Genomic DNA, 57,671 nt, shown 5'->3' with positions numbered 1-57,671 from the left:
GCACTTGCCACAGCCGCAGAACTTACACCATTAAACTCGGCTGCTAAAGCGGCTTCCAACTCGGCTTCTCTCTTCGCAATTTCGGCTGCAGTCAATGCTTCCGGCTCTGCATCATTAGCCTTAGTGGTATCGTTTACTGGTGAACTTGGCGCTTCAACAATGACTATTTTCTTGTCGCTATTACTAGTAGAGCTTTTCTCTTCAGTAACAGCTTTATCTGACTCGCTTGCGGCAGGTTTAGTTTCATCTGAATTAGCAGTTTCTGATTTAACTAATTCCGTATCATCCGTTGCTTTAGGCTCACTCGGCTCTGGCATCAGTATTTTCGTTTTCTTACTCACTTTTACCATTGCTGGCGTTGCGGCAGAGTCGCTCTCACTCTCACTGGCATTGTTGTCGGTAGTCTCTAAATTTTCATTTGTGACTGGAGCGACCACTCTGCGTTTGTTTGTTACTGTTGCGACAGGCTGAAATTTACCCATTTGTTTTTTGAATAAAGCCGTGTTTGGATGCTCAGGGAACATGCTCTTCATTAATTCCCCGTAACCCAAAGCCGCTTTAGTGTCACCTAAGCCACGTGCAATTTCATACGACAACCAAAGTGATTCTGGTGAAACGCGAGAAACACGATCGTATTTCCACAAGGTTTTCTTTGCTTCACCATAATTGCCTTCTTGCTTTTGCAACTGGGCTAATAAAAACAGACTCTTACCACGAGTTGGTTGGTGATTTAAGGCTGACTCGAAGAAACTGATGGCTTCATCAGTCTTGCCCTGATCAACGGCGCAAATCGCTAAATTCTCGTAAGTTTCAGCAGTTGAGACATAACTTTTGCTACTCACGGCCTTAAGGAAATAAGACTTCGCTTTTTCATAACGGCCCTGCTCACATAAGAAAGCGCCGTAGCTGTTGATGATATTTGGGTTCTCTGGTGCGAGTTTGAGTGCTTTTTGATAGTAGTCTTCGGCAAGCCCTAGCTCATCAACTTGCTGATAATAATAAGCCATTGCAAAATGCGCATCTGCCGACTTCGGCGCGAAGTTTAAAGCCTTGTCTAAGTTTGCTTTTGCCTGAGAAAAGTTACCATTACTTAAATAAGTGAGTCCTAAACTCACTCTGTTTTTCGCGGCAGCGTCTTTGTTGATAGCTTCAGCACCAGCAAAGTCTGGATCTCTTGGTTCTGTTACACAAGCACCTAAGAGTGTGCACAGAACAACAATAGCTAAGGATTTCTTCAACATGGCATTTCTCTTATATTTATTATTGTGTCATTTTTACCGAAATTGGTAAGCCATTCACCTGTTTTTTTAATAATCTTTTTGTTCTATCGACAACATCACCCACTAATTGACCGCAAGCCGCATCAATGTCTTCGCCACGGGTTTTCCTTATCACAACAGTATAATCATATTCCATGAGTACTTTTGCAAACCTATCCATTCTTGAATTGCTTGAACAAGTATAGGGTGAACCGGGATAAGGGTTAAATGGGATCAAATTGATCTTACATGGCGTATCTTTGAGCACCTTCGCTAATTCGTGTGCTTGGTCTGTGCTGTCGTTTATGTGATTCAACATAACATACTCAACCGTAACTTTGCCTTGATTCGCTTTAGATTTTGCTAAATAACGTCTTACACCAGCTAAAAAGACCTCAATTGGGTATTTTTTGTTTACCGGTACTATCTCATCGCGCAATTTATCATCAGGAGCATGCAGTGAAATTGCTAAAGCAACGTCAATTTGGTCGCCTAACATATCTAATGCTGGTACAACGCCTGAAGTACTCAAAGTCACTCGACGTTTAGATAAACCAAAACCAAAGTCATCCAGCATAATGCGCATTGCAGGCACTACGTTTTTTAGATTAAGTAATGGCTCGCCCATACCCATCATGACAACATTAGTAATAGGTCGTTGAGAAGTATCTTTTGATAGACCGATGAAGGTGGCAACTCGCCAAACTTGGCCAATAATCTCAGCGACCGATAGATTGCGATTGAAGCCTTGTTGAGCCGTTGAACAGAAGGTGCATTCCAAAGCACAACCGACTTGTGAAGAAACACAAAGTGTGGCGCGATCCGTTTCAGGGATCCAAACAGATTCAACTTCTTGACCGCCTTCTAGCAGTAACGCAAATTTGATTGTGCCATCGGATGCTTGCTGATGCTCTGAAATAACGGGAGCTTTGATTTCGCAGTTTTTCTTGAGTTTGGCGCGCAGATCTTTGTTCATGTTTGTCATTGCGTCAAAATCAGATTCACCCGCTTGGTAAATCCACTTCATCAACTGATCAGCTCGAAAGGGTTTCTCATTAATAGAGGCAAAATAATCACGCAAACCTTGGCGATCAAAATTCAATAAATTGACTTTTTTCACCTCTTTTGGAGCGACTGTGTTTACTTGGTTTACTGACATGTTTTTACCTTTATTACAAAAATTCTGAAGCGAGCTTAAGCTACCGCTTTTTTTACCTCACTAAGTATACGCAATTTTGCGTTAATCAGTGTGTTTAATATAACTAAAAAAGGGAGCCGAAGCTCCCTTAGTATAACACTTCGTTTGCTTAGCGTGTGCGTGGGCAAATTTCTTCGTCAGAGAAGAAGTACGCGATTTCGCGTGCAGCTGACTCTGGTGCATCTGAACCGTGACAAGCATTTTCGTCAATTGACTCAGCGTAATCAGCACGTAAAGTGCCTGCAGCCGCTTCAGCAGGGTTAGTAGCGCCCATGATTTCTCTGTTTTTAACTACAGCGTTATCGCCTTCAAGTACCTGGACCATTACTGGGCCAGATGTCATGAAGCTAACAAGAGCGCCAAAGAAAGGACGTTCGCTATGCTCAGCATAGAAACCTTCCGCTTGCTCTTTGCTCATGTGTACCATTTTTGAAGCAACGATGCGTAAGCCCGCGCTTTCAAAACGGTTGTAAATTGCGCCAATAACGTTTTTAGCTACTGCGTCAGGTTTGATAATCGAAAAAGTGCGTTCTAAAGCCATGGTTAATTCTTCCAGTTTACTGATTTTTTAAAATTCGCGCGATTATAAAGAAGATAAGCCCGAATGAATAGTCCTTATCAAAAATAGATACGGGTCTTGTCCTCCCAAGCGCTTTTGATTATCCAGTTTTTATTCAATTATCTAACAAATGAAAATAGTATATCCAGCTGAAAAATAACAAAATGGAGCAAATAGATACTTCAAAATAAAATAAACACCCCACTTAATCGCATAAAAATTCAATTCAAAAAACTATTCATTAATTATTTATTTAGTTGCGATAACGACGCACTTACTTTTGGCACTAATTTAATTGGGATTTGTAAATTATCTCTCGCCATATCTGTGATAGGCAGCTCGAAGTACTGATCTTTCAATGCCCACTTTGCATATTTTGCGTTTAATTTTCGGTACTTCAAGGTTGCTGTAATCGTCATTGGAGACTCAGCCCAAGCTGGTACCTCAAATGTATAATTGACAATATCTGACTCACCGGGCTCTATTACACGTTTAAATGAGCGCCCCACCATATTGAATAAATCGTGCTTCCATACATGCTCACCGAAACGATCTACAGGCTTCGAGCCATAAAAATAAGCATTTGCGTCTACTTCGTCATTTTCAAGGACATCGCCATTTTGATAAATGGATTTACCACTGGCATCGACCACAGAAAACGCCATCCAGACTTCATTAATATCAATCGTTCCTCCAGGAAAATTATGTCCAACGCCCACGTTACTCACAACAACATTAATGCTGGCTGTTTCCCCAAGGTAATAAAATGCTGGCGCTTCAGAACTATCTCTTAAAGATTCATCAATATGAAACTGAGAGTGAAACACATCAGTTCGTTTAGGAGGATCAATAGCAAGCCTGACTTTATTTGTTTTTAAGAATTGCTGAGTTTGTGAAAGTTGTTCGATGTCGCCTCGCATTGCAGGAATAAATGTATTAGCGCCAATAGACCTATGATTGCGGATCTGGCCTTTATTATTTGCCGATGGGTCACTCGCTGACACAAGTGGCATGTGGCAATCTTGGCAACGTGTATAGTCTTTTGTTGTGAATTCTGTTTCTTGTTGATGGGCGTATTGACTATTAGCCCATGCAGAATAGTCATCTTGCATTTTCACCCAGCCCCAATCATTCATATCTTCATCCATAAATTGGACGTGACAAGCAGCACACATTTTCGGCTCTTGCATTAACGGCTTAGCCATATCAGCAGCATGTTGAGAGGGGTCTATTTTTATTAGTCGTTCGTTTATCCATTGCAAAAATGGCGAATCACTTTCTGCAAAAAGGTAATCTGTAGCAGGTTCAAATGTAAAGCTCGCAACGCCCTTCTCGTGCACCAAAGAACTGATACCATGGCAACTCATGCAAGAAATTCCCTCCGCATGCGCCATCGTATTTGGAGTACCGCCATGCAAGCCCCCAGGCGTCAATTGTCCAGTGAGAAGCGCAATAGGGGCATGACAGCCCTCACAGTATCGTGTTGCCTCAATACCTTTATTATTGCTAAGTAAGTCAACGTTGGTTACATAACTTGGGTCCGCTGCTGCAAGTCGATGAATTGAAGATAACCACTGTTCGCCAATGTCTTGGTGACAAGAAATACACTTTGCTGAGTTGCCTATATCCTCAGCTCGCGCAAACTTACCATCAAATGTTTCGGTCTGGCTAGGTCTAAATGGGTGCTCACCATACGAGTAAGAATAAGGCGTGATTGCCGCTTGAGACTCTGCATTTTTTGGAGACTCAACAAAGGGTAGCACTAATGCAATAAGCACAATCAATAGCTGAAATGAGACATTTACCTTCACTAAAAATGGATTGTGTTGCTGAGTATGACTTGGAAATTTTCCCGCGTCGCTTTTTAACCTATTTTTAGGGAATGTCAGCAAATGCATAATGATATGTAAGACTAAAATCATTACGAATGAAAAAGAGGAATATAGGTGTAATTGACGGATCCATTTATTCGATTCCGTTTCGCCATTAACAGTGAGCCAATATGCGCTTGAAAAAATAGCGATACACATCAACAGTAATAATATTCCACTAAATATTATACTCGCGCGTCGAAAAGCGAGAGTGCGTTTGAAGTGAATATAAAAATAAGGAACACTGACGCAGGCAAAAATAAAACCTATAAGCACATGAGCTAGGGAGTTTATCTGAGTCCAAACAGAGTGCGAATCGACTAAAAATATGAGTAAACCGCTAATACACGCAGCAAGTAGAGTAGCATTCAGCCACTTTGCAATAACTTGTTCAGTACTTAGAAGATCATTGGAGATCATACTTTACCGTCCTATTTCTGCTACTAACCGTACGCAAACTTATTCCCTGAGACAAGGCTATAAGTTGTTCTAGCATTTCCGTTTTCTGAGCATTGAATGCTCTCTCAATTAAATTGGCTAATAGATTACGGAGCTTGTCATTAGATGCAAGGAATTCACTTGGAAAATGTCCTGCTACAAGCGTAATCTCTTCAATACTAAGTTTCTTTTGGAGCTCGAGTAAGCTTCCGAGCACAATCTCAGGTTCATGGTAAGCCGCTAACATCATCAACGTAAGTGCTTTTGATTTATTATTAACTAACTGAGGGCTTGTTAGGGTTTTATTTAAGAATAATTGGATTTCCGCCAAAACACTTTGTGAAAGCCCGTTTGTAAAAGAGTTTTTGCCTCGCTGAACTTCCCCCTTGAGCGACTCTTGCGAATTCAACGCAGAGTACCAGAGAGATAACAAAGCAATCTCTTGCTCTGTTTCTATATCTATTGCCAATATGTCAGGCCAGTTAAAATCAATCACATAAAGCCCATCGAAAAAGTAAGTTAAAGGGCTTTCAAAGCTTGTAGTCGTATGATCATAGCGTCCAAGCATTTTGACCATCAGCAAGGATTTATCTGACACCGAAAAACGTTTTAAAAATCGCTCAAAACTTGCTTTATGTAATAACAATGATAAATCGAAACTTGGATGAGTAAGGATACGTTCTAATATGTTCCGAGCCGATGGGGATGTTACGAAGGGTCGCATAGAAAGGAGCTCATTTGCCAACTCCACAACGGTTTCTATCGACTCACTTATCTCGCGTTCTGTATTTTGAATCAAGTTAATTTGCTCGCTCGAGGACAAGCCGATACTTGAACCGTCATATTGCATGGCAAACAACATAAAGGCCAACTGCACTTTACTTGATGAATGATTGGCATAGGCTTTTAGATGTTTTGCATGAATTCCGCGGTGCGATGCCAAACCAATTTGTGCTATCGCCACATCTTCATCTATTTCATGTAAGCTCTTTGAAGTATAAGCAGCATGAAAGGTAATTAACTGATTATCGATTTCATTTACAACATCAGCAGAGAAGGTCACAACATCAGCACTTTTCGCAATATAAGCTAAAGATTGCCAGTAGTTTGTTAAGCTAAGTCGATTGCGCAGCTCGTTTAGGCGCTCTTGGCTATTGCTATCAGTTAAACGCTCCATTGCCACCAGCGCTTTAGCGAGCATATTGGGCTCATTCTCTTCGCTTAAAGCTCTTTGAATTAATGGTATGGCACGAGCATCTTTTAGTTGTCCGAGCGTTTGTATAACGGCAGCGTTTAGCTTAGATCCACCGGATAACATTGATAGCAATAAGGGACTTGCTCTCTGATTTTCGGACTCCCCCATTGCAGCAAGAATACATTCTTTTGCCTTGAGGCTGGTGTCGTGCTTTTCTAGTGCTTGAATTAAAATGGGCAAAGCAGTTTGCTTTCTCACCAACACTGCCTCTTCTTCTAAGTAATAGTGCTCAAACACGCTCGCAATTTTACACATCAGCTCATGGTTTGAGTTTCTAAGTAAGGGTAGCATCCAATCTAAGCCTTGCTCATTTTCAGATAAATATTGATGGTAAATTATCTCGTCAATCATTTCCGTTTGTTCATGCCGGATAGCATTGAGCGCCATTAACTCGATAAGCTGATGCGTTCCGTTAGGCTTTATATTTGGCTCACTCATTACACTCGTAAATTTATTTTCTTCAGGACTAATTAACAGCATATGCCAAAGCCACAATTGTGTTTGTGGATGAAGCTCATTCCAAGATTGCTGAAGAAGTAACTTCAATGTTTGAAAATCTATTGCTAGCCTTGTAATGCGAGCTTTTTGTGTCGATGAATCAGAGTCTTTTGAAATTACTTTGGGCAGGTTTTCTTCGTACTTGTTGCGACTCAAGTCTGGCTTGTTGCTATTTCTTGCAAGCTTACTATCATTAATTTTAGGTAGTTCATTTATTGGATGAAAATCACCGGTATCTGCTAATGCAAAGTATAAATTTTTGTGTTTAACAGTATACTGGAAATATGAACCATCTCGTTTGATGACCTTCATTTGGTATGGCGGTTCTGCTGAAGTGGTTAGTACAACACGGTGATCGTGCTGAGAAAATGTAGACTGAGGATGTAGTTGTTGATAAACGCTGGTTTTACCGTCATTACTTTCTAGTGTGATTTTAGCATGCAACCAACTTGCTTGTTGTGGAAGCGAAATACCAACCCAGTTTAGATTAGGCTGAGTATTGAGCTTTAATAATCGAACACTGCCATTATTATTTGCGATGACGACTTCACTAACACCATCGTTGTCGATATCAATAGCAGCAACACCGCGACTAGATTGGCTTTGTAAATTAAGATCTTCACCAAGCCCTGAACTGGGTAGTCCCTTCGGTTTACCCCGCCAAAATATATGATTGTTTTGGCCCAAAATCACTTTTTTTGAATCCAAACTTGTTTTGTTCAATCCTGAAGCGACATAAATATCTGGATAACCATCCAAATTAAAATCACGTATTAACGGCGACCAATCGCTTCTATAAAGCGCTGTGGATTTGTCGATGTCGCTCGTTGCAGTATCATGCCAAATTTTAGTCTCATCATTCGTTCTAATCTTTAACAAATTCTTTGTACCTGCTGCTCTTGTAATATATACAAACTCTTCATTACTTCCTGAAAGAGAGGTGTCAGATACTAGTAATTCAGATTGAGCGAAACCCTGCATATTATCGATAGAAAACTGCATCAAATCACCGCTAGCTTCTTGAAACCCTTTTTTGGTTCCAATAAACAAGCGACTGCGTGAGTCGAAGGTATTCAAGACCAATAAATCTGGAAATTCATCATGATTTAAATTTACGCTGTTCGCTGCAATGGTGCGGCCTATGCCCGAATTTAGTACTTGATAATTATCACTCACTGAAAACTTAAGGGAGCCCTCGTTAAGTAACACTTTATTAGCGACTGAATCATATAATTCAGCACGAAACTCGGTGGTCGTTAAAGTATCAAATCCTTGAGTGGTTTGGACTGTCCTGCTACCTCTTTGATATTTAATAAAATGGCTCGAGTAAATGTCAATCTGACCGTCACCATCGATGTCGGTTAATAGTGCGTGCATGGGATAATCACTCGCATCAACTCCGAGTATTTTGACTGGTGGCGCAAATAAATCAGTGCTAGCAGAATTCACACTGGCATTGCTATAAAGGGTGTTTTCAAAAAGAAAATGACCTTCTGTGGTTGTTACGACAATATCGATATCAAGGTCATTGTCTAAATCGGCAGCAGCGCAATTTAGACTCTTGCCAGCCAAGGAAGAAAAGTGAGACGAGTCTGAGGCAACAAAACCCTTCCCCGATGCATTCAAGTACAGTTTGTTTTGCGCATTCACACTCCACCACGCACTTCTACCAAACTCCCTTTGTGAGCCTCCACCACCTATAGTAAAAATATCTTGAAATTGATCATTGTTTGCGTCGAGGATGCATACTGCGGCAGAAATACTTTCCTGGATACTTGAGATATTTTTAGAACGATAAAAGTGAAGAGAGGATATTCCGTACAATGCAGTAACATCTGTGAATGTTGGCACCTCACGGTCTTCAAGTGTCTCTGTAGTTATTCTTTGTTGTTTATCAAACGTAGGCACACCAATTAAGGAGTTTGGTGTAACGCCAATATTTTCCTTAACCGAAGCCTCAGAATGAAGGGTAATAAGACTCGACAATAACGTTATCGCCATAATAAGCCTACGAAGAATAAACTTCGTTCGCTGATTAATAATTAATTTAGTACTTACGAACAAAACCTCTGTACAAAATGATTCAAAAGCTTTCCGCAAGTTGCCAAACATTGACTTCCATTTCATCAGATTTAGTAAATAGACCGTCTAAATTAACAAGAGATAAGCATGACAAAAATCGGCTTTACACACAACTGTTTGTTATTTATACACCTAAGGGAAACTCCTTAATCTCACACAAACCTAATAAATTCAATCACTTACCAATATAAATGGAGCTTAATTGCAATTTAAGCTCTGTAAAAGTGTCAGTTTTTTTTACACTTTTTTAACATTTATATCCTAGAAACTCTTTTGTGCTTGAATTTATTGGCTAAATTTTTTTTGGCACAAATTTTGTACTGCTTTTTTGAATTGCAAAGAGAATTAATGCGAATGAAAAGGAAAACATCGATGCTAAATACCTTCAAAAGCGTGCAAAAATTTGCTGTAGCCCTGAGTTTAAGCTTAGGTTTGCTAATGTCATCATTCGCCAGCCAGGCAATCATTCTAGAATACGATTACGAAACCGTAGACGCATCGAATAATGTGTATTTGTTCAATTTCGATATTAGCGATTTGTCGAGTTTTTCAGAAAGTTACTTCGAATTTAGTATTTGGTTCGATAATGCAAGTGGTGACCTTGGCTTAGAAGATGTGGATATATTCGATTATGGTCCCAGCGTTGCTATTAACACCTCTCTGTTTAGCGGATTTCCTATTGGAGAGACAACCATTACAGATATGTATTTTGAGTATTTCCCCCACGATATTTCTATACCAGAATCTACAATCGTAAGTATCTTTACCGACGGAGTAGTTGATTTCAGTGCACTGGCTACTGATGCTATTGGCGGGATTTCAGTACTCCTTGAAACCACTGGAATATTACCGGGTGATTTAGTCGTTCAAATGGCTGGATTCGCAGAAGATGCTAACTTTGATATAACCGATATTGGGCCGGTAACCGGCACTAACAACACCGTGATTGCACCACCGCCCCAACTCTCATCACCTTCAACTGCTTTTCTGTTTTTAGCTAGCATGGTGATGTTGGGCTTGCGACGAACCTTAAAGTAAATAACTAATTATCATACGCAGATAAATGCCGCTAAGGCTATGAAGTTGTAGTACTGCCAATGTAATGTCAATGGATTTGAATTACTGCTATAACTTGTGATTACACCATTGACACAAACGTGCCTAGCTTAGGATAGTGAAATGCGTAAATTTAACTGTGTCATGGCAATACTTCTATTGCCTTTGCTTTCGATTTTTTCAACAGATTCATTTGCTGAAATTCAATTAGAAGAACTTAAACAGATTAGCTCAACTCGAATAAGTCGAACGGAATTTAGACTTGTTTATGACGTTGTCGTTGTTAACGACGAAACAGGTCGTGAGAATGTTTCGGTATCTATCAGTCACCCCGATCGATTCACCACTGTAGAACAAGGCTCAATTAGCTTCAAAAATTTAGAGGCTGGGGAGTCGGCGACGGGGAATGAGCAACTTGTATTCATCCAAAACCGCCGGGGACGTTTAAACTTAAATAATTTTGTTTTTGCGTTTTCTTCAGATGAAGTTGACGTGCCATCAGGCACTGACAATGATGGCGATGGAGTCACCATTGAGTTAGGTGATTGTGACGATAGCGATGCCACTATCTATCCAGGCGCAGATGAAATACCAAACAATGGTATTGATGAAAACTGTGACGGTGATGACCTTATCATTCTTCCTGAATTTACCGTTAAAATTACAGATCCTCTTTCACTTACCACCTTAGGTGTCTCACCAGCTCAAATTCGTGGAACAATTGAAAACACAGACCAATCAGAAACTGATCCAAACATTATATTCACCCTTAATGGCGTCGAAGTTGATGTTATTAACGGTCTGTTTTCAGCTAATGTCGCATTAGTAGAAGGCCACAACACGATAGTTGCTAGAGCTGTTTTAGGCGATACGCAAGTCACAGACAGCATTTCACTGACGCTAGATTTAACACCACCTACTATCACTGTTGATAGCCATGTAAACCAGCAAATCGTCAATTCAGAAAAAGTTAGAATTACTGGTTTAGTCAACGATACAGTGCGCGGTACCGTTGAGGCATCACAATCAACCGTCACCGTAAACGATGTAGTGGCTTCCGTCGATAATCGTTCATATGCAGCAGAAATCTCATTAGAAGCTGGATTGAATAATATAAGAATAATAGCCTCTGACCAAGTCGGAAACGTGAGCGAAACTCAGTTCACACTAGTTTATCAAATTCCAAATCGCAACAATATTGTATTGGTAGATGGTGATGCTCAAACTGCAGAAATTAGCAGTTTACTTGAAGATCCAATTATCGTTAAGGTGGTCGATAAGGACGGCAATCCAATCTCTGAAAAGCCGGTGATATTTAGAGTTTCTCAAGGCTCAGGTAAAGTTGGTATTAATACTGAATTTGAAGGCCGCGCTGTTGTAGTAATGACAGATTCTGAAGGCCAAGCCCAGACTCGGTTTTCGGTGGGAGAGCGAGTTGGACTTCATAATCACAAAGTCAAAGCGACGGTTGTAGGCATTCCTAATAATGTTGTATTTACAGCATCTGCATCAGGCAAATTGGCTGATAAGTTAAGTGTTAATTCTGGTAACGGCCAACGAGGTGGTTCAGGTCAACCCCTTGCCCAACCATTAGTTGTAGTTGCTAATGATGATGGCGCGAACGTCGTTCCGGGCGCGCAAGTTGAATTTAAAGTCACCGCTGGTGGTGGTAAGTTCTCAAACGGTGAGAAAACGATTATCGTTACAACAGACAGTGACGGTCGCGCTAGTGCTGAGTTGACCCTAGGGTACTTAGCAGGTTTGGATAAACAAAGAGTTAATGCCCGTTTAATTAGCAGCGCATCGGATAATGTTCTTACAGCCGGTTTTACTGCGACTGCATTCCAACCTAAAGAAGCAGCATTAACACGTATCAGCGGTATCGTTCTCGATAATCAAGATAAACCTCTAGTGAACGCTACAGTCAGTGTTGACGGTACAAACCGTCAGACCGTCACTGATCAAGAGGGCAAGTTCTTGATCCAACAATCCCCAGTAGGACCTGTCCATTTATTGGTAGATGGTTCGACTGTTCTAGGTGATGCTGAATTCCCTACTCTTTCATTCAATTTGGTTACCGTGGCCGGTGTTGAAAACCCGATGAATGGTCCGATATATATGGTGCAACTTAACACTGCAGATGCAGTTTATGCTGGTCCAGAAGATGTCGTGCTTACGCTAGATAACTACCCAGGTTTCGCGTTAGAAATTGCGAAGGATTCAGTCACATTCCCTGATGGTTCAAGAGAAGGTTATATTTCAGCGACACCCGTTAATGCATCTAAAGTCCCTATGCCACCGCCGAATGGTATGCAGCCACAATTCATTGTCACTATTCAGCCAACAGGCACTAAATTTGATGCCCCAGCAAGGCTGACCTTACCAAACGTTGATGCTCATAAGCCCGGTGCTCAGGTCGAAATGTACTCTTATGACCATGATCTGGAGGAGTTTGTCGCAATTGGTCTTGGTACAGTATCTGAAGATGGTTCCATAGTTCGCTCTAATCCTGGAGTGGGTGTTGTTAAAGCAGGTTGGCATTGCGGTAGTCAGCCAGGAGGTTCAGGCTGTTGTGAAGGTGGTAATGATTGCGGTTACTGTTACACCAAGACAGGTGACTGCCCAGGTGGTTGTGAATTAGTTCCTGATCGCCCTGCGCAAACACAAACGCCGGGCAACTGCCAAACCGAGCTATGCAGTGGTAGTGAGAAAAATGATGGCGATGCGCCACCAGATGAATGTGGCACGTGTGAAGACGGTGTTGCCGTTATTGACGAAGATGCTGCTCTAGATGCAGATAAACAAAAGCCTGATGACTGTAAAGAGCTTCTATGTGGTGGCGGTTTTAATCCTGCTGACGAAACAGCAGCACTGAAAGCAGCCAAAGAAACAGAGTGTAAATTCTGCTCAGAAGGTGAACCGACTAATGACGAAGATGGCATAACCTGCGGAGATGGTTCGCCAAAAGAGGCATGCTTCACCTGTAAAGATGGTGCTTGTGGCAATCATTGTGAGGCTAGCTCAGAAAAGATCACCTATGAAAATACAGCGCCTGGTTTCGTTGCAAATCTACTCAGCAACGTCAAAGGTAAATTCAATATTCCACCATGGTTAAGCGCAAGTTTAAGCACAACTATTGGAATGAGCTTGGAAACTGGTGAGCAATGCTGCAAAGAATGCGATACACCTGGGCCCAAACCCTATCAGAAATTCTCTGGAAGCGCAGGTATTCAAGGTAACGTAAAAGTATCGATACCAGGTGCTGGTGGAACATTTGAGTTGCCGCAAAAAACCATTCTAGGGTTTACCTTAAAAGCTGAAATATTTGCAACGCTTGCAGGTGCCAACATTACAGCAAATGCGCAAGGCTCAGTGAGTTATACCGTAATTGATTGTAATGAAGACAACTGCGGTGAGTTTAGCTTAGGTCTCGATATCGCAGGTACTTTCGGTCCTCAAATTGATGGCACTGTTGGTTTGTTCAGCTGTGACAATCCTGATTGCCCAGAGGGTGATACCGCAGTACCGATAATTGTTGTTTCTTTGAAAGGTGGAGCAACCTTAAATGTTAAAGGCTTTGTTGGTGGTAAAGCCGTGAGCTCTATTGAATGTGGCACAGATTGTCTAGGTGGAAAACTAGATCCAATCACAATCACAGCAAATGTCACTGCAAGCCTAGAAATATTGTTTAAGAAAATTTCTTACTCAGCAAGTACGCCGGCAATAACACTTTATGCAGGCACTAGTTTCGGACCAGGGTGTTAAGGGAATTAACAATGAAGTATCAAAAAGAAGTCACATTAGTAAGCATTTTATTAGGGTTACTTGGTTCGACAAGTGCCCTAGCCGAAAGTAAGTTGTGTATACCTTATTTGGAAGATAAACAAATGGTTGCAGCGCTTGATATTGCTGACCGTGAAATAAGTCAAAAAGCTAAGCTTGCATTAGATACATATTTAAATGCAGCTAAAATGCCTGTTGCCAACGTGCTTTCAACCTTAACCAAGTTGGATAATAGTCAGTCGTTTGCAACTGGGCAACTGAAGCAGATCCCCGACCTATATTCTTCATATTCAGGTATTAAGGGTTACGAAATGCAACAAGCTTATCATTGGGGTAACTACGTCATGTTTTATACCCAATATAAGCATACCAACGGTGCAGCACAACTTTTAGATTCGGCCCTTTGCACTAATTTATGTCAAATGAGCAACGCTATGGAAAGGCCGAATGAAGTGGAAGATCTCGCCAGTCGCTATTTTCAATATGTAAGGCTCTCTAAAGACAAAGCATATAAATGCGATTCGCCGGGTCAACAAATAGTCAGTATTAATCCAACAGTTCAATTAAACAAATCGCATCCATTGGAAGTGGCTTTGAATGTCACTTTTACCCGTATTCCGTTAAGTAACCCTTTTCAAATCGGCTGGGGGCAAAAAGCCCCAACTGTGAAAGGAAAGGAAGAGAATGTGAGCAAATGCGAGCTTGTTTCCAAAACGCTGTTTAAAGACTTAATAAATGCTGATAAAGCGAGGGATATTCTTCCCGAGGAACAAGCTCAATTTCTGTCAGCGTGCACAGTGAATATGAAAACACAAAGCGTTGTTCCTATGATTAATTTAAGTAGTCGAACAAGAGAATTAGTTGCACTTGTCCCATTTGGTCAAATGCTAGCGGATGCAACGAGTACCGACTTAGTGGCTAAGTTTGAAGGTAAAACTCACGACATTTTTGTACTTGAACTTAGCAACCTTGGAACTCACTTAGTGACGCTTCCAATGTTGAAAACGAATCAGGGATATTTGCTCGATTGGCAGCAGTATGGGACGGCCTCAGGAGAAATCCTAACAACGGCCCCCTTTGCCAAAGCTTACACATCATTAAAGAAAAAATAGAAATGAAATTGTCTATAAGAGACAGATAAAAATTAAAGTAACCCACAGATCCAACGAGTTAGATTTTAAGACTACTAGGCTGTAGCCGTGGGCGATAAATCACAAAGGTAAGACATCATGAAAAATTGTCTGGTAAAACTGTTAGCGCTCAGCCTAATTACTTCTTCGTTCACTTCATTTTCTCAAGAAGTTCTCGAATTAAACGGTACGTGTGTCATTAACGTACTTAACCGAACGGTCTATGCTCAAGAAGATGGGACGTTTGCATTACCTAACGTCCCTTCAAACATGGGGGCGATTCGAGCACGAGCGACATGTAATACCGACGACGGGGTTGTGTCTGGTCAAACCGACTACTTTACGGTTCGTCAGAACCAAACAACTGATGTAGGTGACTTTTTCCTAGATGTAGTACCGCCCACACCTGTGTCTTTGCGCTTAAACGGTGTTGCGATACCTTTAAATCTGTTTGCTATTGGTGACACGCGGCAGTTAAATGTTGAAGCAGAATATAATGATGGTTCATTTAAAGATGTCACTGCTGCATCTAATGGCATCAACTATACCTCATCAAATGGCGCGATTGTTAGCGTAAGCGCTAATGGCTTAATTACAGCTAATAGACTTGGATTTGCGTTGATAACAGTGCGCAAAGACGGCGTTTCAAAAGTACTACCCGTCAATATTTTCAGTGTTGGTGATGCCGATAATGATGGCTTACCTGACGATATAGAAATTGCACTGGGTTTGGATCCAAATGATCCCGTAGATGCTTATGAAGATGTTGATAACGATGGTCTTTCTGCCAAAGAAGAATTTGATTTAGGAACAGATATCTTTATCGCTGATACTGATAATGATGGTATTCCTGATGGTGAAGAAGTTATTTTAGGGGAAGATGGTTTTATAACAAATCCATTAGCCACTGATAGTGACAACGATGGTTTGAATGATGGTATAGAGATTATTGTTGGTTCAGACCCAACAGATGCTAATGACACAAATTTTGAACTAGCGCTTGTGGGATTGGTTTCCACTCCAGAAAACATCGTCCTTACTTTTAACGGGATCGATACTGAAGTGAGTGCGCAATTAACTATTTCTGGTCTCCTAATTGATGGCTCAATCATTGATTTAACCACAAATCCCAATACGACCTTTGAATCAAACGATCTTACAATAGCCAGTTTCGGCTCTAATCGTGGTGAGATTTTTGGTGGTAGTGCTGGTAATGCGGTAATTACAGTAAAAAATGCAAGCAAAACAGTGACGATCAATGTCACCGTTCGCCAATTTGAAGCGAGTGCTCAATCAGCAATTGCTATTCCAGGTTATGCCAACAATGTGGACATAAGCGGTGACTTTGCATTTGTTGCCTCTGGCTCCGAGGGCTTGACCGTTGTCGATGTTTCAGACCGCACATCACCTTCGATTGCGAGTCGTTTAGATACTGACGGCGTAGCGATAGACATTAAAGTAATTGGCAACACTGCATATATTGCAGATGGCGAAAATGGTGTGGTTGTTATGGATGTCAGCGACCCTGAAGCGCCTACTTTATTGAGCGTTGCTGATACTGCTGGGGTTGCGCAAGATTTAGCAATCCAATTAGATAGATTGTATGTAGCAACTGGGAATGCAGGTATAGAAATATTCGATATATCTACGCCGACAAACCTAGTTTCAAAATCAATTTTAAAACTATCTGGTGAAGTGAAAGGCATTGATGTTGAACAAGACACCTTAGTCGCCGCAACTGGCTCAGCAATAGTGAGTGTTGACGTCTCCGATTCAAATAGTCCAATGCAACTCAACAGCATAAATATCGGGACTGTCAAAGATGTAGTTATCTCGAATGGTTTTGCACATGTTGCAGCCTACTCTCAGGGCTATCGTGTGGTTGATGTTCGCGATCCAATGAACATGAGTATTGTTGGCGGTGATCGCTCTATTGCCCCGCGTGATGTTGCGTTAACTAGAAACTTTGCGTTCTATGCGGAGCAACTTTTCCCGAACGTAGTGGCCTTCGTTAATATTTTTGATCCGCAAGATCCAGTATTCCAAGGCACTATTGATCTTTCAAGGTTTGGTGACTACGCAGGCACTGGTATTGCGCTTGATGCAAGCTATGCATACATAACAGAAGAGAGTTATGTTGTCAGTAGAGATTATGGTACTTCCGGAAATACTAAACTTTTCATCGCACAATATAGAGACGTGAATGATAACAATGGTGTTCCTCCAACAATATCAATTACTAATCCGTTAAACGGAGATGTGGTAGTTGAAGGTGAACGCCTCACCATTACAGTAGATGCTCAAGATGACATTGCGGTCAATAATGTACAATTTAGAATAGATGGTGCCGTTGTGTTTGTAGACACCTCTGAGCCGTTTAGCATGGTAACAACCATTCCGTTTACTGGCAGTAATTTGAGCATAGATGCAATTGCCGTTGACTTAGGTGCTAATACAACAACAAGCGATGCAGTATCAGTAGAAGTGCAGCCAGATACTGATGGCGATGGTTTGGGCGATACTGAGGAAGCAGATATTACCTTAACAGATCCAAATGACGCAGATACTGATGATGATAGATTATCAGATGGCTTTGAAGTACAAATTGGATCTAACCCATTGGTGGTGGATACTGATGGAGATGGTTACAACGATGGTGATGAGGTTGATGCGGGCACAGACCCTACAAACCCTGATGTTACCAAGCCTCTGCTGGTCAGTTCCTCTCCTGCGGTTGACGAAACAGATGTACCAGAAACATCTATCATTACCTTGAACTTTGATGAACCTTTGTCACCAAAATCAATTGTAAGCTCTGCTATAAGGCTTGAATCACTTGACGATGGGACTATTATCACCGGAAGTGTCACGGCATCCGGTAGTAATGCTTCGGTTACTTTCACGCCAAGTGGTATTTTAGAAGATTTCACAACTTATGTGGTGTCAATTGAAGGTCTCAGAGATATCGCTGGTAATCAAATAGTTTCTACCACATTTGGTTTTGTTACCGGTAACTTCGTTGATACTTTGGCACCATCGGTTTCTTATTCAAACCCAGTAGCTAACGCAACAGGCGTACCCGTTAATACAGTGCTAACTTTAGGCCTTTCAGAACCTATTCAAGCTGATACGGTTACAGCTACCAATTTCTATCTATATGACACCGTTACATTCACTACAGTTGAGGGCACAATAGCGCTTAATGAAAACAATGATGCGATTACATTCGTGCCAAACGCACCTCTTAAGGTAGGGCAAGCATATGATTTATATGCGATAAATGGAGAGATAAAAGACTTTTTCGATAATCCATTACCATACACTCGTATTCGTTTTACCACCGGCTTTGATGATGATGTCGTTGGCCCTGTAGTTGTCAGTACTTCAGTGGATATTACTAATTTTGCTATTCCTAAAAATAGTCGATTAAGCGTTAGGTTTAATGAGCCAATTAATCCTTTAACGAGTACAGGCATTAAAATCGTAGATAGTGACTTTAATCTTGTAAAAGTTGGCAGAACCTTAAGTGCCGATAGAACACTAGTTACTTTAACACCAGATTTAGAATTTAACGATAATACTGATTATCAACTAGTTATTAACGACGTCCAGGATTTAGGAGGTAATTTAATACCTGCGGAAATAACAAAATCATTTTCTAGCGGTGATGCCGGTGATTCGGTAAGAGGAAATCTTATTTCTGAGAGTATTCCATCGGGCTACACCAATCTGCCACTCAATCCACTGTTGTCATTTACTTTTGACAAGGAAGTAGACCCTACGTCTTTAAATACGGACACACTTTATTTAAGAGATTCAGTTACTAACTTATCGGTTCCATCTACATTAACTCTCTCAAATAATGGTTATACTGTTACATTGACTCCTGACAGCGACTTAATACCAGCGCGTGAATATTACATATACTTAAGTTACAACACCCGCTTACTAGACATTGCTGGGAATTTTATTGCACAGTTTACTTTTAGACGTTATACGACGAGTGATAGCAGTGATATAGACGCTGTTAGTCCTGAAATTACTATTACAAACATTGGTAATGGAAGTGTCGATATTCCGGTTAATGCGCGCTTAAGAGTATTTTTCAATGAACCTATTAGCCGCAGTTGTCCTATCACCGCTACATTAAGTGATGGAAACAATACGATTGAGGTGAATATTGATATTGCTGGTGATAATCTGAGTGTCAGTTTCACAACTGACGTTGACCTTGATAACAATACAAACTACACATTCACACTATCTGGTGTTTGTGATTATGCAGGTAACGCGCTTAGTACCAACTCAATTAGTTTTACAACTGGCTCTGACGTCGCTGATAATGTTGCGCCGCTTTTAACATCGTATACTCCCGCAAGTAATGCAACAGATGTATCTGTCAATGACCCAATCGTACTTGAGTTTGACGAACCTATTGCGGCTGATAGTACTATGCAGTTATATTTGCGCCCATCAAACTTGCTAGTACCTGGTAATATTAGTATTTCAGGTTCAACTCTAACTTTCACTCCTGATAGTCCGTTGAATGGTAATACACAATATCGTGTCTACATCTATTCTCAAATATTCGATTTTGCCGGCAACACACGAAGTAATGGCAACTTCTATTTTAGTACTGAGGCCATTGCTGATGGCATTGCCCCACAGGTGGTGGCAATTTCGCCAAGTACAGACTCCATAGATGTTAATCCAAATGCCAGTATTGTATTGACGTTCAGTGAGCCAATGGATAGCGCCACAATAAACAATAACAACATCGCATTATTCATAGATGGCAACATTGTGCGTCCGAGCGTTTATCGCTCAGCTACTGGCCAAGAAGTGACACTTACAGCTAACAAGCCAGCAGCTAGCATGATCAGTGTAGTTATGACAGATGATGTAGCAGACCTTGCTGGTAATAAGCTATCTCCTTACATCAGCAGTTTCACAACTGGTGTTGTAAATCAAGATGGATCACGCCCAAGTGTTAGTAGACAACTGCCCAGTAATGGTTCATCACAATGGCGCGACTTAAATGAAGTAATCCTGTACTTAAGTGAATCTATGGATCCATCGTCAATAGAAGGCGCTTTGAGAGTTGCTGAGGACGGAGTATTAATAGATGATCTAGGTAGCGTTGAAGTCCTCGCAGACAATCGCACCATTAAATTTACGAAAGATACACCATTTACCGCGAATACTCGTGTGAGTGTTTTCCTTGAAAGTGATGCCACAGATCTAGCGGGCAACCCCGTTACGTACTACAGCGGATACTTTAGCACTGCTCCTGATGAAAGTGACCTAGTTGGCACTCGTCCTTATGTCACTACTTACTTCCCAACGAGCAACTCAGTCCAGCCCGTAAATGCTCAAATGATTTTACAATTTAATGAAGAGATGGATGCGTCTACGTTTACAACTGATAATGTTGAAGTCCTCTTTTACGGAACAGATTCTAGTGGTGGTGGCGGTGGTGGTGATGATGACATTGATGGTGGTGATGATAATGTTGCATTAGCAGCCAGTGTTGACCTCTATGAACCTATTAATATTAGCTTTGAATATAATGAACAAACACGCCAGTTACTGATCACTGCAGTTGATAATATGGATAGTTCCTCTACCTACTATGTTCGAGTTACAGGCGCTAGCATAAATGATACTGATGGTGATTCACTGCAATATACTTTTGCTTATACCTTCAGAACGGATAGCACTGAGCAAGCCGACGACAGAAGCCCTAGCGTCTTGTTGTTTAGTCCTCAAGATGGTCAAACCGAAGTTGGTGTTAACGCCCGTTATGCGCTTAGAACTGATGAACCTATTAACCCGCTTACATTTGAAGTTGACTCAGGCTCTAATCGTCGAATCAACCCGCAATTCAGCGAAAATAATAGTGTAATTAGATATGAACGTTTAGGAATTTTACCGGCGCAATCGTTGGTGACTGAGTTGGTTCCAGAGGTCACTGATAGTGCTGGTAATCTCATTAATAACATAAGCGTGAATTTTACTACTAGCGATGGACCTGATGTTGAACGTCCTGAAATAGACAGTACGAATATAGAAAATAACGCTACCGGTGTGCCAATTAATTCGATTATGGTTACTAAGTTTACTGAAGCAATTGACCCTGTAAGTGTGTCAGATTCAGTGGTTCTTCTTTATGACACTGTTACATATAATACTGTGCCTACCACTTTCTCACTAAGCAATGATAGTAGAACGATAACTATTGTTCCAGACTCGAACCTGGCAGTTGGTACTCGGTATTATTACTACTTCAATGGACCGACTGATTATAGTGGTAACTCTCTTTATTCAAATACAACTTACTTTACAACCAGCTTTGCTGAAGATCACGAAGCACCGCTGCTAGTTTCTAGCTCAGTTGAAGATGGTCAAGTAGGAGTGCCGATTAATGCTCGGTTGAAATTTAAATTTTCAGAATCGTTAAACCCACAAACAGTTGAAAATATCAGCTTGCAAACCACCTCGGGTGTTATTATTCCAACGAGAATATCCTTTGAGGACGGAAATCAAACCTTGGTGGTGACACCTACTGTGCTATTACCGGTAAATAGTACTTTAGATATTAGCTTGTATGATCTAGAGGATCGAAGTCAAAATGCTCTCGAAAGTGGGCTAGATTTCTCGTTTTCAACATCAAATCAAACGCAGTTGACGACTGGTAGCATAGTTACAGAAAGTATTCCGTCAAATTATACCGAAATGCCGCTAAACCCACTGTTATCTTTCACGTTTGATAAAGCTGTTGATCCGACATCTTTGAATACTGACACGCTTTACTTAAGAGACTCAGTCACGAACTTAACGGTTCCAGCTACATTGACACTTTCGGATGAAGGTTTTACGGTTACCTTGCGTCCTGATAGCAAACTCCACCCCTTACGTGAATATTATATTTACATGAGTTACAGCTCACGACTGCAAGACATCGCTGGCAACTATATTGCTTCATATACCTTTAGACGCTACACAACAAGCGGTGATAATGATATTGATGTCACGGAGCCCGAGATTGTCATTACGAATTTTGCTGAAGGCAGTGTGAACATACCAGTTAACGCAAGAGTGAGATTGTTGTTCAATGAACCTATCAGCCGCAGTTGCCCTATGACAGCGACATTGAGCGATGGTGTTGACACTATTGAAGTAAACATAGACATTGCCAGTGATAACCTCAGTGTAAGTATCACAACTGATGTTGATCTTGATAACAATACTAATTATACCTTTACCCTGTCGGGCGCATGCGATTACGCAGGAAACTCCTTAAGCACTAGTTCGATTAACTTCACTACGGGCGCTGATGCAGCGGATAATGCCGCACCTAGTTTGATATCTTATACTCCGGCCAGTAATGCAACTGATGTATCGGTTAATCAACCTATCATATTAGAGTTTGACGAGCCTATAGCTACAGACAGCACAATGCAGCTCTATTTACGCCCATCAAATTTACTAGTCCCTGGCAACATCACTATTTCTGGTTCGACACTAACGTTTACGCCTGAGAACCCTCTAAATGGTGATACCCAATATAGAGTGTACATCTATTCACAGATATTCGATTTCGCAGGTAATACAAGAAGTAATGGAAACTTCTACTTTACGACGGAAGCGCTTGCCGATGGCATAGCGCCGCAAGTAATTGCAATTTCGCCAAGCACTGACTCAGTAGATGTTTATCCAAATGCCAGTATTGTGCTTACTTTCAGTGAACCGATGGATGCTGGCACTATCAACAACAGTAATATTGCATTGTTCATTGATGGTAATGTCGTTCGTCCAAACGTATCTCGCTCTGTTACGGGGCAAGAGGTGACATTGACTGCCAACAAACCAGCTGCCAGTCTAATTAGCGTTGTCATCACCGACGACGTTGCAGACTTAGCAGGAAATCGCATTGCACCCTACATTAGCTCCTATACTACTGGCATCATAAGTCAAGATGGAACACGTCCTTCAGTAAGTAGACAGCTACCTACTAATGGTTCATCACAGTGGCGCGACTTAAATGAAGTTCTGCTTTATTTGAGTGAGCCAATGGACGCATCCACTATCAACGGCGCTTTAAGAGTGGCTGAAGATGGTGTCTTAATTACCGATCAAGGTAGTATTGAAGTACTCGCTGATAATCGCACTATTCGTTTCGTGAAAGACACCCCATTCAACTCGAATACACGAGTGACTGTTTTCCTTGAGAGTAATGCGACAGATCTCGCTGGTAACCCTGTAAATTACTATAGCGGATACTTTAGCACAGCGGCAGATGAAACTGATTTAGTTGGCACTGCGCCTCGCCTAGAAGCTTTCTACCCATCAAATGGAATTCCTGAGGTCCCAGTCAATTCAGTTATCCAACTGTTGTTCAGTGAAGAGTTAGACCTAAGCACCTTGACTGCTGATTATGTTCGCTTAACCAATAGCAGTACAGGTGAGGTATTGCCCAGCACTTTATCGTTCGACAGTAGCGTTAACATACTTACGATTACGCCTGATAGTCCACTAACACCATCGACTAACTACTATGTATTTACGGACTACAGAATAGCGGATACAGACGGTGACTTATCGAACAGAAACAACTACAGTAGCTTCGCAACTTCGGCCGCCGACGTGGCTGATGATAAGTCGCCCAGTTTAATAACATTCTCACCCAGCAATGGAATTGATGGTGTTGGTATTAATCCAAGATACTCTCTCAAGTTTGATGAACCTGTAAATGGTCTTGCGTTCTTAACTGAGTCTGGTAGTACTCGGAGAATTAACGCCCAATTTAGTGACGCAAATAGATTAGTCAGATACGAACGATTGGGCACATTACCTGCCATTACTGAAGTAACTGAGAATATGCCAGTTCTGGCTGATGCAGCTCAGAATAGTGTGCCGGCCTCTTCAACTACATTTACGACAGGTGAAGGTCCAGACGTAAGTACAGTGTCTCTAATTGATACAAACTTTGTGAATGGTAGTATCGACATCCCGGTTAATTCGATATTTAAGTTTAAATACGATGATGCAATAGACCCCACGTCAATTACTAGCTCTGTATATATTTATAATACGAACGGTGGAGCGCAAATAGACGCCACTATTAGTCTTTCAGAAAGCAATACCGTAGTTACTATAGTGCCGGAACTTGCCTTAGAAAATGATACTAGATATGGCGCCATTTTATATGCAATGACTGATTTAAGTGGTAACTCAGTTTCTTACCGCAGTTTCACTTTTACAACATCAGCTATTGAAGACGAGACGCCCCCTACATTTAGTGTAGCTAACATTGCTAATTTGCAAACCGACGTACCTGTGAATAGTAGTCTGAGATTGAAGTACAGCGAGCCTCTTGATAGTTTCGCGAACAATACGGTAACACTGCTTGATAGCGATGATAATGTGGTACCAATTAACACTAGTTTTAACAGTGATAGAACTCAAATCATTGTTCGTTCTGTTGCCTTATTACAACCGAATACTGTTCATACGATAACTATTTCAGGCTTGAAGGACTTAGCTCAAAATACTTTAGAAGAGAATACCGTAATACAATTTACCACCTCATCGGGTGCTGACTTTACAAACGGTCAGTTGCTTAATGCGTCGATTCCGAGCGGCACCGCTGATGTACCTCGCAATGCTTCACTTATTTTTGAAGTCAATGAAAAGGTTGATGCATCTAGCATTGACACGAGTAATACGTTTAGGCTTTATAATGCTAACGATGGTGTGAATGTAGACGGTTCCGTTGTTGTATCAGATGATCGAAGAACCCTACGATTTGTTCCTACAAATACCTTATCTTCGAATAAGTTACACTACTTCTACTTCTCCTATTCTCCTTACATGTTCGATGTTGCTGGCAACTTGATTTCATCAAACTTCCGCTCATTTACAACTGGAGACGAGTTAGATGCAGTTGCACCAACACTTGAATCTGTAAACATTACATCTGGTACTGAGAATATACCGGTTAATGCATCGGTAGTTCTGAAGTTTAACGAGCCGATTAGTGCAGTGTGTACAAATAACGTAAGTATCAGGGCTGGTTTAGATACTATTCAAAGCACTAATGTGAGAAGTTCTGATGGAAAATCGATTACAATAACACCTGTGCAAAATCTGCAGGTTAGTACGATATACTCAGTAGTGGCCTTTGGTGTTTGTGACTACGCAGGTAATTCATACTCTGAGACGGTGACCACATTTACAAGCGCAGCAAGTGCCGATAGTGATACTGTTGCACCGTTTATAAGCAGTATCGTGCCAGCAGCGAATAGCACGTCTATTGCGATTGATTCAGACATTGTTATCACTTTCGATGAACGCATTTCCGCCACATCAAGCGTTATTCTCTACAATGGTTCCGCTGTAGTTGATGGCAGCATTTCCATAGCTGGCAATCAATTGACTTTCACGCCTTCGAGTGATTTAGAGAACAACATTCGCTATAGAGTGCAAATTCGTAGCACTATCTTTGACTTCGCAAATAACGCTCGTTATTTAGGCGACTACTATTTCACGACTACGGAGTAATAATATGAAATATCTGTTATCAAGCATTAGTATCTTCGGTTTATTGTTAGTCGCCTATTGGCTCACAAGTGAAAGTAAAACTGATATGGTAGACGATACAAATTTAGAGGTTTCTGCTAGTGAGCCTCTATCAACATTAAGTCAAGAAAAGGTCAGTTTGGGCAAAATTGCTAATGGTGAACAACTCCCCCCTGACGTGCAAGATGCAAGCTTAGGTAGTGACGAAGATCAAGTCATACTGAGTCAAGTTGAGGCTCAGCAAAAACTGGTAGAAATGAAAACTAAAATTGATGTTTTAGTTCAAAAGTATGAAGACAGTTTGAGTGATCCTGAAGCTAGAGCAAGAGTTAGGCAGGAAATGGAAGTAATGATAAAGCAATATGACCAATTTGCGTTACAAGTCGCAATGGAGAAAATGAGAAATGGCTAATAGCTCAATGTTTCCCAAGCTTTTGTCAGTACTGTTTTTTGTGCTTGTAGTTGTGTTTGTATTTGTGTTTACGTCTCAAGCGCAAATTGTGTCTAACAAAAGCTTGCAGGTAAAGCCAACACCGGATCCTGTTAAGCATGCTGAATTTTTGCTTAAAAATTGGGACCAGACTAAGCCAACACTTGTTGCATTTAAAGACCCGCGTTGCCCGTACTGTATTAAAGCCTTTAAAAATATGGAAGTTTTAGACAACTACAATGTATTTGTATTCTGGGCACCCATTTTAGGAACGACGAGCCAAAGGCAAGTCGACACGTTTTTCAAATGTGAGCACCCTCTGGGTGACAAGGTCATTTCAGCGGTATTAACAAGAAAACAAGTAAGCTGTGAGCACGAAAGCAATGAAGTACTGAGATCGCTCAATGACGAAATGGTTCATGTCTACGATCCTCGTTCAGTTCCCCAGTATTGGTATGGTAACGAAAAAACGTGGATCTCTAGGTTGAAGCTCGCCACAACTAACCAACAGCGTATTCAAGCTTTAGCGCAACGCAGTGCTGTGAAAATACCTTGGAATCGCTATGAAGAATTCCGAGTCGAAAAAGAAGTAGATAGTAAACTAGAGGAAAAGGCTAACTTGGCTATCGTTGCTAATCGACAGGTATCGTTGATGGAGATCTCAACCAAAATCAAACCTCTTTCAAAACAATTCAATGTATTTCTTTTTTCCGCTGATAAATCGGACAGCCCAAAATTTAAAGAGTTTATTGTGCTGAATGATATTGCAGAATTAAATCAGGACTCTTATTTCCTTGAAGGGAAGAAGTTATCAAAGGCAGAGACTGACTGGATGCTTAGTCTATAAATGACTTGCGTTTAACTTCAGTATTACAAACAAATAAAGCCCAGATATTTCATACGAAGTCACTGGGCTTTTATTTGTCAGTCAAAGCAAAGGCGTTTGCCAAGCTTTATCTCTTAAGCAATATCTAATGATCTTCACTAGCGTGATTAATTGTGTACTTTGGAATTTCAACAACCAAATCTTCATCGCGAATAATTGCTTGGCAACCAAGGCGCGACTCGGCCTCTAGCCCCCATGCCTTGTCTAAAAGATCTTCTTCGAGTTCATCAGACTCAGCAAGAGAATCAAATCCTTCACGAACAATAATGTGGCAAGTAGTGCAAGCACATACTTTTTCACAGGCATGCTCAATACCAATTCCATTCTTTAATGCTAAATCCAACACCGAAGTACCTGTATCGCCCTCTAATACAGCACCATCGGGGCAAAGCTCATTATGAGGTAAAAAAATTACTTGTGGCATACTTCAATCCTAATTTAAATATCATCTACCGAATGACCAGCTAGCGCTTGCTGAATAGACTTATCCATTCTTCTCGCAGCAAAGTCTTGACTTAATTTATCAACAACATCGATGCCCTGTTTAATTGCATCAATGTCATCATTCGCGGCGCATTGTTTTAGTGAGTCTAAGGCATGATTAATTGCATCTCTTTCCTCATCTGAAAGCAATTCTTCGCCGTCTTCTGCCAAAGCACCTTGCATTGCTTCCAATACTCGACTTGCATCAACTTGTTGTTCTTTGAGCATTCTCGCTTGCATATCTTGCTTCGCGTTTTGCATGCTAGATTGCAACATATCTAGTATTTCTGATTCTTCTAAACCATAAGATGGTTTAACCTGAATTTCGGCCTGTACACCGCTAGATTTTTCCATAGCGGTAACATTCAATAAACCATCAGCATCTACCTGGAAAGTCACGCGGATATGCGCCGCACCGGCAGTCATAGGTGGAATGCCTTGTAAGGTAAACTTTGCTAATGAGCGACAATGGTCCACTAACTCTCGCTCACCTTGCAGTACATGCACCATCATTGCCGTTTGACCGTCTTTGAAGGTTGTAAACTCCTGCGCCTTAGCGACAGGTATTGTGGTGTTTCGCGGAATAATCTTTTCCACAAGCCCACCCATTGTCTCGATACCGAGAGAAAGGGGCAATACATCAAGTAACAACATGTCACTGTCGGGTTTGTTACCAACCAAAATATCCGCTTGTATGCCAGCGCCTATCGCTACAACCTTGTCTGGGTCGATAGAAGTTAATGGTGTCTTTCCAAAGAAATCACCAACTTGTTCTCGGACTAAAGGTACTCTCGTAGAGCCGCCAACCATGACCACATTGCTAACTTCATCAAATGTTACGCCAGCATCTTTCACTGCGCGTTTACACGTAGTGATTGTTTCGTTCACCAATTCGCTGATCAGTTGGTTAAATTCAGATAAACCAACTTCTATCTCAAGGCTTTCATCGGAGCCAACGAGTTGAATAGACGTTTTGTATATGTCTGAAGTGCTTAGAGCTTCTTTTATCTCTTTACCCGCATTCATTAAACGACGATGATTTTGTTTCTGGCTTGAAAGGTCTAAAGAAAGTTTTTCTGCAATTAAATCAGCTAGTAGGTGATCAAAATCATCTCCACCTAAGGCGGAATTGCCACTGGTAGACAATACTTCAAACACACCTTTGTTCAAACGAAGAATAGATACGTCGAATGTGCCACCGCCTAAATCGTAAACGGCGATTACGCCTTGTTCTTTACTATCTAGTCCATAAGCGATAGCTGCTGCAGTCGGTTCATTGAGCAAACGAAGTACGTTTAAACCAGCTAACTGCGCCGCGTCTTTTGTACTTTGTCTTTGTGCATCATCGAAATAGGCTGGTACCGTAATAACAGCACCTGTAATTTCTTCACCCATGCGAGCTTCAGCGCGTCGTTTTAGTGCGCCGAGAATATGCGATGAAACTTGAATAGGATTAAGCACGCCTTTTGGTGTGATAAAACGCGGCGAAACTGAGTCTTCAACAAATTGATAAGGTAGTTGATCCCACTCCGCTGTTACGTCGGCTAAGCTTCTGCCCATAAATCTTTTCACAGACATGATCGTATTTGCAGGATCAATATTTGAATTGTCTCTAGCGTGATAACCCACATCAATAGAGTTTTCAGAATAATGCACAACCGATGGCAATAAATGTCTTTCGTGTTCATCAGCTAAGGTGACGCATTGACCACTTTTTACAGCACTCACTAATGAATTGGTGGTACCCAAGTCGATCCCAATTCCTATTTTACGTTCATGCGGAGCCGCGCTTTGGCCTGGCTCAGCAATTTGTAATAATGCCATATAACTAAAACCTTTTATTTTGTTTGCAAACTAGCTATCAGTCATTCGATCCATTTTAGTATCGATTTCACTCGCCAGTTTGATCATAAACTTCATTTTACGCAGCTCTTGTGCTGCTGATTGATTATCTTGCTCGTTGTTGTTCAACAACAAAGCTGCAATTGCTTGTTCTTGCTGAGCTAACACTTGGTGATTGTCCGCAACTAATTTTTCAAGGGCTTCCACTGAATCAGCATCTTCTAATGCTTCTCGCCACTCCATTTGCTCCATGAGAAATTCGACATCCCCCACCGTATCTTGCTCGCTCGCTAACTCCACGCCTCGTAATTCCAAAAGATGCTCACCTCTTGAAATTGGAGATTGAAGCACCGAATAAGCATCATTGATTTGAGCATTTTTTGTGAGGTACATACGTTTCTGCTGTTCGCTAGCAGTCGCAAAACGATCAGGATGAGTAAGTTTTTGGAGTGTTTGATAGTGTTGCTTAAGCTTAACTAAGTCTAACTCGAACTGTTCAGGTAAATTGTATAGCTCAAAGTAATTCATCAAACAGAAGCCTTGCTTTGGAAAACGAAGAAAGCGCAAGCTATTTGTAGCTCAGCGCTTAAGAAAGGGTTATACGTTGAAGCTCTCACCGCAACCGCATTCGCCATTGGCGTTCGGGTTGTTAAATTGAAAACCTTCATTTAGACCTTCTTTGGAAAAGTCTAATTCTGTACCATCGAGGTAGGCGAGACTTTTACCATCAATGATAATGTTGACACCATTGTCTTCAAACATCTCATCGTCAGGATTAAGATCATCCACAAATTCGAGTACATAAGCCAAGCCAGAGCAACCAGTCGTCTTAACACCTAAGCGCAAACCTAAGCCTGAACCACGGCTTTCAAGAAATGATTTTGCACGAACAGCTGCAGCGTCAGTTACCTTAATACCCACTTGGATACTCCTTTTACTTTGTATTTAATCTTTAATGGTGAATCAATATCGTTTAAATAGTAAATCACAAAGCGCTCTTATTAAGAGCGCCATGTCTATTTAAGCGCTATGCTTCTTTTTATAATCAGCAACAGCTGCTTTAATTGCATCTTCTGCTAAAATTGAGCAGTGAATTTTAACTGGTGGTAAAGCCAATTCTGCTGCAATGTCAGTATTTTTAATTGAAGTTGCTTCGTCAATACTCTTGCCTTTTACCCACTCAGTTACTAAAGAACTGGAAGCAATAGCAGAGCCACAACCGTAAGTTTTGAATTTAGCATCTTCAATAATGCCATTAGCACCGACTTTAAGTTGAAGCTTCATTACGTCACCACAAGCAGGTGCACCGACCATACCTGTTGCTACTGTCGGATCATTTTTATCAAAACCGCCAACATTGCGAGGATTCTCGTAATGGTCAATTACTTTTTCACTATAAGCCATGATCTTGCCCTTAACGTTTTGCGCGACAAAAATACTAAGTATTTTAGATGGCGCTATTTTAAATCAATTTATTTTCTTTGTAACAAAGACAGCACTTGCTGATACTTCGTTGCAAAATACATATGCTTTGGAGAATAGCTTAGGGCTAGTCCAAAGCACTTTTATCCTAGTGAGCAGCCCAAACGACGCTGTCTAAATCAATACCTTCTTTGTACATGTCCCAAAGCGGAGACATTTCACGAAGTTTATCGATAGCGTTACGAATTACGTCTATGACGTAATCAATTTCTTCTTCGGTAGTAAATCGACCGATACTAAAGCGTATAGAGCTGTGAGCCAGTTCATCATTTAAACCAAGCGCTCGTAATACATACGAAGGTTCTAAGCTGGCAGACGTACATGCAGAACCTGAGGAAACTGCCATGTCTTTCAGTGCCATAATGAGAGACTCACCTTCAACGTAAGCGAAGCTCACGTTCAAGTTATGTGGTACTCTTTGTTCCCAATCACCGTTCAAATAAACAGCTTCAATATCTTTGACGCCGTTGTATAACTTGTCACGCAGTTTGCGAACGCGAACGTTTTCAGTTGCCATTTCTTCTTTGGCTAAACGGAAAGCTTCACCCATACCCACGATCTGATGCGTTGCTAAAGTACCCGAACGCATACCGCGCTCATGCCCACCACCGTGGATTTGAGCTTCTATGCGAACTCTAGGTTTGCGTGATACATACAAAGCGCCAATTCCTTTAGGACCGTAAGTCTTATGCGCAGAGAATGACATCAAATCAACGTTCAACTCTTGCAAGTCAATTGGTACTTTACCTGTGCTCTGTGCTGCATCGACATGGAACAAGATCTTACGTTCGCGGCAAATTTTACCAATTGCAGCGATGTCTTGGATAACACCAATCTCATTGTTAACATGCATGATGCTTATCAATACGGTGTCATCTCTCATCTCAGCCTGTAACTTATCCAAATCGACTAAGCCATTTGGCTCAGGCATCATATAAGTTACGTCGAAACCTTCACGCTCAAGTTGACGAGTCGTATCTAAAACAGCTTTGTGTTCAGTTTTTAGCGTAATAATGTGCTTTCCGCGTTTTTGATAAAACGTTGCCGCACCTTTAATAGCTAGGTTGTTAGATTCTGTTGCGCCCGATGTAAATACTATCTCTCTTGGATCGGCATTCACTAGGTCTGCAATTTGATTTCTTGCAATATCTACTGCTTCTTCCGCAACCCAACCAAAATGGTGAGAACGAGAAGCCGGGTTGCCGAAATTACCTTCGTTAGTTAGGCATTCTTTCATTTTTTCGGCGACACGAGGGTCAACTGGTGTTGTTGACGAATAATCTAAATAGATTGGTAACTTAATATTGCTCATTATCGCTCCGATTAAAGTTGCATACTTATTTCAATGTCGCTCACTAAATTTTTTGCTGTCGCCTTGTTCACATCTTGACGCCCAGCCACTTCTTGTACTTCATTCTTTATCATCAATTCGCCAATAGTGATGCTATTGAGAAATTGACTAATTCTATCGCTCAAGTCTTGCCACAGTGTGTGAGTTAAGCACCGTTGACCGCCTTGACAATCGGCCTGACCTTGACAACGCGTCGCGTCTACAGATTCATCAACAGCACGAATAACCTCGCCTATCGCTATATCACCTGCAGCTCGGCCTAACTTATAACCACCGCCAGGACCGCGTACACTCGATACTAATTGTTCTTTACGTAAACGAGAGAAAAGTTGTTCTAAATAAGACAAAGAAATTTCTTGTCGTTCAGAAATATCCGCTAATGAAACTGGTCCTTTTCGTGAATGCAGAGCAACATCGAGCATTGCAGTGACTGCATAACGACCTTTGGATGTCAGCTTCATACTTTCCTCACTTCATTGAACAGCCAGAAGGCTTAGATTTAATAAGGAAATTGTATATACCTGAGTAAAATTGTCAAGTATATACCCGACTATTTTACTAGGTTATTATTATCGCTAATTATTTTTATTACGATTTTTTCAAGTTTTTGCCAAAAAAGTCATTTTTGTAGCTTCAAGCACCACTAAATATGCGGATCAAATGCTTCAGCAGCTGCCTTCTTAATGACTGGGGAAATACCTGTTTCAGCGAAGTCTTCTACATCAAGTTTAGGTATTGAATCAGAGCATACATCTCCGCCAAGTGATTGAATCACTTTACACATCTCTGCTACTTTAGTGTCCATTTGATGCACATGTTCAAGCATAATGCCCATCGCATTTGCGACTGGATCTGGGTTCTCTTCGCTGACAGCATAAGCATCGAAACCATATTTTTTAGCGATAACTTGACGTTTGCTTTTTGCTTCAGGCGATTCATTTTCATCATGTTCTTTTTGCAGAAGATTACGCCCAGGAATGCCAACACAGGTTGCGTTATCTGGCACGTCTCTTACTACAACTGAGTTTGAACCAACACGTGCATTCTTACCGATCGTTATCGGACCGAGAACTTGCGCTCCTGCACCTACAACTGAATTCGCCTCTAAAGTTGGGTGTCTTTTTCCTGCTTTCCAACTCGTTCCACCCAAGGTAACACCGTGATAGAGAGTGACATCATCGCCTACAATCGCGGTCTCACCAATAACCACACCCATACCATGGTCGATGAAGACTCTACGGCCTAATTTTGCGCCGGGATGGATTTCAATGCCGGTCAAGAAACGAGAGATATTGGATAAGAAGCGGGCAATCCAATTGAGCTTCCACAACCAAAGTTGATGGCTAACACGATGCATCCAAATAGCATGTAAACCAGGGTAATTGAATAGTACTTCTAATGTGTTTCTGGCCGCTGGATCACGGTGAAAAACACTCTTGATATCTTCACGTATACGACTCAGCATTATTCTTTATTCCCATTTACTTTGTCTATTGAAGACAGCATGCCACGTAAAATATTCAGTTCTTGTACTTCAGGGCGCGCACGATTAAACAAACGGCGTAGTTTCGTCATAACCATACCGGGATGATTTGGCACTATAAAATTAACCTCTTTCAAGGTTTTCTCTAAGTGTACGTAAAAGCGCTCTAAATCTTCATTTAATGGGTACTCTGCTTCTTCATTCGGTGCGAATTTTGCTGCTTCAATATCTAAATGATTCACTCGAATTTCGTAGCACAGTGTTTGCACCGCAGCGGCAATGTTCAATGAGCTGTAATCTGGGTTAGCAGGAATACAAACGTGGAAATGGCATTGCTGCAACTCTTCATTACTCAAGCCATTATTCTCACGGCCGAACACTAAAGCTACTGGGTAGTTTCCTGATTCAACCACCAGCTTTTCGCCACACTCTCTGGGTGTGAGCATTGGCCATGGCAATGTTCTTGAACGCGCTGAAGTACCTACCACTAATCCACAATCACTTACCGCTTCTTCAAGCGTTGATACGATAGTTGCATTCGCTAATACGTCTCCAGCTCCCGCAGCTAAAGCACTCGACTTACCATCAGGCGGAGTTATAGGGTCAACTAAATACAATGAGCTAAGTCCCATTGTTTTCATTGCGCGCGCCGCAGAGCCAATGTTGCCTGTGTGGCTTGTGTTGACTAAAACAATGCGAATGTCTGAGAGCATGAAAATATTCCGTCGAATTTTGCTAGTATGCCAATTTTTATATGGCTCTGAAAAGTAGAAGCGCCTCTGGAGAAGAGATAAAATACCCGCCCCAATCAGTCTGCTGTTACCCAATTTACTGGGCGCGAAGTTTATCACAATGAATAATAGCTGTCTTTTGCAAAAAGGTAATAAAATATACCCCTTACTTTAGAGCACCAATGATGAAAACAAACTATCCAATAATTCGTTTTACTTCACTTAATAAGTCGTCAACATACGGTTTGATATCAGCGTACGAGGGATTGTCATTTTTGATATGAGTTTCCAGTTGCGTCGCTTTTGAACTTAACTCAGAAAATCCAAAGAGTTGTGAGGCTCCGGAGAGGCGATGAGCTAATGAGCGTAAGGCAGGAATGTTCTCTTTTTCTATTTCTGCATTAAATTGGGCAAGCTCTTTGTATAGGCTTGTTTTAAATTCATCAATTAAATCAGACATATCGACATTCCCAAGCATCGAATTTGCTCTTCTCATAGCATCATCATCATGACCATTAAAAAAGGTCGCGATTGTAGAAATGAGCAGTTTTCTATCAATTGGTTTTTGAATGTAACCATCAAAACCTAGGGAGAAATAATGATCCACTTCGTTAGTCATAGCATTGGCAGTTAGTGCAATGATGGGTTTCTCAAAGCCGAGCTCACGCAATGCTTTATAAGCCTGAATACCATCCATATTTGGCATTTGAATGTCCATCAACACGACTTCTGGCTCATGTTCCTGGCATAGACGGATAGCCTCATAACCATCAGCAGCGGTATAAACGGTCAAACCTAATTTGGATAACAAGCGAGAAATAAAACGACGATTATCTGCATGGTCTTCCGCCAGCAATATTTTCCCTTGGAATAAAGGTTCCGATGATAAAGAGTTTAAATCAAGACTGACCGCAGGCACCTCAGTACCAACGGCCATTTCTGGCATCGGCATGCTAAAGGTAAAGACACTTCCTTCGTCCACAACACTCTTAACAGTGATCTCACCTTTCATCAACACCGCAAGCTGATTTGACAAATGTAAACCTAAACCTGAGCCACCGAATCGACGTCTTATACTGCTGTCGCCTTGAGTAAAGCTACCAAAGACTTGTTCTAGCTGCTCCTTACTAATACCGATTCCAGTATCTTTAACATTGAAGACTAAGTTGCCATCCTTCATTAATACTTCTAGTGTCACATGTCCTTCAAGAGTGAATTTCAGAGCATTGGATAACAAGTTTATTAATATTTGCTTTAAGCGAAGTCCGTCTATATCAATCACAAATGGCTTAGGTAAGTTTTCTTCTAGACTAAATGATAAGCCTTTCACTCTAGCCTGCATGGAAAACATTGTGTTGATGTTACTCAGTAAGGTATGCAAATCCTGTGGTGCATATTCTAACTCAAATTTGTTTTCTTCAATTTTAGTCAAATCAAGAATGTCGTTTAATAAAGCCAATAAGTACAGGCTACTGTCGTGAATAATCTCAACTTCTTTATAAATATCTTCAGGCTTTACATCTCGGCAAATAATGGCTTCCGCTTGCCCAATTACGGTCGTCAACGGCGTTCGAATTTCATGACTCATGTTGGCAAGGAATTGTGTTTTAATTCTATTAGCTACTGCCAACTTTTCAGACTCCTCAGCAATGTCAGCCGTTTTCTCTGCGACCTGTTGCTCCAGCCTGATCACTGCTCTTTTTTGAATTTGCATGTAGTAGAGAAACCCGAGTAAACTCAGACCAATATAAACTACGATCATCCACCAACGCTGCCAAAAAGGAATACCTATAGTCAAGTTTATAGCCAGTTCATCTTGGTACCATAACTTATCTTTGAGTTTGGCGCGCACACGAAGAACATAATCACCACCACTTAAGTTTGTATAGGTTGCAGTACTGTTATTACCATTATCTATCCACCCCTTATCAAATCCATCTAAAAAATAACTATACTGAATTTGACGAGCATTCAATAAATCCAAGGTCGCAAACTCGAACTTCAAATTGCTTTGGCTGTGATGTAACTCAATGCCATCCTCTTTAATCTGCATCAAATTAAATTTTTCAGGGCTGCCTAGTACTTCAAAATTAGTGAGTACAGTGCCTTCATCAAGCGTCGGAGACTGCAGAGCTGAGGGCGTAAAATATGAAATACCATCTCTACTAGAAAGAAATATCGTCCCATCTGACTGCCGTATCGTGGGATTATAAAAATATCGCGAACCTGGTAAGCCGTCTCTCTTATCAAAATGCTGGAATTCGCCATTTGAAGGATTAAAGCGACTAACACCGATCGGCGTTACTAACCACAACACGCCATTACTATCTTCGCTGATAAAACGAACACCTCTGTTATCTCTCTCAATAAATTCATGACTGACTACTTTTCTTTCACCTGTTATTTGGTCAACAAGGTAGAGACCTGATTTATTGCTGATCCAAAGTTGACGCTTACTATCGACAAAAATAGTGTAAATGTAATTATAGTTTTCACTTAGTTCGATTTTATCTTCTGGACCACTAAATAAATTGAGTGTTTTATTCTCAGGATCCCATTTATACAAACGGTTATTAACAGCTACCCAATTATTATCAAAAGGGTCTAAATATAGTTCCACTAAGGAGTTTATCCGATTACCTGAAGGCTCTAAATCCACGCTTTCAAACGTAGCACTTTTTGAATTTACAATAAAAAGTCTGTCTGGGGCTGCAACCCAAATATTGTCAGCTGAATCTTTTTCTAAGTCCTTTATGCTTTCAAAATCTTCCCACCATTTACGTGGTGGTGAAACTTCAATTTGTTTTCCGTCTAAATCCAGCTTGTAAAGGTTTTGATCACTTGCATACCAAATGTCACCATTTGAGGCTTGAACAATATATTTGATCGCAGGACTTATTTCACCGCTGGTCAAGCTTGTGATTTCTTTAGTCTCAGGTACCCACTTCTGCAAACCAATTTGCGAGGTTCCTATCAAAACACTGTCATCATTTGCAATTTCCAGTGCAAAAGCGGTTTTAACACGAGGCTCATCAAACGATTGAAAAATATTAGTTCGGGTGATCTTATAAACACCAACCCCTTCGCAGCTCAACCATATAGTACCTTGTTTATCCTGAAAGAGTGTTTGGCTGCAACTATCATCAAAAGAAAGTGGTACTTTTTTCAGTGTGTTATCTTCATCAGTAAAGTAAAAAACGCCGTAATCGGTGCTTACCCAGTATTCACCAAAATCAGTAGAAATCATTGCATAAATAGGCCCTAAATTCGGCACTATTGTATTTTCTATTTCTGAAAATTCTGCACTTTGTGTATCGAAGAAAACGAGGCCATTGTGGGTGCCTAAATATAAATTACCATCGGGGTTCACCTCTATTGCTCTTATTTTATTGATGTCTTGGAGCAATGCTTTTGGTTCGGGAAAATAATGCGTAAATTCTTCTGTTTCTTTGTCTAACTTATTAAGCCCAAAGCCGGTCGCTAGCCATATTTTTCCGGCTTCTGATTGCGCTATATCCCAAACTCGTTGATCAGAAATACTGGTTTCATTAGTACTTTGTACACTAAAACGCTGAAAACCTTGTGTTTTACTATTGAAGCGGTTGAGCCCTCGACTATAGGTGCCAAACCAAAGTGTTTGATCAGCATCTTCGAAAATGCTTTGTACCTTAAAATCACTAATTGAGTCGGGTTTGTCTTGCTGATGTGTGAATTGAGTAAATGTTTGCGAGCGTGAATCTAATTTTATTACGCTACCTCCCCAACTACCTATCCATAAATTACCTTCATTGTCTAAAGTTAAATTACCTGCATTGTCATTCGGTAGTGAGTTGGGATCTGCGGGGTCGTGATGAAATACGACAACATTTTTACCGTCATAACGCATAATGCCATTGTAGCCAGTACCGAACCAAAGGAAGCCGTCTTTATCTTGCACGATCGAAAAAATAATTGACGAAGTAAAACCATCGTTTTCATTTAGTAATTCGTGTTGATACTCTGTTGCTGATGCCTTATGCATAGTCATTAAGAACATTGAGAACAGACAACAGTATTTGATTAAACTATTCAACAACAGAAAGCCTTTAGATACTTCGACTAGAGCTAAATTAAAAGCACAAATCGCGAAAAATGTTAACGTTTAGAGCTGAGTATGTGCCACACATTGAACAGACAAAATCGCTGACCTGTGGCGAGTATAACTGATTTTATGAGCCATGAAAAACACCAATAGACCCACTGCTGGCTTTCTGTTAATATACGCGCGTTTTTTGGTCACGCGGCCCTTTTGATGGCGGCTTATCGCTATCGCTTTAAGTGCGTGACTCAACCGTTCTTTTTACAACTTGGTGGTTTTACTATGCATCCTATGCTTAATATCGCTGTGCGCGCAGCTCGCTCAGCCGGAAACGTAATCGCTCGTGGATTTGAAAATTTCGACGACCTACAAATCGAACAAAAAGGCGAAAATGATTTCGTTACAAAAGTTGACAAGGAAGCTGAACAGGCCATCATTCATAAGATCCAACAATCATACCCAGACCATACATTTGTTGGTGAAGAAGGCGGAATTGTTGAAGGTGACCCAGACTTCAAATGGATCATCGACCCATTAGATGGTACGACCAACTTCATTAAAGGTATCCCTCACTTTGCAGTTTCAATTGCATTGCAATACAAAGGCCGACTAGACCAAGCCGTTGTATTTGATCCAATTCGTGGTGAATTATTTACGGCTAGCCGTGGTAACGGTGCGCAACTTAATGGCCATCGCATTCGCGCAAGTCAAGCGAAGGAACTCAGTAACACTATTCTAGCGACAGCCTTTCCGTTCAAAAACAAAGATGCATTGAACGACTACATGGCAAGCTTCAGCAAAATATTTACTGAAAGTGGTGATATTCGTAGGGGTGGATCTGCAGCCCTCGATATGGCTTATGTAGCAGCTGGTCGTTTCGATGGTTATTGGGAACGTGGAATCAAACCATGGGATATCGCTGCTGGCGAATTGCTTGTTCGTGAGTCAGGTGGTTTGGTTACCGACTTTGCTGGCGGAAACGACCCATTATTGAGTGGCGAAATTGTTGCTGGTAGTGCGCGCGTCGTTCAAGCTTTGGTTAAACAGCTGAAGTAAGTAGTGTATACATGATAGTGAGCGCTTTACCTATGGTTAAGAGCTCATTAACGACCCTCATTAGCCACATTCCATTAACAAGTTATCTACAATAGAATTCGCTATATAAGATATGAAAAACCCGCCAATCTTTACAGATTGGCGGGTTTTCTTTTTATAGTCTTAAAGAGTATTTGGATACTATAAGGGCTCCAAATCTTCTCCTTCTTTTTCTACCTCTGTCGGTATCAAATCATCTCTACTAATGCCTAGTGCTAAACCAACGGCACTCGCAATGTAAACAGAAGAATAGGTACCAATAACCACACCAAATAATAATGCAGTAGCAAAGCCGTGAATTAACGCTCCGCCTTTGTAAAACAGTGCAACCAATACCAATATTGTTGTTAAAGAGGTAATGATAGTTCTATTTAAAGTCTGAGTGAGTGAAATATTAATCACTTCAATAGGTTCTGCTTTGCGAATTTTTCGGAAGTTTTCACGAATACGATCCGAGACAACAATAGTATCGTTGAGTGAATAACCGATTACAGCGAGCACCGCCGCTAAAACAGTTAAATCAAACTCTAGTTGTAAAAATGAAAACAAGCCTAAGGTTAAGATGACATCGTGCGCCAAAGCCGCTACAGAGCCCAAAGCAAAACGGTATTCGAATCGCATGGCCACATATATCAAGATACAGATAAGTGCGACTAACATTGCTAAACCACCTTGCTCTGTCAATTCTTCACCAACATTTGGTCCAACGAACTCGATTCGGCGCATGTCAACTTGAGTACCGTCAGCACGCAAGGTCACCATCACTTGGTCACCAATTTCAACCGCTTTCACACCTTCTCTTGGCGCAAGGCGAATCAATACGTCCTGGCTACTACCGAAGTTTTGTACAACAGCATCACTATACCCTGCACTCTCCATTTGAGCTCTGATAGCCTCAAGGTTGGCAGGTTGCTCATAACCAACTTCGATTAATGTTCCACCGGTGAAATCTAAGCCCCAATTTAACTGGTTCACAGCAAGTGAGACAATAGATGCGATGATTAACAATGTAGAAAAAATCATTGCCGGAACTCGTAACTTCATAAAGTTTACGGTTTCGTTTAGTTTTAGTAATTGAAATCCTTTGAATAACATAAGCTTCTCCTATATCGCTAAATTGGTCACGCGTCTACCGCCCCATATGCCATTAACTAGCACACGAGTAACGACAATCGCCGTGAACATTGATGTAGCGATACCTATCATCAACGTAATTGAGAAACCTTTGATTGGTCCTGTACCAACTGCAAACAGGATCAGACCAGCAAGGAATGTAGTGATATTGGCGTCTAAGATGGTAGAGAACGCACTGTCGTAACCGAAATGAATTGCCTGTTGTGGACTTCGCCCATCACGCAACTCTTCTCTTATTCTTTCAAAAATCAGCACGTTCGCATCAACAGCCATACCAACAGTCAGAACGATACCCGCCATTCCCGGTAAGGTTAAGGTCGCACCTGGGATCATCGAAATAATACCAACAATCATTACGAGATTAAGCAGCAGTGCAATATTTGCAACGATACCAAATGCACGATAATAAATGAGCATGAATACAAGAACACCAGCCAAGCCCCAAATAATCGCTGTCATACCAAGTTCAATGTTTTCTTTACCTAAGCTTGGGCCAACTGTGCGTTCTTCTACTATTTGAATAGGAGCAATCAATGCACCCGCTCTTAACAGCAAAGATAACTCTCGGGCTTCAGAAGGAGAATCTAATCCAGTGATTTGAAACGACGAACCTAATTGAGCTTGAATTGTCGCAACACTAATAATCTCTTCTTTCTTCTCGAAAACTAGCTTGCCATTCGCGTCGCGCTCATCAGTTGCTTTGTATTCGATGAACACTGTAGCCATAGGCTTTTGGATGTTTTCTTTGGTCGCTTTTGACCATTTAGCGCCACCTTTAGAGTCAAGGTCGATGCTCACATTTGGCACACCGTATTGATCAACGCCACTATTGGCATCAATAATATGTGAACCAGTCAACATGATCTGTTTCTTCAATAAATAAGGTTGGCCATTCTTATGATAAATCACTTCTGAGCCAGCGGGCGCTCTGCCTCGCATAGCATCTCGAACATCGTTCTTCTCATCCAGCATACGAAACTCAAGTGTCGCTGTTGCATTCAGAATTTCTTTCGCTTTCGCGGTATCTTGGATACCTGGAAGTTGAACAACAATGCGCTCCTGGCCTTGCTTTTGCACTAGTGGCTCAGCAACACCAAGTTGGTTTATTCTGCTGCGAATGATGGTTACGTTCTGTTTAACCGCAGCGTCGCGAATTTCGGCTAAGCGAGCTTCAAGGAAAGTAGCTCGTAAAGTTAAGTCATCACGCTCTGTAATGGCTAAATTACCGAACTGGTTTCGCAAGTAGAACTGAGCTTTATCGAGCATCTCCGCATCGCGAAAAATGATGTCAACTGAATCAGGGTTTTGAACGACAGTGCGATAAAAAATTCTTTCCTCGCGTAACTGTAGCTTGAAATCACCAACAACATCTTCGTAAGCTTTAGTCGTTGCACTATTCATATCAACTTCCATAAGGAAGTGAACGCCGCCACGTAAATCTAAGCCCAACTTCATAGGGCCAGCACCAAAGGCCTCTAGCCAATCTGGAGTATCTGGCGCTAAGTTCATCGCAACAACATAGTCGTCATCATCAAGTTTGCTATCAATCAGTTCTCTCGCAATTAGCTGAGTGTCTGAATCGAGAAGGCGAACCAAAATCCTGTCGTTTTCAAGTTCAATTGCCTTGATGGCAATATTCTCTTCTGTCAAAGAACGTTCAACTGAATCTTTTAATGCTTCCGTTACAGTTGCGTTCTTACTTGCAGAAATTTGAATGGCGTGATCTTCGCCATAAATATTAGGCGTGGCATATAAGGCTGTTATACCAACAACCAATATGACCAAAATATATTTCCATAATGGAGTTTTATTTAACACAATGGGACCCTACAAAAGCAGAAAAGCACCTCGATATACTCTTTGGTGCTACTCTGCTCTTTGTTGAAAAATTAAATTGACTTCATTGTGCCTTTCGGCAAAACAGCGCTTACTGCTGATTTTTGTACAACAATGTTATTCGATTCGTTTAAGGCAATTTCGATGAAATCTTTCTCATCGCTCACTTTCGTGATTTTACCCACTAAGCCGCCTTGAGTCAGTACTTCATCACCTTTTGACAATGATGAAACAAGGTTTTTATGTTCTTTTACACGCTTCGCTTGAGGGCGATATAGTAGAAAATAGAAAATTAAACCAAAAACAGCCAACATGATTAACATGCCAAACTCACCACCTGGTTGAGCGCTTGCTGCGTCTTGTGCGTGTGCACTTGAAATTAAAAAGCTCATATACATCCTCGTTTATTTCGTTTTTATTGTTGTTTTACGTCCTTGCTCTCTGAATACCATAGGGAGCAAAATTTTGTGTTATTCCTCTAAAGGAGGAACTGGCATATCTTTCTGCGCATAGAATTCAGCAACAAAACTGTCTAATTCGCCCGCTGCAATTGCATTACGCAAGCCATCCATAATTCTTTGATAGTATCTCAAGTTATGGATAGTATTTAATCTTGAACCAAGTATCTCATTGCACTTGTCTAAGTGATGTAGATATGACCGAGAATAATTTTTACAAGTGTAACAGTCACATTTTTCATCTAAAGGGCCCGTATCTGTTTTGTGAACAGCATTACGAATTTTTACCACACCTTCGGTAACGAACAGATGTCCATTACGCGCATTCCTTGTCGGCATTACACAATCAAACATGTCAATACCGCGGCGCACAGCCTCTACGATATCTTCAGGTTTACCTACGCCCATCAAATAACGTGGTTTGTTTTCAGGAATTTTTGGCGCTGTGTGATTGATGATACGGATCATATCTTCTTTAGGCTCTCCGACGGATAAGCCACCTATCGCATATCCATCAAAACCGATATCTTCCAAACCTTCTAATGAAGTATCACGAAGGTGTTCATACATACCACCTTGAATGATGCCAAATAATGCTGAGGGATTATCACCGTGGGCGTCTTTACTTCGTTGCGCCCAACGCAATGACATTTCCATTGAATCAGATGCTTCTTTTTCCGTCGCTGGATAAGGCGTGCACTCATCAAAAATCATGACAATGTCCGAACCTAAATCGCGCTGCACTTCCATAGACTTCTCAGGAGTAAGCAAGATTTTTTCACCATTAATAGGGGAACGGAATGTGACGCCGTTTTCAGTAATTTTTCTTAAATCACCAAGCGAGAAAACCTGGAAACCACCTGAATCGGTAAGAATGGGTTTTTGCCAATGCATGAAATCATGCAAGTCACCGTGTTGCTTGATAATGCCCGTGCCTGGACGAAGCATTAAGTGGAATGTGTTACCCAAACAAATATGAGCACCTGACTCATCGAGCTCTTCAGGTGTCATACCTTTAACGGTGCCGTATGTACCGACGGGCATAAACGCTGGTGTTTCAACTACACCACGATCAAAAATAAGCTGGCCGCGACGTGCTTTGCCGTCTTTCGCCATTAAATTGAATTTCATTTATAAACCTAAAATTCGCGATTCAGTGCGCTTGCCATGCCAAACCACCACCGAATCCAACGTTTTTCTAATATTGCACATCATGCGATGAAAATGGCAATGATGAATGCAAAATGAAAAACGCATCTGACTAATTTATACAGTAATCAAACATACGGGCTGTTTACTGTGAATGCTTCCTATGAATTGCGGCGCGCAGTATAACAAGAAATAGCGCTAGGCTCACGTATTTTTGCGCTCGATAAACATCGCATCACCGTAGCTAAAAAAGCGATATTCTTGTTCAATTGCTTGGCCGTAAGCATGCATGACATTGTCACGTCCAGCAAAGGCACTAATCAGCATCATTAATGTTGATTCTGGCAAATGAAAGTTGGTCAACATTGCATCGATTAATTTGAACTCATAACCTGGAAAGATAAAAATATTGGTATCGGACATGAACTCACTAATGAGACCGTCAGATGTCGCTTGTGCTGCAGATTCAATGGAACGAACTGAAGTTGTGCCTACTGCAATAACGCGTCCACCCGCTTTTTTGGTGGCCAGCACTTTATCAACCACATCTTGTGAAACTTCTGCATATTCAGAGTGCATTTTATGATCTGTAATGTTTTCCACTCTAACGGGTTGAAACGTGCCCGCACCAACATGCAGGGTAACAAAAGCAAAATCAACACCCTTTGCTTCAATTTTACTTAGTATGTCTTCGTCAAAGTGCAAACCTGCAGTGGGAGCAGCTACTGCGCCTGGCTTCTCATTGTATACCGTTTGATACCGTTCTTTATCAGCATCCTCGTCTGGTCTGTCGATATATGGAGGCAAAGGCATATGACCAAACTTTTCAAGTAATTCAAATACATTCTCATCACTTAAAAACTTAATATGGAACAAGGCATCGTCGCGACCAAGCATTTCAATCTGTAATCCGCCTTCCATTGTCAGTACTGCACCCGACTTTGGCGACTTACTTGAGCGAATGTGTGCCATAGCACTTCCATCGTTAAGAATTCTTTCAATAAGTACCTCAACCTTCCCGCCGGACGCTTTGGTACCATGTAATCTTGCAGGTATAACTCGGGTATTGTTGAAAATAAGCAAATCACCCGCATTTAGCAGATCAACAATATTTGAAAACTGTTTATGCTCCACTTCACCGCTATTTCCACTTAAATGTAGTAGACGACTTTGTGTACGTTGCTCTGTAGGGTGCTTTGCAATTAAATGTTCAGGTAAATCAAAATAAAAATCGGATAACTTCATTATTCTCTCAAAATCGCTGTATGTCTTTGTCTATATGGTACGTCTTATTTTTATACAGTTTGAACCGTATATTTTGAAACACCTTCTTCTTGGTCTTAATACTTTATGCTCGAATTTTTAACGTAATCTTGAAACATGTTCCAAATTAAGTGACGTTCTCCCAAACTTACTTATTACCCAGTTTATCTGGGTATTTTTTTGCCTAAAATTTAGGGCGAGTCACTTTATCTAGTAGGTTAAATCGATTACTTATTCTTAAACGAAGCGAATTCTATTGCATGTCGCTGAGCATTTCCTCTATATCTTCATATTTAATTTGCTTGATATTAAGTACAAACATAATTTGTAACAATAAGTCTGCACCTAAAATGCCTTTATTTATTTTATTTCGCAGATTATCCGCGCTTTGGTCAACCCCCACCTGGCTTAGCTTGTCACTGAGGTCTTGGTACTTTATTCCCTTTTTGGACAATTCAGCCTTTAATAACCGCTGAACTAAGTTACGCCAATCGCTTGTTTTCGGCTTCATATCACACCTATGTATAAGTTTCTTTTGTAATGTATAAGTTACATTTAAACATTATTTGAGCCAAATGTATAAAAAATAATTTGACTTTATTTTTCGCCTATGACTATACTTACTCCAAGTTCGAAGTCGGCCATGTTGTTCAATCAATATTAAGCGTCTATTATAGATGACGACATGGTAAAACACACCTTTAGGAGAAGATGAATGACGTGGGAACTATCACAACTAGCAGATATTATTTCTGCTCAAGAGGGATATGTAGTTACACACGAAGCAGATTGTTTGCTTATTGCAAATGAAGATGGAATTGATGCTTGGTTGGCAATTAGCGGTGAACAAATTTTAGTTGAATCGCTATTGTTCTCAATAGATGAAGTGAAAGATAAAGCTGCGTTGAATGAAGAAATTCTGAGAACACATATGCTTTTCCCTTTAACGACAATCGGAATTTCATCGGTAGCAGGAACTCAGTACTACACTGCGTTTGGCTCACTAAGTTCACAATCGAAAAAAGAAAGCGTGTTGATCGAGATTTCAACATTATTTCAGAATGTAGAAGCATTTTTAGATGCTTACCAAGATTTTTTGAAATCTAATTAATTTATTAATAACCGGAGAATACCATGTCAGTTTGGAAAAAATTATTTACTGCCGTTAAAGGTACCGCTACAGAAGCAGCTCAAGCGGTTGTTGATACTCAAGCCATTAAAATTCTTGAGCAAGAAATCCGCGAAGCGAAAGATGAGTTGAGAAAATCAGACCATGCACGCACGCAAATTTTGGCGAAGTGCAAATTATCTCAACAAAAAGTGGATGGCTTTAATAAGTCAATCGCTGAATATGAAGAGCATGCAAGAAAAGCAATTGATACTGATCGCCAGCTTGCCCTTGACTGTGCACAACGAGTGTCTGATTTACGCACTCAGTTGGAGACAGAGCAAACTTACTTAGATCAGTTCACTAAGTCAGAAAAGCAACTAGCAGGTAACATCACACAAGCGAAAAACAACCTACGTCGTTTGGAGCAACAAGTGGATATGATTAAAGCGACAGAGTCAGTGCAACGCGCACAAGTAGCCGTATCATCAAGTCACTTAGGTGCTAATAGTAAAATGAAGACGGCAACTGAATCTTTATCACGTATTCAAGAGAAGCAAAACTTGCGAAGCGCTGAACTTGAAGCTGCTGAAGAGCTTGCCCAAAGCGAATCGACAGATGATTTAGAGAAGCGTTTAGCAGGTGCCGGTATCAAAGGCGGTAAAGCTTCTGCAGACGATGAACTGAGTCGCATACTCGGTAAGTAAACATACATATGACGGCAATCTTCGGGTTGCCGTTTTTTCTATTGAAATTGATTTAAATTAAAGGAAGTCTTTCATTCATGATGCAGTGGGTAAAGCTCAAAAAGCTATGCGTGAAATATTTTTCCGAGATGCGTTGGTACACTTTGCTACTAGCGCTTTTGTTTTATTCAGCGACCAGTTGGCTACTACTTTACTTAGCAGACGAAAAAGCACTATTAGACGCATCTGACTATTTCTACTGGATAATTGTTACCGGATCCACTGTTGGCTACGGCGACATGTCACCCGCAACTCCAGCAGGTAAGTTAATTGTTGCTTTGTATGTTATCCCGCTTGGTCTCAGTATATTTGCATTGATCATTGGGCGGATTGCATCTTGGGTAAGTGATCAATGGAAAAGAGGAGCTAGAGGTTTGAAACCGTTAAACGTCTCTAATCATATATTAATAATCGGCTGGAACGATAATCGAACTGACCAATTACTGAAACTACTAATTAAAGAGAAGCGTGATACTCCGGAAAATCCGGATATCGTACTTTGCGTAAAAGCAGATATTGAAAATCCACGTCCATCTGAAATCGAATTCGTTCGGGTTAGCTCTTTTAATAAAGACGATGACATGGATCGCGCCTGCATTGAGACAGCAAGTACAATATTAATAGATAACCCGTATGATGACATCACTATGACGACGGCCCTGTATTGTTCAAAACGAAATCCAGGTGCTCACAAAGTCGCATATTTTGAAGACGAAAGCTTAGTCGCCCTATTACAACAACATTGCCCTGAAGTGGAATGCACACCGAGTGTCGCGGTTGAAATGTTAGCAAAATCAGCATTTGATCCTGGCTCCAGCTTATTGCATCACGACCTGCTTGATGTGGAAGAAGGACAAGCACAATTTTCTGTTAATCTGCCAAGCACCATTAACGAGTTAAATGTTGAAAAGTTATTTTTTGGCCTTAAAAAACAATATAACGCAACGTTCATTGGATATGCGGCAGCAGATCAAGTGAACGAAATATTGGTCAACCCAGACTTTACAAACGTGGTGAAACCGGGCGATAAAGTATTCTACATCGCAGAGCATCGTATCAATAATGTTGATTGGAACAGCCTGCACGCTTAGTAGGCTTTTCAGAAGGGGTAACATATGTTCGGTAAATTATTTGGTAAAAAAGATAAAGAGCAAGCGCATAAACCTGATACACCTGAGATCATGGGCTTATACTTAGGCGGCTCTTTCGAGCTTGATCCTTTGAAACTTAAGTTAATACAACCATCTTTAAAAATTAACGGCGCTGCCAGCAAGCATCTTATTCAAGCAGTCGGGAAAGTGGTACTTGACAGTGGCGGCACTATGTTTCGTTTCTATACGGATGACGATGCGTTCCTGCAAGTCATCACAGATGGTGGTGAAACAGAAAATCACATTACTGATGTAAAGCTTTGGTATTTCTATGATACTAAAACAGTAGGCTCAGAAACCCAATGGCAAGACCTACTTAAAAATAGTATTTCACAGCCCGTTTATTCACTAGATGGTGACGTATATGAGCGCGTTTGGGATGCTGTAGGAGAGATTTCACCTCCCGTGGCCATGACGGAGACAACTTTCGAGCAAGATGGTGATGTTACCACTACGGATCAATTTATCATGCTCTACGAAAAATCTATATCCGATGATGATGTCGAAGCCGTGTTAGTATCCGGCGAAGAAAAAATTGTCGGTAATAATCATGATCGGTGCCTTGTAATAAGCACAGGCTTTAACGTGTCACCTTCAGATATAACAATAAACGGTTAAGGAAAAATAAATGGACGCAGTACTCAACTCAATCGCCGGATTACAAAACTTTGCACTTTACTTTGCAATCTCTATCGCCCTTTTCTTTGTCTTCAAAGTTGTTTACTCGTTTGTGACACCGCACGACGAGTGGAAATTAGTAAAAGAAGAAAAGAGTACCGCTGCAGCTATCGGCTTTGGCGGTGCAATGATAGGTTTCTCAATTGCTTTATCTGGTGCGGTCACTAACTCCGAATTTCTACTCGATTACCTAGTTTGGGGCTTCATTGCCATAATCGCGCAGCTGTTTGCTTTCGCGCTTTTACGCTTTACATTCATGCCCAAAATTGCCGAACGTATTCAAAACAATGAGATATCTGCCGGCGTTATGTTAGGTGCAATGTCAGTGGCTGTTGGTATGCTCAACGCTGCTTGCATGAGTTACTAAGGAGTAAGCCAATTATGGAAACCAATAGTAAACAAAAACGCAGCACTAACATTAATTTGTCTAGAATGCGCAAAGCATTTTCGTTAAAACCTTTAGCTCTCGGTGTAACTACCGTATTTTTAAGCGCCTGCTCAGGCGGCAAAGAAGAAGCCTTGGTTTTTAAGAACGTTGATGAATGTGTTGATGCACTGCCTAATATGGCTCAAAAGTGCGCAACAGCTTATGAAGGTGCGTTAGCAGAAGCGGCTAAAACCGCGCCTAAATACAATACGAAAAACGATTGTGAATATGAGTTTGGGACTAATCAATGTCAAACTTACAACAACAATGGTAATTCTATTTTCATGCCCTTGATGGCAGGTTATATGATTGGTAATTTAATGGCCCCTCGCCCTTACTACCAGCCAATGTTTACTTCATATTCGCGTTACTCGCCCTATCGCTACCATTGGATTGGCGCTGATGGCTATGATTTTGGCGATTCTAAGAAGCGTAAATTAAGAGTCAAACCCAGTGCTTTCGATAAAAAGCCAGCTGTTACCCGCACGATAAAACGCGGCGGATTTGGCAGTAGTGTTCGTGCTAAATCATCATGGGGAAGTAGAAGCAGCAGCAAAGGCTGGGGTGGCTAAGTGCTACGACGCCCTATTGATGCGAGAAAAAACTGGCAACAAATGGCACGTGATTACGGGTTTCATTTCCATACTATGTATGGTCAAGCTTATTGGGATGAAACCGCGTATTATCAATTTACTCTAAAACAAATCGAACAGGATTTAGAGTCCCCCACTGAAGAAATTCATCAGATGTGTTTACACGTAGTGGATCTCGTTTCAAAGAATGAAGAATTGTTAACTCAGTTCGCTATACCCAATGACTATTGGCAAGCGATTGCAGATTCGTGGCAAGCGAGAGAGCCATCACTGTATTCAAGACTAGACTTTGTATACGACGGGAAATCGCCCGCCAAACTATTAGAAAATAACGCCGACACACCTACTAGCTTATACGAGTCTGGTTTTTGGCAATGGCTGTGGTTAGAAAATAATGTTAACAACAATAAGCTAAGCAAAGCTGCAGACCAATTCAATTCGTTACAAGAAAAGTTAGTGAACCGTTTTAAAGTGATTGCAGACTATTATGATATCAATTACTTGCACTTTGCCTGCTGCAAAGACACGGATGAAGATCGCGGAACCGTTCAATATTTACAGGATTGTGCCAAAGAAGCAGGCTTAGATGATTACTTTGTTTACATTGAAGATATCGGATTGGCTGAAGGTGGAGAATTAACGGATCTACAAGACCAAATTATGTCCCATTGCTTTAAGTTGTATCCTTGGGAATTTATGCAGCGTGAAGAGTTTGGTCCTGCCGCTTTAAAAGCTCAAACTGCTTGGATTGAACCTATATGGAAAACCATCCTGTCGAACAAAGCCTTACTACCCATGCTGTGGCGAGAGTTTAAAGGACACCCTAACTTGTTGCCTGCTTTCTTCGAATCAGATATGGCTAGCATCAATGCCCAAGCGGACGTCAAGAAATGGGTAAGAAAACCGCTATACTCTCGCGAAGGTGCGAACATAGATATAATTGAAAATGGCAAAATGAGTCTCTCATCAGATGGTCCGTATGGTGAGGAAGGATTTATTTATCAAGCCCATACACCTTTGCCGAAGTTCGGAGACAACTTCACTTTAATAGGTTCTTGGTTGGTTGACGATGAATCAGCAGGTATCTCTGTCCGAGAAGACAAGTCACCTATTACGCAAGATTTGTCGCGCTACATGCCGCACATTATTTTATAAACGGATCATTCAATAGGGTATTTCATTGTGACAGCCGTAAAATCACCAACAAGCTTAAAGAAACAACTAATCTGGGTAAGTTACATCGTAGGCTTTTTTTTAGTGATAGAAGCCGTCAATATGCTTACGGGACGTTATTTCAATCAATTTAGTATTTACCCGCGGGAACTCACTCACCTACCCTATATTTTTACTGCACCTTTTTTACATGCGAATTTAACGCACTTTGCCTCTAACGTAGTGACTTTAGCCGTTTTTTCTTTTCTACTCCTACAGTTTGGTGCGAAACGCTTTCTAACAGTGTCGTTTGGCCTAATTATTTTGACAGGATTATTAGTTTGGGCATTTGGTCGCTCTTCTTTCCATTTGGGTGCGAGCGGTGTTATTTATGGCTTTTTTGGATATTTAGTGTTCGCTGGATTTTTAAGTAAACGCTTCTTTCTTATTGTGATTTCAGTATTAGTCGCTTTCTTTTATGGGAGTATGATCTGGGGCGTTTTACCAAGCCGCCCCTATATCTCGTGGGAATCTCACTTATTCGGTTTTATTGCAGGCCTCTGTTTAGCTTGGTTTTTACGAAAACGATCTTAATTTGACTCAAATTCAGGTGACATCCTCGCGCGTTTTTTCGTACAATCCACGTCCAATATAAAAAGGCTAGCAAATTTACATGTCTGAAATCGCACAAAATCAACAAAAGCAAACTGGCTTTTTTGGTAACTTAGTATTCAACATTGCAATACCTGTTTTAGTTATGAGCTATTTGAGTTCAGACGAATACTTGGGCCCTGCATGGAGTATTGTTGTAGCCTTAGCCTTCCCTTTGGTTTTTGGGTTTTACGACTTAAAGCAAACCAAAAAGGTGAACGTCTTTTCAGTACTCGGTATCGTCAGCGTGCTCCTAACTGGCGGCATTAGCCTACTCAAACTACCTGCCGAATATATTGCTATTAAAGAAGCTGCAATCCCTGGCCTGATCGGCTTAGCAGTTATCATTACTCAATATAGTAAGAAACCATTAGTGAAAGCGTTGATCCTAAACGATCAGTTGGTCAATTGGCCGAAATTAAATGGTACCTTAGAAGACAAAGGTGTAACGGCTGAATTCAACAATAAAGTGGCCGTGAGTTCATACATCGTAGCAAGTTCGTTCTTCTTGTCTTCGGCATTGAATTACCTACTTGCGAAATGGATATTGGTATCTGAACCAGGAACGACAGCTTATACTGAAGAGCTAGGGCGCATGACCGCTTTGAGTTATCCAGTGATTGTTATTCCTAGTATGATCCTCCTCATTTTTGCTCTGATGTATTTGTTTAAACAAATATCAGTGGTAACCGGTGAGCCGATTGAAAGCTTCCTTCATCAATAATATTCCAGGTATAAATGAATCAAACGAAAGGCATCAATGAAAATTAGGTGCCTTTTTTATGTCTGCACAAAAATCTTTTTCTAAATACATTGATATTTCCAATAAAACTACTATTTACTTAGTTGCAAAGCGGTGAATCGTTCACCCACTAAATTGAGAGAAAAACATGCTACGTATACTTTTATTCGTCGGAACTAATATTGCCATTATCGCTTTATTAAGCCTGACATTTAGCTTATTCGGGATCCAAGGTCTGTTGGCAGAAAATGGTGTTGACCTGAATCTAAACGCTTTAATGGTTTACTCTGCAGTCATTGGCTTCAGTGGCGCAATCATTTCATTGTTGATCTCTAAATGGATGGCGAAGCGCTCCATGAGAGTGCATGTTATACAGCAAGCATCCGATAGCACTGAGACATGGTTGCTTTCGACAGTAAGCCGTTTAGCTAAACAATCAAACATTGGTATGCCTGAAGTGGGTATATTTCATAGTCACTCACCTAATGCCTTTGCGACTGGATGGAACAGAAACAATGCACTCGTGGCCGTAAGCACGGGCTTAATCGAAAGTATGAATAAAGATGAAATAGAGGCTGTTCTTGCTCATGAGGTGGCACACGTTGCCAATGGTGACATGGTAACAATGACGCTACTGCAAGGCGTGATGAACACTTTTGTTGTATTCCTATCTCGGATTATTGGGCATACCGTAGATCGCGTTGTATTCAAAGTAGAGAGAGGTCATGGACCTGCATTTTGGATAGTATCCATTATTTCTGAAGTTATTTTGGGCTTCTTAGCCATGACAATCACCATGTGGTTTTCGCGTCATAGGGAATACCGAGCAGATGCTGGTGCAGCAAAGCTTGTGGGAAAACACAAAATGCGAGCGGCACTTATGCGTTTGCAGTCCAGTCAATCTGGCCCAGATATGCCTGATGAAATGGCAGCATTTGCGATTAATGCAGGTAGAATTCATAAGCTATTTGCTAGCCATCCACCACTTGCAGAAAGAATAAAGGCGCTTGAATAAGCGCCTTTTCATTTACTCTCTTCATATACTCTTTTCGTATATTAATTGATGCGACTAACTCAGTTTACTGTCTATTTTCTTTAATGAGCGTAAAAACAGACCGATACCGCCCACAGCTAGCACTAAAATAACGATGAGATCAAACGACGACATCGTTCTTAAACTGAATTTTACCGTAGAAATAACCCCAAAAATTAAGGCTGTTACAGAACCAATAGTTAACACCCAAGCAAGTATATTTTTACTATTGTAGAAGATTAAACCAATACCAAAAATGAATGGAATAAGCACCATCCCACCCGTTATGCCAATATTGCTACCAAAAGCATTAAAGCCATACAAGCGAGAACCCATTCCAAATTGAGAAGTGACCGTTATCGCATTAAGTAGCATATAAAAACCACCACACATCATTAGTAAACCAATGAAGAAATGCCCAATACCACCTGAACTTCCACCTGCTCCATTCATTTAATTCATCCTTTATATTAATATCTTCGTGAAGTTATTTTACTTCGCCCAAAAATTCAAAAATCTTTTTCGCTATGTCGGTGTTGTTGATATTGCCAGAAAACGATTGTGCTCCTGCACCAAAAGCATACACTTCGACATCAACACCAGTATGGCCTGACGTTGTCCAGCCAGTATTCGTGCGCTTATCCAAAATCGACTTCAAAATAGCTCGACGCTCTTTTATGTCGGTCTCACTAGTAATACCGCTTATCAGATTCTTCTCATCAATATTCAACTCAAAACCAAACACGCTTTCAACATACAAAGTCATGTCTTCCTGAGCTGGCATTTTTTCAGCGGTTAGCATAATAGATGCTTTCATATTTTGAATGAATTCAGGGCTCCAGCGATAATCGCCATCCGCACCAATGGTCAACCCACCGGTACTGTGATCAGCGGTTAACACTACTAGCGTATCAGGATGTTGCTCAACGTAACTCTTCAGCATTTTGATAGTGGCTTCTAAGTCGTCCATTTCTGCCATAGCTGAAGCGATATCATTCCCGTGTCCAGCCCAGTCAACTTGGCTTGCTTCAACAAGCAAAAAATAGCCGTTCACATTCTCTAAATGGGCAATAGCGTTTTCCGCTAAAACAGACAACCTATGTGGATTCGAATCATCTAGCGCTTCAGGAAGGCCTTTATTACCAAACAAGCCTAATGTTGGTTTACCAATTGGCAATGCTAATAGGTCGGAATAGGAATCGGCATATTGATACCCCAGTGCCTGAAACTCTTCTACTAAATTACGATTTTCTCGAATGAAGTAGCTCCATCCGCCACCTAGCATTACGTCGGCAACGTTCTTACCATCTATACGATCATCTAAAAATGAGTCAGCAATCTCGTTATAATTATGACGAGACTCGTTATGAGCGACATAAGAAGCTGGAGTTGCATGAACGATTTGCGATGTCACTGCAACACCAGTGCGCATGCCTAATCTTTTAGCTCTTTGTAGAACACTTTCCACGGGCTTTTTATCAACATCTAAACCAATTGCGCCGTTGTATGTTTTTATTCCAGAAGACAAGGCCGTAGCGCTGGCTGCGGAGTCTGTCACGTAACCGGAAACAGCTGCAGGGTAAGTTTGCGAAGTCCCTACTAAAAACGGATCTAAGGCCGTTAGTTCAATGTCTGGTGTAGATGGGTCATCTTTATATAAGCGATATGCTGTTGTATAAGCGGGCCCCATACCATCAGCAACCACCATAATAATATTTTTGGGCTTTGATATATTCGCTTGCTCTTCATTTGCTTTTTGAGCGTTTGAACTTGAACAAGATGCGCCTAGCAAGCTAATAGCTGCAATGACGCTAATTCTTAAAAGCTTATTTGAAACCATTTAACTTACTTACTCCTGAAAGTTTTTTATCGTGATGATTTGTATCGTGATGAATAACGTAAATCTACACACTAAGCGCATAAATATACCGTTTATTGATGCTTAATGCCAAATACAAAACAATATTTGGTATGAATTACTAATTGCTTTGAGAACGCGCATAATTGAAAAGCGCCATAAAGCTAACTATTAACTTCTAATTCTCAAAATGAATGCCTATTGCAATGCATAGAAATTGCGTTTACTCTCCTTTTCCACGAAGCAAAAAGGATTTCACGGATGAAAGCTGTTCCACTCATCGTATGCGTATTAATATTTTTAAGCGCATGTCGAAGCACCGTCAGCACAATGAAAGTTGACGCAGATAGCATCAAACCTAACAATAACAACATGGGCTATTTGCTCATGGGTGTCGAAACTAATAATGATCTAAAGCATATTGATATTGATGGCCCTAGCTCAATTCGGCTTACGCATGCCGATTTGAAGAAAGGTACCAGTTACGTGCTTATTCCTTTGCTTGCGGGTGATTATCAACTCAACAATATTCAATTTAATTACTATTTTAAAAGCCGCTTAAAAGATCAGGATGTTTGGCAGTTTGAAATAAAGCCTGAAACCATAAGCTATGTAGGTCACCTCGAAGTGAGCACGAAGGGCTTCTACGTATTCTATTCCAGTATTGAGTTGGTCAATCGCTCAACAGAAGCATTAGATTTCATGTTAGAAGATTTCCCATCAATCCTCGAAAGCAGAACGATGTTTTATGGTGGGCCCGGCGAAGATGACTATTTCCAATTTATAGAAAGTCTAGGGGAATAGTATGAGAGCATTATTTTTACTTTTCTTTATATTAAGTAGCTCCTTTGTTGCCGCTAAACATGAATTTGTAAGCAGTGAAAAACTATATAGCAACGCGATTAACGCTGGTGGTCAACTCTCTCCAGATGGACAATATTTTTCCTACATTCGCCGCACTAATAATGAAACCTACATAGAGTTAGCAGATTTGGGTGGCAATATCGTCTACCAAATTTTGAAACTGTCCGCAGACATGCCACTTCAAAGCTATCAGTGGGTTTCGGATGATGTTCTGAAAATTAGTATCTTTTTAAACGGTAAGCTAACTAGCTACTTGTTGACCATTGAGAAAATAAGCAAAGATGGCATCACTCGAATCGATGGTAAAACCAAACAACTCAAGAATGGCTATATTGTAGACGTACTGGAAAACATTCCCGATACAATCATGTTCTCAAAGTATGATCCTAACAGCCGCCAATTCGAACAAGAGCTATATAAAATAACCCTAGATCAACTCTTTTCCGACAACTTTGAAAATGCTGAATTTATTGAAGAGGCCGACGATGGATTGATGTTTTACGATTTTGATAATGCCACCAATCGACTGCTAGCGGTATTTTACGACGAAGATGAAGAAACAATTCTAATTAAGTTTAAAAGTTTAGGCGCTAAAAAATGGAAAACCGCCCTGTCATTTGATAATGGCAAATTTGATTTTACTGCAGTCGGCTTTATTGATGACACACATTTAGCAGTGCTAACTAATAAAACATCAGACAAAATTGCCTTACACAGTTTTGATATTAAGACACAAACACTAGGGTCATTACTATATCAGCACCAAGAATACGACTTGACCGATGCCACGCTAACAAACACGGGAGAGATAGAATCCGTTGAATATGTAAAGAACGGATTACCTAAAAAGATTTGGCTAAATGCGCGCTCTACGGAATTATCTCAGCGTTTTGAAGTTACGTTCTCAGAAAGTGTTCCGAGGATCATCGATCGAAATATCGAAACCGGCCGCACAATCGTTTATGTTGCTGGTCCAAATGAATCAGGTAAATACTATTTGTACGAAACAAAGAGCGATAAACTTGCATTATTGGTCGCAAACTACCCTGATTTATCAGAACTCCATTATCCAGAGCATCAAGTGCTTACCATAAAAGCTGATGATGGCATCAATATCGAAGCTTATTTAACGTTGCCAAGCGATTATTCCTTAAACACATTATTGGTAATGCCTCATGGCGGTCCAATCGGAGTTCGAGATTATAATTTCTTCGAACCAAACGTGCAGTATTTAGCTAACCGCGGGTTTACTATTTT

42 protein-coding genes (2 of these 42 cut by a window edge) are annotated in these 57,671 nt (G+C 40.9%); 19 read left to right on the top strand and 23 right to left on the bottom strand.

What is annotated here, in order from left to right:
- From pilW to ACKLNX_RS11685, 5 genes are all read right to left on the bottom strand, one after another.
- On the bottom strand, positions 1-1,241 hold the 5' portion of the coding sequence (gene pilW / locus ACKLNX_RS11705; RefSeq protein WP_412972487.1) for a type IV pilus biogenesis/stability protein PilW. It extends 400 nt beyond the left edge of the window; only the first 1,241 of its 1,641 coding nucleotides appear in the window; it begins with the start codon at positions 1,239-1,241; its stop codon lies beyond the left edge, outside the window.
- 19 nt (positions 1,242-1,260) lie between these two features.
- Positions 1,261-2,418: a bifunctional tRNA (adenosine(37)-C2)-methyltransferase TrmG/ribosomal RNA large subunit methyltransferase RlmN gene (locus tag ACKLNX_RS11700; protein ID WP_411694945.1), complete on the bottom strand. Its 1,158-nt coding sequence runs from the start codon at positions 2,416-2,418 to the stop codon at positions 1,261-1,263.
- A 148-nt stretch (positions 2,419-2,566) separates the two neighbouring features.
- A complete protein-coding gene (gene ndk, locus ACKLNX_RS11695) occupies positions 2,567-2,998 on the bottom strand; it encodes a nucleoside-diphosphate kinase (RefSeq protein ID WP_195734533.1) in 432 nt (143 codons plus the stop codon).
- A 263-nt stretch (positions 2,999-3,261) separates the two neighbouring features.
- Positions 3,262-5,307, bottom strand: a complete 2,046-nt coding sequence (locus ACKLNX_RS11690; protein WP_412972486.1) for a multiheme c-type cytochrome — start codon at positions 5,305-5,307, stop codon at positions 3,262-3,264.
- A complete protein-coding gene (locus tag ACKLNX_RS11685) occupies positions 5,294-9,079 on the bottom strand; it encodes an FG-GAP-like repeat-containing protein (RefSeq protein ID WP_412972485.1) in 3,786 nt (1,261 codons plus the stop codon). Before ACKLNX_RS11685 ends, ACKLNX_RS11690 begins: the two co-directional genes overlap by 14 nt.
- 435 nt (positions 9,080-9,514) lie before the next feature.
- On the opposite strand from ACKLNX_RS11685, the gene ACKLNX_RS11680 reads away from it, so the two are divergent.
- From ACKLNX_RS11680 to ACKLNX_RS11655, 6 genes are all read left to right on the top strand, one after another.
- Positions 9,515-10,198, top strand: a complete 684-nt coding sequence (locus ACKLNX_RS11680) for a hypothetical protein (RefSeq protein WP_412972484.1) — start codon at positions 9,515-9,517, stop codon at positions 10,196-10,198.
- A 141-nt stretch (positions 10,199-10,339) separates the two neighbouring features.
- Entirely contained in the window at positions 10,340-13,981 is a 3,642-nt protein-coding gene (locus tag ACKLNX_RS11675) for a carboxypeptidase-like regulatory domain-containing protein (protein WP_412972483.1), read from the top strand.
- Positions 13,982-13,992: 11 nt separating this feature from the next.
- A complete protein-coding gene (locus ACKLNX_RS11670) occupies positions 13,993-15,111 on the top strand; it encodes a hypothetical protein (protein WP_412972482.1) in 1,119 nt (372 codons plus the stop codon).
- Between the two features lie 117 nt (positions 15,112-15,228).
- Positions 15,229-25,692 carry an Ig-like domain-containing protein gene (locus ACKLNX_RS11665; protein ID WP_412972481.1) on the top strand — a complete coding sequence of 3,488 codons (10,464 nt, stop codon included), beginning with the start codon at positions 15,229-15,231 and terminating at the stop codon, positions 25,690-25,692.
- A 4-nt stretch (positions 25,693-25,696) separates the two neighbouring features.
- On the top strand, positions 25,697-26,122 hold the full coding sequence (locus tag ACKLNX_RS11660; protein ID WP_412972480.1) for a hypothetical protein: 426 nt from the start codon (positions 25,697-25,699) through the stop codon (positions 26,120-26,122).
- Positions 26,115-26,987 carry a hypothetical protein gene (locus ACKLNX_RS11655; protein WP_412972479.1) on the top strand — a complete coding sequence of 291 codons (873 nt, stop codon included), beginning with the start codon at positions 26,115-26,117 and terminating at the stop codon, positions 26,985-26,987. The genes ACKLNX_RS11660 and ACKLNX_RS11655 overlap by 8 nt, the downstream gene beginning before the upstream one ends.
- A 124-nt stretch (positions 26,988-27,111) precedes the next feature.
- Here ACKLNX_RS11655 and fdx read toward each other — a convergent pair whose 3' ends face one another.
- The 10 genes from fdx to ACKLNX_RS11605 form a co-directional block, all read right to left on the bottom strand.
- A complete protein-coding gene (gene fdx, locus ACKLNX_RS11650; protein ID WP_411694946.1) occupies positions 27,112-27,450 on the bottom strand; it encodes an ISC system 2Fe-2S type ferredoxin in 339 nt (112 codons plus the stop codon).
- Positions 27,451-27,464: 14 nt separating this feature from the next.
- The gene (gene hscA, locus ACKLNX_RS11645; protein WP_412972478.1) at positions 27,465-29,333 is read right to left on the bottom strand and encodes a Fe-S protein assembly chaperone HscA; all 1,869 of its coding nucleotides are present in this window, start codon (positions 29,331-29,333) and stop codon (positions 27,465-27,467) included.
- A 30-nt stretch (positions 29,334-29,363) separates the two neighbouring features.
- Positions 29,364-29,879: a Fe-S protein assembly co-chaperone HscB gene (hscB, locus tag ACKLNX_RS11640; RefSeq protein WP_411694948.1), complete on the bottom strand. Its 516-nt coding sequence runs from the start codon at positions 29,877-29,879 to the stop codon at positions 29,364-29,366.
- A 69-nt stretch (positions 29,880-29,948) separates the two neighbouring features.
- Positions 29,949-30,272, bottom strand: coding sequence for an iron-sulfur cluster assembly protein IscA (iscA, locus tag ACKLNX_RS11635; RefSeq protein WP_411694949.1), 324 nt, complete (start codon positions 30,270-30,272; stop codon positions 29,949-29,951).
- A gap of 99 nt (positions 30,273-30,371) precedes the next feature.
- Positions 30,372-30,755 (bottom strand): Fe-S cluster assembly scaffold IscU, encoded by a 384-nt coding sequence (iscU, locus tag ACKLNX_RS11630; protein ID WP_411694950.1) that lies wholly within the window; start codon positions 30,753-30,755, stop codon positions 30,372-30,374.
- 166 nt (positions 30,756-30,921) lie between these two features.
- On the bottom strand, positions 30,922-32,145 hold the full coding sequence (locus ACKLNX_RS11625; RefSeq protein ID WP_411694951.1) for an IscS subfamily cysteine desulfurase: 1,224 nt from the start codon (positions 32,143-32,145) through the stop codon (positions 30,922-30,924).
- An 11-nt stretch (positions 32,146-32,156) separates the two neighbouring features.
- Positions 32,157-32,645 carry a Fe-S cluster assembly transcriptional regulator IscR gene (gene iscR, locus ACKLNX_RS11620; RefSeq protein WP_411694952.1) on the bottom strand — a complete coding sequence of 163 codons (489 nt, stop codon included), beginning with the start codon at positions 32,643-32,645 and terminating at the stop codon, positions 32,157-32,159.
- Between the two features lie 182 nt (positions 32,646-32,827).
- The gene (cysE, locus tag ACKLNX_RS11615; protein WP_411694953.1) at positions 32,828-33,649 is read right to left on the bottom strand and encodes a serine O-acetyltransferase; all 822 of its coding nucleotides are present in this window, start codon (positions 33,647-33,649) and stop codon (positions 32,828-32,830) included.
- Positions 33,649-34,380, bottom strand: a complete 732-nt coding sequence (trmJ, locus tag ACKLNX_RS11610) for a tRNA (cytosine(32)/uridine(32)-2'-O)-methyltransferase TrmJ (protein ID WP_412972477.1) — start codon at positions 34,378-34,380, stop codon at positions 33,649-33,651. Before trmJ ends, cysE begins: the two co-directional genes overlap by 1 nt.
- Positions 34,381-34,594: 214 nt before the next feature.
- Positions 34,595-38,425: a two-component regulator propeller domain-containing protein gene (locus tag ACKLNX_RS11605; RefSeq protein WP_412972476.1), complete on the bottom strand. Its 3,831-nt coding sequence runs from the start codon at positions 38,423-38,425 to the stop codon at positions 34,595-34,597.
- 333 nt (positions 38,426-38,758) lie between these two features.
- On the opposite strand from ACKLNX_RS11605, the gene suhB reads away from it, so the two are divergent.
- Entirely contained in the window at positions 38,759-39,532 is a 774-nt protein-coding gene (suhB, locus tag ACKLNX_RS11600; RefSeq protein ID WP_411695087.1) for an inositol-1-monophosphatase, read from the top strand.
- Positions 39,533-39,712: 180 nt separating this feature from the next.
- Here suhB and secF read toward each other — a convergent pair whose 3' ends face one another.
- The 6 genes from secF to ACKLNX_RS11570 all read right to left on the bottom strand — a co-directional run bounded on the left by secF (position 39,713) and on the right by ACKLNX_RS11570 (position 45,922).
- Positions 39,713-40,666 (bottom strand): protein translocase subunit SecF, encoded by a 954-nt coding sequence (secF, locus tag ACKLNX_RS11595; RefSeq protein ID WP_411694956.1) that lies wholly within the window; start codon positions 40,664-40,666, stop codon positions 39,713-39,715.
- 9 nt (positions 40,667-40,675) lie between these two features.
- Entirely contained in the window at positions 40,676-42,523 is a 1,848-nt protein-coding gene (gene secD, locus ACKLNX_RS11590) for a protein translocase subunit SecD (RefSeq protein ID WP_412972475.1), read from the bottom strand.
- A 71-nt stretch (positions 42,524-42,594) separates the two neighbouring features.
- Complete coding sequence (yajC, locus tag ACKLNX_RS11585; protein ID WP_412972474.1) at positions 42,595-42,933, bottom strand: preprotein translocase subunit YajC; 339 nt, start codon at positions 42,931-42,933, stop codon at positions 42,595-42,597.
- A 78-nt stretch (positions 42,934-43,011) separates the two neighbouring features.
- Positions 43,012-44,130, bottom strand: a complete 1,119-nt coding sequence (gene tgt / locus ACKLNX_RS11580; protein WP_411694959.1) for a tRNA guanosine(34) transglycosylase Tgt — start codon at positions 44,128-44,130, stop codon at positions 43,012-43,014.
- A gap of 222 nt (positions 44,131-44,352) precedes the next feature.
- Positions 44,353-45,393, bottom strand: a complete 1,041-nt coding sequence (gene queA / locus ACKLNX_RS11575; RefSeq protein ID WP_412972473.1) for a tRNA preQ1(34) S-adenosylmethionine ribosyltransferase-isomerase QueA — start codon at positions 45,391-45,393, stop codon at positions 44,353-44,355.
- A 271-nt stretch (positions 45,394-45,664) separates the two neighbouring features.
- The gene (locus tag ACKLNX_RS11570; protein ID WP_411694961.1) at positions 45,665-45,922 is read right to left on the bottom strand and encodes a DUF6471 domain-containing protein; all 258 of its coding nucleotides are present in this window, start codon (positions 45,920-45,922) and stop codon (positions 45,665-45,667) included.
- Between the two features lie 204 nt (positions 45,923-46,126).
- On the opposite strand from ACKLNX_RS11570, the gene ACKLNX_RS11565 reads away from it, so the two are divergent.
- From ACKLNX_RS11565 to htpX, 10 genes are all read left to right on the top strand, one after another.
- Positions 46,127-46,522 carry a DUF2170 family protein gene (locus ACKLNX_RS11565; RefSeq protein WP_411694962.1) on the top strand — a complete coding sequence of 132 codons (396 nt, stop codon included), beginning with the start codon at positions 46,127-46,129 and terminating at the stop codon, positions 46,520-46,522.
- Between the two features lie 23 nt (positions 46,523-46,545).
- Complete coding sequence (locus ACKLNX_RS11560; protein WP_411694963.1) at positions 46,546-47,226, top strand: PspA/IM30 family protein; 681 nt, start codon at positions 46,546-46,548, stop codon at positions 47,224-47,226.
- Positions 47,227-47,303: 77 nt separating this feature from the next.
- A complete protein-coding gene (locus ACKLNX_RS11555; protein ID WP_412972472.1) occupies positions 47,304-48,356 on the top strand; it encodes an ion channel in 1,053 nt (350 codons plus the stop codon).
- 24 nt (positions 48,357-48,380) lie between these two features.
- Positions 48,381-49,034 carry a YjfK family protein gene (locus ACKLNX_RS11550; protein ID WP_412972471.1) on the top strand — a complete coding sequence of 218 codons (654 nt, stop codon included), beginning with the start codon at positions 48,381-48,383 and terminating at the stop codon, positions 49,032-49,034.
- A gap of 10 nt (positions 49,035-49,044) precedes the next feature.
- Positions 49,045-49,461 (top strand): DUF350 domain-containing protein, encoded by a 417-nt coding sequence (locus tag ACKLNX_RS11545; RefSeq protein WP_411694966.1) that lies wholly within the window; start codon positions 49,045-49,047, stop codon positions 49,459-49,461.
- A 14-nt stretch (positions 49,462-49,475) separates the two neighbouring features.
- On the top strand, positions 49,476-50,093 hold the full coding sequence (locus ACKLNX_RS11540) for a DUF1190 domain-containing protein (protein ID WP_411694967.1): 618 nt from the start codon (positions 49,476-49,478) through the stop codon (positions 50,091-50,093).
- Positions 50,094-51,269, top strand: a complete 1,176-nt coding sequence (locus ACKLNX_RS11535; protein ID WP_412972470.1) for a glutathionylspermidine synthase family protein — start codon at positions 50,094-50,096, stop codon at positions 51,267-51,269.
- Between the two features lie 27 nt (positions 51,270-51,296).
- Positions 51,297-51,860 (top strand): rhomboid family intramembrane serine protease, encoded by a 564-nt coding sequence (locus tag ACKLNX_RS11530; protein WP_412972469.1) that lies wholly within the window; start codon positions 51,297-51,299, stop codon positions 51,858-51,860.
- A 79-nt stretch (positions 51,861-51,939) separates the two neighbouring features.
- Positions 51,940-52,641 carry a VC0807 family protein gene (locus ACKLNX_RS11525; RefSeq protein ID WP_411694970.1) on the top strand — a complete coding sequence of 234 codons (702 nt, stop codon included), beginning with the start codon at positions 51,940-51,942 and terminating at the stop codon, positions 52,639-52,641.
- 166 nt (positions 52,642-52,807) lie between these two features.
- Positions 52,808-53,674 (top strand): protease HtpX, encoded by an 867-nt coding sequence (htpX, locus tag ACKLNX_RS11520; RefSeq protein WP_412972468.1) that lies wholly within the window; start codon positions 52,808-52,810, stop codon positions 53,672-53,674.
- Between the two features lie 54 nt (positions 53,675-53,728).
- Here htpX and ACKLNX_RS11515 read toward each other — a convergent pair whose 3' ends face one another.
- A complete protein-coding gene (locus ACKLNX_RS11515; protein WP_412972467.1) occupies positions 53,729-54,145 on the bottom strand; it encodes a hypothetical protein in 417 nt (138 codons plus the stop codon).
- 34 nt (positions 54,146-54,179) lie between these two features.
- Complete coding sequence (locus ACKLNX_RS11510) at positions 54,180-55,532, bottom strand: alkaline phosphatase (RefSeq protein ID WP_412972466.1); 1,353 nt, start codon at positions 55,530-55,532, stop codon at positions 54,180-54,182.
- Positions 55,533-55,811: 279 nt separating this feature from the next.
- On the opposite strand from ACKLNX_RS11510, the gene ACKLNX_RS11505 reads away from it, so the two are divergent.
- Both ACKLNX_RS11505 and ACKLNX_RS11500 read left to right on the top strand, forming a co-directional pair.
- Positions 55,812-56,354 carry a hypothetical protein gene (locus ACKLNX_RS11505; RefSeq protein WP_411694974.1) on the top strand — a complete coding sequence of 181 codons (543 nt, stop codon included), beginning with the start codon at positions 55,812-55,814 and terminating at the stop codon, positions 56,352-56,354.
- 1 nt (position 56,355) lies between these two features.
- Positions 56,356-57,671: the beginning of a prolyl oligopeptidase family serine peptidase gene (locus tag ACKLNX_RS11500; protein WP_412972465.1), read on the top strand. Its footprint extends 1,585 nt past the window's final position; the window shows 1,316 of its 2,901 coding nt (coding positions 1-1,316); its start codon is at positions 56,356-56,358; its stop codon lies beyond the right edge, outside the window.

Origin of the sequence: Glaciecola sp. MF2-115 (assembly GCF_047250385.1) — a bacterium.
GTDB lineage: Bacteria > Pseudomonadota > Gammaproteobacteria > Enterobacterales > Alteromonadaceae > Glaciecola.
Note: the sequence above shows the minus strand (reverse complement) of the source record. Positions and strands in the feature narration are given on the sequence as shown.

What these genes read in the sequence shown, in the direction of transcription:
- iscR (WP_411694952.1), bottom strand. Translation starts at nt 32,645, where the DNA reads ATGAAGCTGACATCCAAAGGTCGTTATGCAGTCACTGCAATGCTCGAT.
- suhB (WP_411695087.1), top strand. Translation starts at nt 38,759, where the DNA reads ATGCATCCTATGCTTAATATCGCTGTGCGCGCAGCTCGCTCAGCCGGA.
- ACKLNX_RS11505 (WP_411694974.1), top strand. Translation starts at nt 55,812, where the DNA reads ATGAAAGCTGTTCCACTCATCGTATGCGTATTAATATTTTTAAGCGCA.
- ACKLNX_RS11680 (WP_412972484.1), top strand. Translation starts at nt 9,515, where the DNA reads ATGAAAAGGAAAACATCGATGCTAAATACCTTCAAAAGCGTGCAAAAA.
- ACKLNX_RS11690 (WP_412972486.1), bottom strand. Translation starts at nt 5,307, where the DNA reads ATGATCTCCAATGATCTTCTAAGTACTGAACAAGTTATTGCAAAGTGG.
- ACKLNX_RS11545 (WP_411694966.1), top strand. Translation starts at nt 49,045, where the DNA reads ATGGACGCAGTACTCAACTCAATCGCCGGATTACAAAACTTTGCACTT.
- hscA (WP_412972478.1), bottom strand. Translation starts at nt 29,333, where the DNA reads ATGGCATTATTACAAATTGCTGAGCCAGGCCAAAGCGCGGCTCCGCAT.
- ndk (WP_195734533.1), bottom strand. Translation starts at nt 2,998, where the DNA reads ATGGCTTTAGAACGCACTTTTTCGATTATCAAACCTGACGCAGTAGCT.
- ACKLNX_RS11655 (WP_412972479.1), top strand. Translation starts at nt 26,115, where the DNA reads ATGGCTAATAGCTCAATGTTTCCCAAGCTTTTGTCAGTACTGTTTTTT.
- ACKLNX_RS11570 (WP_411694961.1), bottom strand. Translation starts at nt 45,922, where the DNA reads ATGAAGCCGAAAACAAGCGATTGGCGTAACTTAGTTCAGCGGTTATTA.
- ACKLNX_RS11605 (WP_412972476.1), bottom strand. Translation starts at nt 38,425, where the DNA reads ATGACTATGCATAAGGCATCAGCAACAGAGTATCAACACGAATTACTA.
- yajC (WP_412972474.1), bottom strand. Translation starts at nt 42,933, where the DNA reads ATGAGCTTTTTAATTTCAAGTGCACACGCACAAGACGCAGCAAGCGCT.
- cysE (WP_411694953.1), bottom strand. Translation starts at nt 33,649, where the DNA reads ATGCTGAGTCGTATACGTGAAGATATCAAGAGTGTTTTTCACCGTGAT.
- ACKLNX_RS11540 (WP_411694967.1), top strand. Translation starts at nt 49,476, where the DNA reads ATGGAAACCAATAGTAAACAAAAACGCAGCACTAACATTAATTTGTCT.
- ACKLNX_RS11685 (WP_412972485.1), bottom strand. Translation starts at nt 9,079, where the DNA reads ATGGCGATAACGTTATTGTCGAGTCTTATTACCCTTCATTCTGAGGCT.
- ACKLNX_RS11660 (WP_412972480.1), top strand. Translation starts at nt 25,697, where the DNA reads ATGAAATATCTGTTATCAAGCATTAGTATCTTCGGTTTATTGTTAGTC.
- ACKLNX_RS11560 (WP_411694963.1), top strand. Translation starts at nt 46,546, where the DNA reads ATGTCAGTTTGGAAAAAATTATTTACTGCCGTTAAAGGTACCGCTACA.
- queA (WP_412972473.1), bottom strand. Translation starts at nt 45,393, where the DNA reads ATGAAGTTATCCGATTTTTATTTTGATTTACCTGAACATTTAATTGCA.
- iscU (WP_411694950.1), bottom strand. Translation starts at nt 30,755, where the DNA reads ATGGCTTATAGTGAAAAAGTAATTGACCATTACGAGAATCCTCGCAAT.
- ACKLNX_RS11550 (WP_412972471.1), top strand. Translation starts at nt 48,381, where the DNA reads ATGTTCGGTAAATTATTTGGTAAAAAAGATAAAGAGCAAGCGCATAAA.
- htpX (WP_412972468.1), top strand. Translation starts at nt 52,808, where the DNA reads ATGCTACGTATACTTTTATTCGTCGGAACTAATATTGCCATTATCGCT.
- ACKLNX_RS11515 (WP_412972467.1), bottom strand. Translation starts at nt 54,145, where the DNA reads ATGAATGGAGCAGGTGGAAGTTCAGGTGGTATTGGGCATTTCTTCATT.
- trmJ (WP_412972477.1), bottom strand. Translation starts at nt 34,380, where the DNA reads ATGCTCTCAGACATTCGCATTGTTTTAGTCAACACAAGCCACACAGGC.
- ACKLNX_RS11675 (WP_412972483.1), top strand. Translation starts at nt 10,340, where the DNA reads ATGCGTAAATTTAACTGTGTCATGGCAATACTTCTATTGCCTTTGCTT.
- ACKLNX_RS11700 (WP_411694945.1), bottom strand. Translation starts at nt 2,418, where the DNA reads ATGTCAGTAAACCAAGTAAACACAGTCGCTCCAAAAGAGGTGAAAAAA.
- fdx (WP_411694946.1), bottom strand. Translation starts at nt 27,450, where the DNA reads ATGCCACAAGTAATTTTTTTACCTCATAATGAGCTTTGCCCCGATGGT.
- ACKLNX_RS11670 (WP_412972482.1), top strand. Translation starts at nt 13,993, where the DNA reads ATGAAGTATCAAAAAGAAGTCACATTAGTAAGCATTTTATTAGGGTTA.
- ACKLNX_RS11510 (WP_412972466.1), bottom strand. Translation starts at nt 55,532, where the DNA reads ATGGTTTCAAATAAGCTTTTAAGAATTAGCGTCATTGCAGCTATTAGC.
- hscB (WP_411694948.1), bottom strand. Translation starts at nt 29,879, where the DNA reads ATGAATTACTTTGAGCTATACAATTTACCTGAACAGTTCGAGTTAGAC.
- ACKLNX_RS11525 (WP_411694970.1), top strand. Translation starts at nt 51,940, where the DNA reads ATGTCTGAAATCGCACAAAATCAACAAAAGCAAACTGGCTTTTTTGGT.
- tgt (WP_411694959.1), bottom strand. Translation starts at nt 44,130, where the DNA reads ATGAAATTCAATTTAATGGCGAAAGACGGCAAAGCACGTCGCGGCCAG.
- ACKLNX_RS11625 (WP_411694951.1), bottom strand. Translation starts at nt 32,145, where the DNA reads ATGAGCAATATTAAGTTACCAATCTATTTAGATTATTCGTCAACAACA.
- ACKLNX_RS11565 (WP_411694962.1), top strand. Translation starts at nt 46,127, where the DNA reads ATGACGTGGGAACTATCACAACTAGCAGATATTATTTCTGCTCAAGAG.
- secF (WP_411694956.1), bottom strand. Translation starts at nt 40,666, where the DNA reads ATGTTATTCAAAGGATTTCAATTACTAAAACTAAACGAAACCGTAAAC.
- ACKLNX_RS11665 (WP_412972481.1), top strand. Translation starts at nt 15,229, where the DNA reads ATGAAAAATTGTCTGGTAAAACTGTTAGCGCTCAGCCTAATTACTTCT.
- ACKLNX_RS11555 (WP_412972472.1), top strand. Translation starts at nt 47,304, where the DNA reads ATGATGCAGTGGGTAAAGCTCAAAAAGCTATGCGTGAAATATTTTTCC.